We start from the raw sequence: 41,934 nt of genomic DNA, 5'->3' as shown, positions 1-41,934 counted from the left end.
GTGGGGTATGAGCGGCAGATGACCCTGATGCTTTGATCTGGCTGGCCTCATTACGGGTCAATCCCGCCCCCACAGATTCAGTGAGGTCCTTGTGGGAGCAAGCTTGACCCACGATTGGGTAAGCGCGGTCAGCCCTTTTTCTGGGTATGCATGTGATCGCGCCCCGCCAGCGTCGGGAACAGCTTGATCCACACGCCCGTCACCACCAGCGTGCCCACCCCGCCCAGCACCACCGCCGGCACGGTGCCGAACCAGTGCGCCGTGACCCCGGACTCGAACTCGCCCAGCTGGTTCGAGGCGCCGATGAACAACCCGTTCACCGCGCTTACCCGACCACGCATCTCGTCCGGCGTCTCCAGTTGCACGAACGCGCTGCGGATCACCATGCTGATCATGTCAGCCGCGCCCAGCACCGCCAGCACCGCCAGCGAGAACCAGAACGAGGTCGACAGGCCGAAGGCAATGGTCGCCACGCCAAAGACCCCCACCGCCGTGAACATCACCCGCCCGACCTTGCGCTCGATGGGGAAGCGCGCCAGCCACACCGACATCAGCAGCGCCCCCACCGCCGGCGCCGAGCGCAACAGGCCCAGGCCCCACGGGCCGGTCAGCAGGATGTCCTTGGCGAACACCGGCAGCAACGCCGTGGCGCCGCCCAGCAGCACGGCGAACAGGTCCAGCGACACCGCGCCGAGCACGTCCGGGCGGCTGCGAATGAAGCGAATGCCCGCCAGCAGCGATTCCAGGCTCGCCCGGCCCCGGTTGGCCGGCTGGCGGGCGGCGCTCAGGCGCAAGGTCAGGCCGCAGGCGATCACGTACAGCACCACGGTCGGGCCATACACCCACACGCTGCCAAACGCATACAGAAAGCCCCCCAGCGCCGGCGCGACGATGGTCGCCGACTGCATGGCCGAGGCCGACGCGGCCACTGCCCGCGGGAACAGCGCCGAGGGCACCACGTTGGGTAGCAACGCCTGGGTGGCCGGCATCTCGAAAGAGCGCGCACTGCCCAGCAGGAACGCCAGCACGAAGATCAGTTCGCGGGTCACGCTGTGGGTGCTGCTGCCCACCACCAGCGCCAGGGCGATCAGCGCCTGGGCGAACTGGCACAGCGCTGCCACCCGGCGCCGGTCATAGCGGTCGGCCACATGCCCGGTGTGCAGCATGAACAGCACCCGCGGGGCGAATTCCACCAGGCCCACCAGGCCCAGGTCGAGCACGTTGCCGGTCAGCTGATAGAGGTGCCAGCCGATGGCCACGGTGAGCATCTGGAAGCCGCTGGCAGTGAAAATTCGCGCGCACCAGAACGCCAGGAAGGGGCGGTGATGGCGCAGCAGGAGCGGGGCATGGTCTGACATGTGCGATACAGAGCCTTTGCGGGGGCGGCGGGGCAGATTATCACCAGTTTGTAACAGTAGGTTGCGAAAGCCGTCATCCCCGTGCGGTAGGCGCACCGATTCGTGTGTGCGTAAAGGGGGTGAGGCAACCGGTCACGCGGCAAACCACCACACAACCATGCGGCCCGTTCAGGACTATGCTTTCAGGCAATCGTTGACCTGGATCAATTGTTGTTTTTGCAACTGTTTCAAATGCAACGATGTGGCCGGAGGGCCGAATTCCCTGCGATTGCAAGTTTTCAGAACAATTCCAACTCGCCGCACTCAATGACGTAGGGGCAGTTGGCGCCAAGGCCGTGACCCTGACGCCGGATAACCTGACAGAGGAAGCACTATGTTCGGATTAGAGGCTCTAGATCTCGCCCGAATCCAGTTTGCGTTTACGATCTCTTTCCACATCCTGTTCCCGGCCATCACCATCGGCCTGGCGAGTTACCTGGCGGTGCTCGAAGGCCTGTGGCTCAAGACCCACAACAGCGTCTACCGCGACCTGTACCACTTCTGGTCGAAGATCTTTGCCGTCAACTTCGGCATGGGCGTGGTCTCCGGCCTGGTCATGGCGTACCAGTTCGGCACCAACTGGAGCCGCTTCTCGGACTTCGCCGGCTCGATCACCGGGCCGTTGCTGACCTATGAGGTGCTCACCGCGTTCTTCCTCGAAGCGGGCTTTCTGGGGGTCATGCTGTTCGGCTGGAACAAGGTCGGGCGCGGCCTGCACTTCTTCGCCACCATCATGGTCGCCGTCGGCACGCTGATCTCCACCTTCTGGATCCTGGCGTCCAACAGCTGGATGCAGACCCCGCAAGGTTATGAAATCGTCAACGGCGTGGTGATCCCGGTCGACTGGTTCGCGGTGATCTTCAACCCGTCCTTCCCCTACCGCCTGGCGCACATGGCCACGGCAGCATTCGTGGCCACGGCCTTCTTCGTCGGCGCCTCGGCCGCCTGGCACCTGCTGCGCGGCAAGGACAACCCGGCGATTCGCAAGATGCTCTCGATGGCCATGTGGATGGCGCTGATCGTGGCGCCGGTGCAGGCGGTGATCGGTGATTTCCACGGGCTCAACACCCTCAAGCACCAGCCGGTGAAGATCGCCGCCATCGAAGGCCACTGGGAAAACGTCGGCGACGAGCCGACCCCGCTGATCCTGTTCGGCATCCCCGACATGAAGAACGAGACCACCCACTTCAAGCTGGAGATCCCGGCGCTGGGCAGCCTGATCCTGACCCACAGCCTGGACAAGCAGGTGCCGGCGATGAAGGAGTTCCCGCCTGAAGACCGGCCCAACTCCACCGTGGTGTTCTGGTCGTTCCGCATCATGGTCGGGCTGGGCATGCTGATGATCGCCGTGGGCCTGTGGAGCCTGTGGCTGCGCAAGCGCGGCACCCTGTACAGCTCGCGCCCGTTCCTCTACCTGACCCTGTGGATGGGCCCGTCCGGGCTGATCGCGATCCTGGCCGGCTGGTTCACCACCGAGGTCGGTCGCCAGCCGTGGGTGGTGTACGGGCTGATGCGTACCGCCGATGGCGTGTCCAACCACAGCTATGCGCAACTGGGCATCACCCTGGTGATGTTCGTGGTGGTGTACTTCGCGCTGTTCGGCGCGGGGCTCGGCTACATGATGCGTCTGGTGCGCAAGGGGCCGGAAACCGGCGAGGGCGACGAGCCGACCCATGGCGGGCCTGGCCAGCAACGCACCCCGGCGCGGCCGTTGTCGGCTGCCGACGACGACCATGCCGACGACCACGCCAGCCTGAGCAAGGGGAACTGACTCATGGGTATTGATCTTCCGCTTATCTGGGCCGTGATCATCATCTTCGGCATCATGATGTACGTGGTGATGGACGGCTTCGACCTGGGCATTGGCATCCTGTTTCCCTTCGTCAAGGGCGAGCGCGACCGCGATGTGATGATGAACACCGTCGCCCCGGTCTGGGACGGCAACGAGACCTGGCTGGTGCTGGGCGGGGCGGCGCTGTTCGGCGCCTTCCCGCTGGCCTATGCGGTGGTGCTCTCGGCGCTGTACCTGCCGTTGATGCTGATGCTGATGGGGCTGATCTTCCGTGGCGTGGCCTTCGAGTTCCGCTTCAAGGCCAAGGCTGACAAGCGCCACCTGTGGGACAAGGCGTTCATCGGCGGCTCGCTGGCCGCAACCTTCTTCCAGGGCGTGGCACTGGGCGCATTCATCGAAGGCTTCAAGGTGGTCGAACGCAACTACGCAGGCGGCTCGCTGGACTGGCTGACGCCGTTCAGCCTGTTCTGCGGGGTGGGGCTGATCGTGGCCTATGCCTTGCTCGGCTGCACCTGGCTGATCATGAAGACCGAAGGCCCGTTGCAGAGCAAGATGCATGACCTGGCGCGCCCACTGGCCTTCGTGCTGCTGGCCGTGACCGGTGTGGTGAGTATCTGGACGCCGCTGGCGCATCCGGACATCGCCACGCGCTGGTTCAGCCTGCCCAACCTGTTCTGGTTCCTGCCGGTGCCGATCCTGGTGCTGGTCACCCTGTACGGGCTGGTGCGGGCGGTGGCACGCCATGCCCACTACACCCCGTTCCTGCTGACGTTGGTGCTGATTTTCCTGGGCTACAGTGGGCTGGGCATCAGCCTGTGGCCGAACATCATCCCGCCGTCGATCTCGATCTGGGACGCCGCAGCGCCGCCGCAGAGCCAGGGCTTCATGCTGGTGGGCACGCTGTTCATCATCCCGTTCATCCTGGGCTACACCTTCTGGAGCTACTACGTGTTCCGCGGCAAGGTGACCCACGACGACGGCTATCACTAGGAGGGCCTGGCAATGACTGGCAAAGACACCTTCGAACCGGAGAAAAAGCCGCTGATGCAGCGCCTGGGCTGGCTGCTGCTGATCTGGGCAGTGAGCGTGGCAAGCCTGGCCGTGGTGGCCTGGCTGATGCGGATGTTCATGGCGGCGGCGGGCTTGAGTACCCACTGAGCCAAGGTATTTCCCATCCCGCCCTGGGCGGGTTTACACCCTGCGCCGCGTGAGCTGCGCAGGGTTTTTTTTGCCTGTCTCGGCCGCCTGGCGCAGGAGCCGCTTGCCGGCGAAGGTGTCGGCTCCGTACCCGGCCTACTTGCGCGCCTTGAGCACCACGAACTTCGGCGTGGCTGCCACCTGTTCTACTCCCCGGAACAATCGCGCCAACTTGCTGTGATAGCCCAGGTGCCGATTGCCCACGATGTACAGCGCCCCGCCCACCACCAGTGCCTCGCGTGCCTGCTGGAACATGCGCCAGGCGAGAAAGTCCCCCACCACCTGCTGCTGGTGAAACGGCGGGTTGCACAGCACCACGTCCAGCGACTGCGGCGCCTGCCCGGCCAGCCCGTCGTCGGCGCGCACCGTCACGGCTCGCTCGCCCAGCGCCGCCTGCCAGTTCTGCTCGGCCGACTGCACCGCCATGTACGACTCGTCCACCAGGGTGTAGTGCGCCTGCGGGTTGGCCAGCGCGCTGACGATGCCCAGCACGCCGTTGCCGCAGCCAAGGTCGGCCACCCGCGCATCGCCCAGGTCGCGGGGCAGATGTGGCAGGAAGGCACGAGTACCGATATCCAGCCCTTCGCGGCAGAACACATTGGCGTGGTTCACCAGCTCCAGCGGTGGTTGCTCCAGGTGATAACGGGTGGGGTAGGGCGAGGCTGCCGCCGCCCTGGGCTCGGCCGTGGCGATCAGCAGGCGCGCCTTCTTGCGCGCCAGCGATGCCTGCACCGGGCCGATGTACTTCTCCAGCAGGTCGCCGGCTGCCCGTGGCAGGTGCTTGATCATCGCCCCGGCGATTACCTGCGCGCCGGGTGCCAACTGGCCCTGCAGCCGGATCAACTGCTCTTCGAGCAGCGCCAGGGTCTTGGGTACGCGCACCAGCACCCGGTCGAACGGCCCCTGCCAATGCTGGCTGGCGGCGATGAAGGGCACGCTGTCGAATGCCTGGCCATTGCGCACCAGGTTCTTCTCCAGTGCCAGCCGGGCCAGGTAGGAGTCGCCGCTGCCCAGCACCTGGGCATGGGCGCGCAGGCTGATGGCCAGCGCGCCGAAGCTGTCGTTGAGTACCAGTACCCGGCTCGTGGCAGGCAGCGCCTGCGCGGCCAGGTGTTCGAGCAGGTACTCGTCGGCCGCGTCGAAGGCCTGCAAGGGGTCGTTGGCGTATTCGGGCTGGCGAAGCAGCTCGAGCTCGGCGAAGGGGGTGATCAACAGGGGCATGGCGTAGGGCTCTGGGCTTTGGCGCGCGCGCTGGGGCTTGGCGCTGGACGGGCGCAGATTCTACAGCGTTTTTGCAGGTGGGGAGGGGGGGGTGGCGAGCAGAACCTCAGATCAACCCGTACTGGGTGGCGATGGCGACCGCGCTGGTCTTGTTGGTGGTGTTGAGTTTGCTGGTGATGCTGCGGATATGAAAATTGACCGTGCTTCTGGACAGCGTGAGGATGCAACTGATGTCTTCGGCGGTCTTGCCGGCAGCGGTCCACTGCAGCACCTCGCGTTCCCGGGGCGAGAGTGCCTGCACGCGGGCCTTGGGCGGATGCAACTTGGCAACCATCAGGGTGTGCAGCAGGTTGCACAGCCACAGGGTCTGGGCCGACTTTTCGTACAGTTCCGCCATGCTCACTTCGCCCTGCCGACGTGATACGCACAGTACGCTTTCGTTGCCGCGCAGGTCCTGGGTGCCCTGGCTCCAGCCATGGCACAGGCCATGTTCGCATGCCGTCTGTCGCAACTCGGGGGCTTGCTTGTACAACTGCGGGGACCACAGCACCGGCATGTTCGAATGATGGCAATGCACAAGCACCGGGTCGATGCGCTCGTACTCGTTCTTCTTGTAGAGCTCGTTCCATTCGGCCGGGTAGTTGTTGAACATCATGACCTGCGGGCCTTCGGCGACCGTCCTGCCGTTCAGGCGGTATGCCAGAAACTCCATGTCCAGTTGCTCGGCCAGTGACAGTGCAGTGGCAAACATCTGTTGCTGGTTTTCCTCCTGCGTCAGTTGTTGCAACTGCTCCTGCTTCCAATATGGCATTTGAGCCTCCGTGCACCTTTGCAATTTAGTCACCCTGGATCGAGTGTAGGAAAAGTCGCACGTTGTTCTAGGTTTTTTTTGCTATAGAAATGTTCCAGTGCTCTACATAAAAACAGGGTTGTACAACCCGCGTTACATGTTTTGTTACGTGGTTGAAACACATGAGCGTAATGCCATTACATCGCGGCGGTGTTTATCCCGTCAGCTTTGCGCGACACTGTGTTTACCTGAATTGTGGAGCACACCATGACTGCCAGTGCGGAGAAGTTCACCCGCCAGACCCTGCTCGATGTCCAGCCGCTGACCCCCAACCTGTTCAGCCTGCGCGTAACCCGTGATCCCGGTTTTCGGTTCCGGGCCGGCCAGTTTGCTCGCCTGGGCGTGACCCGTGCCGATGGCAGCGTGGTGTGGCGGGCGTACTCGATGGTCTCGTCGCCGTTCGACGAGTACCTGGACTTTTTCTCGATCGTCGTGCCCGGCGGCGAGTTCACCAGTGAGCTGAGCCGGCTGCGCGAGGGTGACCAACTGTTGATCGACCGCCAGGCGTTCGGTTTCCTGACCCTTGATCGCTTCGCCGACGGGCGGGACCTGTGGTTGCTGGCGACAGGTACCGGCATTGCACCCTTCATGTCGATACTGCAGGACTTCGAAGCCTGGGAGCGGTTCGACACCATCAAGCTGGTCTATTCGGTGCGCGAAGCCAGGGAGCTCGCCTATCAGCAGGAGATCGCCGGCCTGGAGCAGCGCGACTACCTGGCCGAACATGCGGGCAAGCTGCAGTTCATTCCGGTGGTCACCCGCGAGCAACACCCGGGTGCGCTGAACGGGCGTATCACCACCCTGATCGAGAACGGCGAACTGGAGCGTGCGGCCGGCCTGGCGCTGACCCCCGAACATTCGCGGGTGATGCTCTGCGGCAATCCGCAGATGATCGACGACACCCGCCAGGTGCTCAAGGCACGTGATCTTCAGCTGAGCCTCAGCCGCCGGCCGGGCCAGGTGGCGGTGGAAAACTACTGGTAGACAGCACAACGGCGCCCGAAGGCGCCGTTACGGTCAGGCAGGCCCGGTTCAGGGCTGCTGGTTCTGCGCCTTGAGCAGGTCGCGGATTTCGCCCAGCAGTTCTTCTTCCTTGGTGGGTACCGGCGGCAGGGTCGGGGCCACCGCTTCTTCGCGCTTGAGGCGGTTGATCACCTTCACGCCCATGAAGATCGCGAAGGCCACGATCAGAAAGTCGATCACCGTCTGGATGAACTTGCCATAGGCCAGCACCACCGCCGGCGCGTCGCCCTCGGCCGCCTTGAGCACCACCGCCAGATCACTGAAGTCCACTCCACCGATCAGCAGGCCCAGGGGTGGCATCACCACATCGCCAACAAACGATGAAACGATTTTGCCGAACGCGGCGCCGATGATGATACCGACGGCCATGTCGACCACGTTGCCCTTGACCGCGAAGGCCTTGAATTCACTGATCACGCCCATGGTTTATTCCCTGTAACAGATGAGATTGGTCATCGCAGTGTAAATCAGCTATGCGCTTCATGCTCCGCGTTGCAGTAAAAGACCCCGGCTATGCCGAATAGTTTTGTCGCCCAGGCGGCGCCCCGCAGCTGGGTCGGCTCGGCTATCATGGTCCCTTTTTCCAGGAGACTGCCCCATGGCCAAGGCCAAGCGCATGTACGGCTGCACCGAGTGCGGCGCGACCTTTCCCAAGTGGGCGGGCCAGTGCGGCGAATGCGGCGCGTGGAACACCCTGGTCGAGACCATGATCGAAAGTGGCGGCGCCGCGGCGCCTGCCGGGCGCACCGGCTGGGCCGGGCAACAGGCGCAGATCAAGACCCTGGCCGAGGTCAGTGTCGAGGAGATCCCGCGTTTCAGCACCGCCAGCGCCGAGCTGGACCGCGTGCTCGGTGGCGGCCTGGTCGATGGATCGGTGGTGCTGATTGGCGGTGACCCGGGCATCGGCAAGTCCACCATCCTGCTGCAGACCCTGTGCAACATTGCCACGCGCATGCCGGCGCTGTACGTCACCGGGGAAGAATCCCAGCAGCAGGTGGCCATGCGTGCCCGTCGCCTGGGCCTGCCGCAGGATCAGTTGCGGGTGATGACCGAGACCTGCATCGAAACCATCATTGCCACCGCGCGGGTCGAAAAGCCCAAGGTGATGGTGATCGACTCCATCCAGACCATCTTCACCGAACAGTTGCAGTCGGCGCCCGGTGGCGTGTCGCAGGTACGCGAGAGTGCCGCCTTGCTGGTGCGCTATGCCAAGCAGAGCGGCACGGCGATCTTCCTGGTCGGCCACGTGACCAAGGAGGGCGCGTTGGCCGGGCCGCGGGTACTGGAACACATGGTCGACACCGTGCTGTATTTCGAGGGCGAGTCCGACGGTCGCCTGCGCCTGCTGCGCGCGGTGAAGAACCGCTTTGGTGCGGTCAACGAGCTGGGCGTGTTCGGCATGACCGACCGCGGCCTCAAGGAAGTCTCCAACCCGTCGGCGATCTTCCTCACCCGTGCCCAGGAGGAAGTGCCGGGCAGCGTGGTGATGGCCACCTGGGAAGGTACCCGGCCGATGCTGGTGGAGGTGCAGGCGCTGGTGGATGAAAGCCACATGGCCAACCCGCGCCGTGTGACCCTGGGCCTGGACCAGAACCGCCTGGCCATGTTGCTGGCGGTGCTGCATCGCCATGGCGGCATCCCCACCCACGACCAGGACGTGTTTCTCAACGTGGTGGGCGGGGTCAAGGTACTGGAGACCGCGTCGGACCTGGCCTTGATGGCGGCGGTGATGTCGAGCCTGCGCAACCGCCCGCTGCCACACGACCTGCTGGTGTTCGGCGAGGTGGGCCTGTCTGGTGAAGTGCGCCCGGTGCCGAGCGGGCAGGAGCGCCTGAAGGAGGCCGCCAAACATGGCTTCAAGCGCGCCATCGTGCCCAAGGGCAACGCGCCCAAGGAAGCGCCGCCGGGGCTGCAGGTGATTGCGGTGACGCGCCTGGAGCAGGCGCTGGATGCGTTGTTCGAGTAACACAAAAAAGGCCGGTGAAGATCACCGGCCTTTTCTCGTCGTGCTGTCTAGTGCTCGGCGGCAGTCTCTCGCCTCACCACCTTGCTCCCATGCTCATCCTTCTCCAGCAACGGAATCTCCTTGCCCTCGGCATCGAACAGCTTGCCGTCTTCGAAGTAGTCGCCGTCACGCAGCCCCGAAATGTCCGAGTAGTTCAGCGTGCGCTCGGAGGCGGCCACGAACACCGACTGATGATCGGAGTTGCCGGTCTTGAAGTGGTTGAACACCAGGTTCAGCAGAATCGCCATGATCGCCGACGAGCTGATGCCGGAGTGGAAAATGGTCTCGAACCAGTTCGGGAACTGCGCGTAGAAGTTGGGCGCGGCAATCGGGATCATGCCGAAGCCCAGTGAGGCGGCCACGATGATCAGGTTCATGTTGTTGCGGTAGTCCACCTTGGACAGCGTGCGGATACCACTGGCCGCCACGGTGCCGAACAGCACGATCCCCGCGCCACCCAGTACCGAGGTCGGTACGGCGGCAATCACCCGGCCCATGATCGGCAGCAGGCCCAGCACCACCAGGATCACGCCACCGGTAGCCACCACGTAGCGGCTCTTCACCCCGGTCACGGCCACCAGGCCGACGTTCTGGGCGAATGCGCTCTGGGTGAACGAACCGAAGATCGGCGCCAGGATGCTCGAGGCCATGTCGGCACGCAGGCCATCGCCCAGGCGCTTGGAGTCGACCTTGGTGTCGATGATCTCACCTACCGCGAGGATGTCGGCCGAGGTTTCCACCAGGGTCACCATGATCACGATGCACATCGACAGGATGGCCGCGATATGGAAGGTCGGCATGCCGAAGTGGAACGGGGTAGGGAAGGCCACCAGTGGACCTTCGAGCACCTTGCTGAAATCAGCCATGCCCAGCGACCAGGCGATCAGGGTGCCGAACACCATCGCCAGCAGGATCGACAGCCGCGAGATCGCCGCGCTGCCCAGCTTGCTCAGTATCAGCACGATCAGGAAGGTCACCGCCGCCAGGCCGATGTTGGACATGCTGCCGAAGTCCGGTGCCTTGCTGTTGCCGCCCATGACCCAGCGCGCCGCGACCGGCATCAGGGTCAGGCCGATGGTGGTGATCACGATGCCGGTCACCAGTGGCGGGAAGAACTTGGTGATGCGCGAGAACACCGGGGTGATCAGAAACCCGATCAACGAGGCCGCCATCACCGCGCCCAGCACCCCCGGCAGGCCGCCGCCGCCCTCGCTGCTGAGAATCGCGCCCATGGTGGCCACGCCGGCAAACGAAACGCCCTGTACCAGCGGCAACTGGCAACCGAAGAACGGCAGGCCCAGGGTCTGCAGCAGGGTTGCCAGGCCACCGGCAAACAGCGATGCGGCAATCAGCAGGCCGATGTCGGCCGGGCCCAGGCCGGCCGCCTGGCCGAGAATCAGCGGTACCGCGACGATACCGCCGTACATGGTGAGTACGTGTTGCAGCCCGTACGCCAGGTTGGCGCCGAGCCCCAGGTTCTCGTCTTCAGGACGTGATGCCGTGGACGTGTCGGGGGAGGACGTAGTCATGGGAGCAGGTTCTCTGTTTTATTGTTGTGGCGCTACTGTAGACAACTCGTGCCATTCATTGCCAGAACAATTGTATACAATTTTTAGATTGGCACAGGAACAGTCAGGTCATTGGTTTGGGTGCAGGCGTGGATGCAGTTATCGTTCCAACACGCAGCACCAGGCCCGCCAGGGCTGGGTCCGGTGGCATGAACGGCTGTTTGAAAGCTGTCTGGGTGGACAGGAAGGCGGGGCGGGGTCAGGTCGGTAGCGGGCTAAAAGATTTCAAATGTCGATGAGTTGATGGAATTCGCGCTCCAGTTCGGTGCGATCGGCCAGGTTGAGCTCCACCAGGCGGCACAGGTGCTCCAGCGAATCGAGGTCGATGTGCTCGCAGATAAACCCCAGCTGGGTGTCGTCGACATGGCGCAGTTCCACCGTCATGGTGACAAACGCCTCTTCACCCAGGCGTATCTGCGCAGCGAACGGCCGCTCGAGGTCGGCGTCCCAGGCCTTGGGCGCCTCGATCAGCAGGCCCTTGAGCGACAGGTCGAGCAGGTTGACCGGCCAGCGTCGTTCGCCCTGGAGCAGTTCGGTCGGTGCATCGAAGGGTATGCGCTGGAAGCGCCGGCGTTCTGGGTGATCGCTCATGGTGAAGGCCCTTTGCAGTAGAACCTGGCTGGAACCTGACTGACTATAGCTCAGGGCTTGCCAGCATGATCGCGAACGCGCATAACGAGACTGTGGGCGGGGCTGCAGGCTCTAGACCAAAGCAAGTATGGCAATGCGCCAAGACTCGCCCTAGACTCGATGGGCGGTCTTTCATATCCACTAGCTGGAAGCAAACCATGAACAACAATAATAGCCTGCTACGCCATATACCATGGCTGCTGCTGGCAGTCCTGGGGGCCTGTGCGCTGGGTGTGGTTGCCCTGCGCCGTGGCGAAGCGATCAACGCCTTGTGGATTGTGGTTGCCTCGGTAGCCCTCTACCTGGTCGCCTACCGTTACTACAGTCTGTTCATCGCCACCAAGGTGATGCAGCTGGACCCGCGCCGGGCCACCCCGGCGGTGCTCAACAATGATGGTCTGGACTATGTGCCGACCAACAAGCACATCCTGTTCGGTCACCACTTCGCGGCCATCGCCGGCGCTGGCCCGCTGGTGGGCCCGGTACTGGCTGCGCAGATGGGCTATCTGCCCGGTACGCTCTGGCTGATCGCCGGCGTGGTACTAGCCGGTGCAGTGCAGGACTTCATGATCCTGTTCCTGTCCACCCGCCGCAACGGTCGCTCGCTGGGCGACATGGTGCGTGAGGAAATGGGCCGCATTCCCGGCACCATCGCCCTGTTCGGCTGCTTCCTGATCATGATCATCATCCTTGCGGTGCTGGCGCTGATCGTGGTCAAGGCCCTGGCCGAAAGCCCATGGGGCATGTTCACGGTGATGGCGACCATCCCCATCGCGATGTTCATGGGCGTGTACATGCGTTATATCCGCCCGGGCCGCATCGGCGAGATCTCGCTGATCGGTGTGGTGCTGCTGTTGCTGTCCATCTGGCTGGGGGGCCTGGTGGCCGCCGATCCGGTGTGGGGCCCGGCGTTCACCTTCACCGGCGTGCAGATCACCTGGATGCTGGTGGGCTATGGCTTCGTCGCCGCCGTGCTGCCGGTGTGGCTGGTGCTGGCGCCGCGTGACTACCTCTCTACCTTCCTCAAGATCGGTACCATCATTGCCCTGGCCATCGGCATCCTGGTGCTGGCGCCCGAGCTGAAGATGCCGGCGCTGACCCAGTTCACCGACGGCACCGGCCCGGTGTGGAAGGGCACCCTGTTCCCGTTCCTGTTCATTACCATCGCCTGTGGCGCGGTATCGGGCTTCCATGCGCTGATCTCCTCGGGCACCACGCCCAAGCTGCTGGACAACGAAGTCAACGCCCGCTACATCGGCTATGGCGGCATGCTGATGGAGTCGTTCGTCGCGATCATGGCCATGGTTGCCGCCTCGGTGATCGAGCCGGGCGTGTACTTCGCCATGAACAGCCCGGCCGCGGTGGTCGGTGCCGACGTGGTGTCGGTGGCGCAGACAGTCAGCAGTTGGGGCTTTGCCATCACCCCCGAGCAGCTCGAGGCGGTCGCCCGGGACATCGGCGAGCACACCGTGCTGGCCCGTGCCGGTGGTGCGCCGACCCTGGCGGTGGGTATCGCACAGATCCTGCACCAGGTACTACCGGGTGAAAACACCATGGCGTTCTGGTACCACTTCGCGATCCTGTTCGAAGCCCTGTTCATCCTCACTGCGGTAGACGCCGGTACGCGTGCCGGGCGCTTCATGCTGCAGGACCTGCTGGGCTCGTTCGTGCCAGCGCTCAAGCGCACCGAGTCGTGGGGCGCCAACCTGCTCGCTACCGCCGGCTGTGTGGCGTTGTGGGGCTACCTGCTGTACCAGGGCGTGATCGACCCGCTGGGTGGCATCAACACCTTGTGGCCGCTGTTCGGCATCTCCAACCAGATGCTGGCCGGTATCGCGCTGATGCTCGGCACCGTGGTGCTGATCAAGATGAAGCGCCAGCAGTACATGTGGGTCACCCTGGTGCCGGCGGTATGGCTGCTGATCTGCACCACCACCGCAGGCTTCATCAAGCTGTTCGACCCGAACCCGGCGGTGGGCTTCCTGGCCCTGGCCAACAAGTACAGCGCGGCGCTGGACGCCGGTCAGGTACTGGCCCCGGCCAAGGACATCGCGCAGATGCAGCACGTGATCTTCAACGCGTACACCAACGCGACGCTGACTGCGCTGTTCCTGTTCGTGGTGTTCAGCATCCTGTTCTTCGCGCTCAAGGTCGGTATCCGCGCCTTGAACAAGAAAGAACGTACCGACAAGGAATCGCCGTTCCAGGCCTTGCCGGACGCGTAAACCAAGAGGATTGCAGACATGTTCAACGATCTCGGTCGACTGGGTAAGTACCTGGGGCAGGCAGCCCGCCTGATGGTCGGCATGCCCGACTACGACAATTACGTCGAGCATATGCAAACCCGGCACCCCGACCTGCCGCCGATGACCTACGAGGAGTTCTTCCGGGAACGCCAGGAGGCGCGCTACGGCGGCAAGGGCGGGCCCAAGTGCTGTTGAAAGACGGCACCGCCCGCGAGTGACAAACCTGTGGGAGCCCGGGCAGCCGGGCTCCCACAGTCATTTCAGTGTTCAGGAGATTTTCCGTGCAACCCATTCCCGTCACCGTGCTCAGCGGTTTTCTGGGGGCCGGCAAGACCACCTTGCTGCGTCACCTGCTCAAGGCCGAGCACGGCCTGAAAATCGCCGTGATCGAAAACGAGTTCAGCGACGCCGGCATCGACACCCAACTGCTGGGCGACGAACCGGTGCAGGTCATGACCCTGGCCAACGGCTGCGTGTGCTGCACCATCCACACCGACCTGACCAAGGCGCTGTTCCTGCTGCTGGAGCGTCTGGACAGCGGCGAAATCGCCTTCGACCGGCTGGTGATCGAGTGCACCGGCCTGGCCGACCCGGCACCGGTGGCGCAGACCTTCTTCATCGACGAAGAGCTGCGCGAGCGCTACATCCTCGACGGCATCATCACCCTGGTGGATGCCGCGCATGCCGACCTGCACCTGACCCAGACCATCGCCCAGGCCCAGGTCGGGTTTGCCGATCGCCTGCTGGTGAGCAAGACCGACCTGGTCGATGCGGCCGCGTTCGAGGCTTTGAGCCAGCGCCTGGCGCGGATCAACCGACGTGCGCCGATCCGTGTGGTGGACAACGGCAGGATCGACCTGGCCGAGATGCTGGATGTGCGCGGGTTCAACCTCAACGCCAGCCTCAACCTGCGGCCTGTTGTGGCGGCGGGCAACAGCCTGGACCGGATCTCCAGCATGGTGCTGCGTACCGATGTGCCGCTGGATATCGACCGGCTGAGCGAGTTCATGAACCAATTGCTGGAGGCGCATGGCAAGCAGCTGTTGCGCTACAAGGGCGTGTTGAACATTGCTGGCGAGGATCGGCGGCTGGTGTTTCAGGGCGTGCTGAAGCTGTATGGCTTCGACTGGGATACCGAGTGGGCCGAAGGTGAACAGCGCGAGAGTGTGATGGTGTTCATTGCCGATGACCTGCCCGAGGCGAAGATTCGCGAGGGGTTCGAGGCCTTGGGTCGCCCCTGAGGGCCCATCGCGGGTCAAGCCCGCTCCCACAGGTTTACTACCCATCTGGAGGGCTATGAAATCCTGTGGGAGCGGGCTTGACCCGCGATGCCACAAAAAAGCCCGGCTGGGAGCCGGGCTTTTTCACATCAGGTACCTGCGATCAGTTGCCGTACACCGGCAGCTTGGCGCAGATGGCCTTGACCTTCTCGCGAACGGCGTCGATCACCGCTTCGTTGTTCAGGTCGTCCAGGATGTCGCAGATCCAGCCCGCCAGTTCCTTGCACTCTGCTTCCTTGAAGCCGCGAGTGGTCACGGCCGGGGTGCCGAAGCGCAGGCCGGAAGTGACGAACGGGGAGCGTGGGTCGTTTGGCACGGAGTTCTTGTTGACGGTGATGAAGGCTTTGCCCAGGGCAGCGTCTGCGTCCTTGCCGGAGATTTCCTGCTTGATCAGCGACAGCAGGAACAGGTGGTTTTCAGTACCGCCCGACACCACGTCGAAGCCGCGCTCGATGAACACGCCGGCCATGGCCTGGGCGTTCTTCACCACTTGCTGCTGGTAGGCCTTGAACTCAGGCTGCAGCGCTTCCTTGAAGCAGATCGCCTTGGCCGCGATCACGTGCTCCAGCGGGCCGCCCTGGGCACCCGGGAATACGGCGGAGTTCAGCTTCTTCTCGATGTCGGCGTTGGCACGGGCCAGGATCAGGCCGCCACGTGGACCGCGCAGGGTCTTGTGGGTGGTGGTGGTGACCACGTCGGCGAACGGCACCGGGTTCGGGTACACGCCAGCGGCGACCAGGCCAGCCACGTGGGCCATGTCGACGAACAGGTAGGCACCGACCTTGTCGGCGATTTCGCGGAAGCGCGGGAAGTCCAGCACCTGCGAGTAGGCCGAGAAACCGGCCACGATCATTTTCGGCTTGTGCTCGACCGCCAGGCGCTCGACTTCGTCGTAGTCGATCAGGCCGTTGGCGTCGATGCCGTACTGGATGGCGTTGTACAGCTTGCCCGAGGACGACACGGCCGCGCCGTGGGTCAGGTGGCCGCCGTGGGCCAGGCTCATGCCCAGGATGGTGTCACCGGCCGACAGCAGGGCCAGGTAGACGGCAGCGTTGGCCTGGGAACCGGCGTGCGGCTGCACGTTGGCGTAGTCGGCGCCGAACAGCTGCTTGGCGCGGTCGATGGCCAGTTGCTCGACCACGTCGACGTATTCGCAGCCACCGTAGTAGCGCTTGCCCGGGTAGCCTTCGGCGTACTTGTTGGTCAGTACCGAGCCTTGAGCTTCCATCACCGCAGGGCTGGTGTAGTTTTCCGAAGCGATCAGCTCAATGTGCTCTTCCTGGCGCTGAGCTTCTTGCTCCATGGCGGCAAAGAGATCGGCGTCGTACTTGGCAATGGTCAAATCACGGCTGAACATGGCGGTCCTCAAGGATCGTGCTGAAATAGGCGGGCATTCTACCTCATCGGCTTTTGTCTGGCATATGAAAGGGCATCATGTCGCAGACAAGCGGGGCTCATTCAGGCTCGGTGTGAACTTATCGCGGGTCAAGCCCGCTCCCACAGGTCTGGTATCCGCTCTCGGGGGCCGAGAACATCCTGTGGGAGCGGGCTTGACCCGCGATGCGTCATTCGAACATGAACAACGTTTCGTTGCTGAATTGCGCCTCGAACTGGTTGGCCGGCATCGGCCGCCCGAACAGGTAGCCCTGCACCTCGTCGCAGCCGTGCTCGCGCAGAAACTCCAGTTGCTCATGGGTCTCCACACCCTCGGCGATCACCGCCAGGTTCAGGCTGTGGGCCATGGCGATGATGGCGCGGGCGATCTGCGCATCCTGCTCGCCCTCGGGCAGACCGTCGACGAAGGTGCGGTCGATCTTGAGCACGTCGATGGGGAACTGCTTGAGGTAGTTGAGCGACGAGTAGCCGGTGCCGAAGTCGTCCACCGCAATGCTCAGCCCCAGATTCTTCAGGCTGTCGAGGATCACCATCGCCTCGTTGACCTCGCGCATCAGGATGCTTTCGGTCAGTTCCAGCTCCAGGCACGCCGGCGGCAGCCCGGTATCGGCCAGGATGGTGGCGATGCGCGTGCCCAGTTGGCCATCGGAGAACTGGCGCGCCGAAATGTTCACCGACACCTTGGGCACTCGCACCTTGGCCTGGTGCCAGGCCTTGAGCTGGCGGCAGGCTTCGCTGATGACCCAGTCGCCCACGTCCACCACCAGCCCCAGTTCCTCGATCACCGGGATGAAGTCGCCCGGCGGCACCAGCCCGCGGCGCGGGTGGCGCCAGCGCAGCAGGGCCTCGGCACCGGTCAGGCGCTTGCCGTCGCCGCTGAACTGCGGCTGATAGTAGAGGATGAACTCGTTCTGCTCCAGCGCATGACGCAGGTCGCTTTCCAGCTCCAGGCGCTCCAGCGCACTGGCGTTCATGTCGGCCTGGTAGAACTGGAAGTTGTTCTTGCCGCGCTCCTTGGCGTGGTACATCGCGGTGTCGGCGTTCTTCATCAGCTGGCTCAGCTCGCTGCCGTCCTGCGGGCTGAGGGCGATGCCGATGCTGGCAGTGACGAAGAACTCGCGGTTCTCCAGCACGAACGGTCGCACCAGGCTGCCCAGGATCTGCTCGGCCACGTGGATCGCGCGGTTGAGCGCGATTTCGCGGGTGGCCTTGGGTTGCAGCAGCAAGGTGAATTCGTCGCCGCCCATGCGTGCCACGGTGTCGTCGTCGTGTACGCAGTCGAGCAGGCGTTCGGCCATGTCCTTGAGCATGCGATCGCCTGCGGCATGCCCCAGGGAGTCGTTGATCGGCTTGAAACGGTCCAGGTCCAGGAACATCAGCACCACCCAGGCCTTCTGCCGCTCGGCCTGCTGCAGCGCGGTGTGCAGGCGGTCCTGGAACAGCGTGCGGTTGGGCAGGTGGGTCAGGGCGTCGTAGTAGGCCAGGCGGTGAATGCGCTGTTCGCTGGCCTTGCGCTCGCTGATGTCGGTGAAGAAGCACACGTAGCTGGCCAGGTCACCCTCGTCGTCGAGTACCGCGGTGATGCCGACCCACGCCGGGTAGTGCTCGCCGCTGCGGCGCTTGAGCCAGACCTCGCCTTCCCAGGTGCCGCGCTGGTGCAGTTGCTTGAGCACGTAGTTGAGGTGGGCTTCCTGCTGTTCGTCGACGGTGAGCAGGCTCGGCAACTGGTCGAGCACGTCGCTCACCGCGTAGCCGCTGACCCGGCTGAAGGCTTCGTTGGCCTGCACGATGTAGCCGGCCGGGTCGGTGATCAGGATCGCCGAGGTGGAATGCTCGAACACCGTGGCGGCCATGCGCAGGTCTTTCTCGGCGCGGCGTTGCTGGCTGATGTCGCGGCCGACGCCCAGGATGCCCTCGAAATGGTTGTGCTCGTCCCACACCAGTACCACGCGCAGCTCGATCGGGATCTTGCGGCCGTCGGCGCGCAGACAGTCGAACAGGAACAGCTGGGTGGTCACCTCGGTGCGCAGGCGCTCCAGCGCGGCGGGTTCCTCGAGGGCCCGCTTGACCCGTTCGAACAGGGTGAACACGCCGGTCAGCTGCGCCGGGTTGGCAATGGTCGACTGCCAGCCGTTGGCGAAGATCCACGGCACGTCGTAGCCCAGTACCGTCTGCACCGAAGGGCTGACGTAGTTGAGCTGCAACTGCGGGTCGGTGGAGAAGATCACGTCGCTGATGCTCTCGGCGAGCATGCGGTAGCGCTGCTCGCTGTCACGCAGCGACTCGCTCGCCTCGATCTGGTCGGTGACGTCCTTGCCCACCCCGATGATGCGCAGCACCGTGCCGTCAGGGTCGCGGGTCAGGGCCTGTTCGCGAATGTCGTAGCGCCGCCAGCTCTGGTCGTGGTGAAGAAAACGCAGTTGGCAATGCAACTGCTCCACATAGCCGCTCTGGCGCTGCTGCTGGCGCATCTGGCGAAACAGCTCGGCGTCCTGCGGGTGCAGCAGCACCTCCCAGAAGTACTCGCCCATCTGCGCCAGCTCGCTGCGCGAATAGCCCAGGGTCTGGCCCAGGTGGCGGTTGCTGAAGATCATGCGCAGGCTGTGCACATCCTGCACGTACAGCTGGTCGGGCACGGTGCGCACCACGTCCGACCAGAAGCTTTCGCGCTCCAGCAGCGACAGCTCCACGCGCTTGCGGCTGGTGATATCGCTGATGCTCAGGATCACGGCCTGGTAGTCACGCCGTGCCTGGGGGAAGCGCACCATCAGCCACAGGTGCTGGTCCTGGCCCTGGGGGTCGCTGAGCCGCACTTCCAGCTCCAGCAGGCGCAGGTCCTGCACCACTGCCTCGACCAACTGCATGCCCACCCCGTCGGCGCCCGGCGAGTGGCCTTCGATCAGGCGCTGCCAGGCGCTCTCGCAACAGCCGGCGCCCAGCAGTTGCAGGGCCACCTGATTGACTTCGGTAACCTTCAGCTCGCCCAGCAGGCTGTGGCGCAGCGATACATCCCGGGCCAGGCGCTGGGCCAGCTCGGCTGTGCTGCGCAGGCGCAGGCGTTCCAGCAGTTCGGTCAGCCCCGACAGGTCGAGTACGCACAAGGCCACGCCCGTGCCTTCGAAGATGTCCTGATAGCGTCGCCGACCTTCCTGCAGGGCGCGGTGGCGGCGGCGCATGCTGATCAGCGCCAGCAGCGGGATCAGCGCGCACACCAGGCCCAGCACGCACTTGCCGATCAAGGCCGGCAGCAGTTGCTGGCGGCTGTAGGCGGCATCGAACAGGCCGCGCAGTTGCCAGTCGCTGTTGTCCAGGTACGCCAGCAGCACGCTTTGCGGCGGCTCGATGCTGGCGTCGCGCGCATCGAGCGGCGGCGCGTGGCGATCGATGACCTGGGCCGTGCGGCTGTTTTCCAGCAGCCACAGCGGTGGCGCGGCGTGGTCCAGGGGTTGGCTCAGTTGCTGGTAGTACTCCGGGGCCAGGCGCAGCAGCCAATAGCCACGGGTGTCGCTGTCGGGGTGCTGCAGCAGCAGGTAGACCAGGCTGTTGTCGTCGCTGTTGCTGAAGTAGTACGGGCGCTCCTGGCCCAGGTGCAGCAGCTCCTGGAGCGCCTTGCGGTCGGCACTGATGCCCGCGCTGTCGCGCAGCAACGCGCCCTGGGCGTCCACCCACACCAGGCTGCGCAGGGCGGGCAGGCGTGCGTGCAGGTGTTCGAGCAGCTGCGGCAGGTCGGTGACGGCCGGTGCGGCAGGGTAGGGTTGCAGCAGGGTGAGGGCTTTTTGCGCGTTCAATGCCAGGCTCAGGTTGAGCTGGCTGGCCAGTTCGGCACTTGCATCCAGGCTCTGCTGGCGGCGATCGGCCTGGGTATGGCGGAACTGCTCGAACACTTGCCAGAACAGCAGCGCGAGCAACAGCAGCACCAGGATGGCCAACGCGCCTTTGAGCGAGCCACGCAAGGGCGAACCGGACGCACTCGTGGCTTTGCGCGGGGATGAAGGCTGAGTCAGATTGGTCAAACGCTGTTCCTGCGTGAGGCTGTGGCAGGTGATCGCTACGCAGCGACAAGCGGCGCAGTGTGCGGTAGTCCTGTCGCATCCCGGTTCCAGGCGCGCACTATAAGCTGCACGCCCGAAGGGCGGCTAGCATGCCTTGAAGTGTGGCAAAGTGCCAGTCCTGTTCGTCAGCGGAATGGTTTCCTGCTTTTTGATACAAATTGCACACGCTGTGTTGATTGCAATGTGCCATTTCCCTAACTAGGATGTGCCCCCTCACTTAAGGCAGCGAACCCACGGATGGGTGTTTGACGCTGTTTTGGTAGGCCCCGTGCCGCCTGGGCTTTTTCGGTCGGCGCGGGGCCTGCAGTCCAACTACAGGCCAAGGATGTCCTACTCAAGCAAGTTGCACGCTCGTTACCACGAGGTTGCCCGGCAGGCTGTATCACCAGACTGTTTTGCGGGCGAGGACGTGCGTTTTTCCAGTGAGTACGAAGCACTGGAAGGCGAGTTGAACAAGGCTCAGTCCGTTCACGAGAGCGGCCAGATCGACTGGCTTCGCGTGCTCGAGAACAGCGAGACGCTGCTGCGCACACAGTCCAAGGACCTGCGGGTTGCCGCCTGGTTGACGTGGGCGTTGTATCAACGCGAATCCTTCCCGGGCCTGCTGGCCGGCGTGGGGCTGTTGCAGCACCTGTGCGAGCAGCACTGGGCGCAGGTGCACCCGGCCAAGCCACGCACGCGGGCCGCGGCCATCGGCTGGCTGGTGCCGCGCCTGGAGCAGGTACTGGGTGAAAATGTCGCGATCAAGGAGCAACTGGCGCTGTTCCGCCGCCTGGTCGACAGCCTGCAGGCGCTCGATGCAGCCCTGACCACGCACCTGGGCGATGAGGCGCCGCTGTTGCTGCCGTTGTGCCGACGCCTGTCGAGCATGGTGCAACGTGCTGCCGACAATCAGCCCGAACCCGGTGCCGTGGGCGCGGTCGTGGCCCAGGTCAAGCAGGCCGCCACCCAGTTGCTCACCCCCGGCGCCCCCGTCGACAGCGAAAAAGACGCGCACAAGGTGTTACGCACCCTGCAGGATGGCGCTCGACCGTTATCGAACTGGTGGCTCAAGCAGAAGGCCACCGACGTGCGCGCCTTGCGCCTCAACCGCACGCTGCTGTGGTTGCAGATCGACGCGGTGCCCGAGCGCAATGCCGAACAGGTGACCGTGCTGCGCGGGTTGCCGGTCGACCGCCTGAAGATCTACCAGGAACGCTTTGCCAACGGCCAGTACGCCGACCTGCTGATGGAGCTCGAGGCCAGCCTGGCCAAGTCGCCGTTCTGGTTCGACGGCCAGCGCATGGTCTGGGAGTGCCTGCTGGAGCTCAACGCCGAGCAGGGCATGCGCGAGGTGGAGTTCCACTTCGCGCAACTGCTGCAGCGCCTGCCCGGGGTGGTGGAGCTGCGCTTTCATGACGGCACGCCGTTTGCCGACCCGGCGACGCGGGGCTGGATCAACGCCAGCGTCATGCCGCACCTGCAGAGCACCAGCGCACCGCGCAAGGTCGAGACCGACCTCGCGGCCAGCCTGCCACCCTGGGAGCTGGCCCTGGAGGCGGTGCTGCCCGTGCTGCGCAAGGACGGCCTCAAGCCTGCCGTGCAGATACTCAAGCAGGGCATGCAGGCGGCTCAAGGCGGGCGTGTGCGCTTTTTCTGGCAGCTCAGCCAGGCGCGGCTGTGCTTTCTGGCCAAGAAGTACGAACTGGCCAAGACCCAGCTCGAAGCCCTAGATCACGAACTGCAACAGGCCGGCCTGCATCAGTGGGAGCCGGACCTGGCACTGGAAGTACTGCGTCTGCTGCACAGCTGTTGTGAGCTGCTGCCGCAGAACCACGCCGTGCGCGAACGCAAGGATGAGGTTTATCGCAGGCTGTGCCACCTCGACCTCGAAGTGGTACTCGACTAGGCCCCCGGGCCGCAAACGCAAGGAGAAAAGCCATGGCCAAAGAAGGCTCGGTAGCCCCCAAGGAACGCATCAACGTCACGTTCAAACCTGCCACGGGCGGCGCCCAGGAAGAAATCGAACTGCCCTTGAAGCTGCTCGCGATCGGTGACTACACCCAGCGTCCGGACGAACGCAAGGTAGAGGACCGCAAGCCCATCAGCATCGACAAGATGACGTTTGACGAAGTGCTCGCCAAGCAGGAGTTGAGCCTGACCCTCAGCGTGCCCAACCGCCTGCAGGACGACGAAAGCGCCAGCGATGAGCTGGGCATCAGCCTGCGGGTCAACTCCATGAAGGACTTCAACCCGGCCAGCCTGGTCGAGCAGGTGCCAGAGCTCAAGAAGCTGATGGAACTGCGCGATGCGCTGGTGGCACTCAAGGGCCCACTGGGCAACGCACCGGCTTTTCGCAAGGCCATCGAAGGCGTGCTCGCCGACGATGAGTCGCGCACCCGCGTACTCGGCGAACTGGGCCTGAGCGCCACGCCGACCACCGACGCTTGAGCCTCCCCCGTCAAGGAAGAACACCATGAGCACCAGCGCAGCACAGCAAACCAGCAGCACCGATGGCGAGTACAGCATTCTCGACAACATCATCGCGCAAACCCGCCTGACGCCCGACGATGAAGCCTATGACATTGCCAAGCGCGGCGTGTCGGCCTTCATCGAAGAGCTGCTCAAGCCGCACAACGACGGCGAACCGGTCAAGAAGGCCATGGTCGACCGCATGATCGCCGAGATCGATGCCAAGCTCAGCCGCCAGATGGACGCGATTCTCCACCACCCCGACTTCCAGTCGCTGGAGTCGGCCTGGCGTGGCCTGCAGTTGTTGGTCGACCGCACCAACTTTCGCGAAAACATCAAGATCGAAATTCTCAACGTCTCCAAGCAGGACCTGCTGGACGACTTCGAGGACTCGCCCGAAGTCATGCAGGCCGGTCTCTACAAGCACATCTATACCGCAGAGTACGGCCAGTTCGGTGGCCAGCCGGTGGGCGCGATCATCGCCAACTACTTCATGTCGCCCAGCTCCCCCGACGTCAAGCTGATGCAGTACGTCTCCAGCGTTGCGTGCATGTCCCATGCGCCGTTCATCGCCGCTGCCGGTCCGAAGTTCTTCGGCCTCGAAAGCTTCACCGGCCTGCCGGACCTCAAGGATCTCAAGGACCACTTCGAAGGCCCGCAGTTTGCCAAGTGGCAGAGCTTTCGCCAGTCCGAGGACGCGCGCTACATCGGCCTCACCGTGCCGCGCTTCCTGCTGCGCAACCCTTATGACCCGGAGGAAAACCCGGTCAAGTCGTTCGTCTACAAGGAAACCGTGGCCAACAGCCACGAGCACTACCTGTGGGGCAACACCGCCTATGCGTTCGGCACCAAGCTGACCGACAGCTTCGCCAAGTTCCGCTGGTGCCCGAACATCATCGGCCCGCAGAGCGGTGGCGCGGTGGAAGACCTGCCGCTGCACCACTTCGAAAGCATGGGCGAGATCGAGACCAAGATCCCCACCGAAGTGCTGGTGTCGGACCGTCGCGAGTACGAGCTGGCCGAGGAAGGCTTCATCTCCCTGACCATGCGCAAGGGCAGTGACAACGCCGCGTTCTTTTCCGCCAGTTCGGTGCAGAAACCCAAGTTCTTCGGCATCAGCGCCGAGGGCAAGGCCGCCGAGCTGAACTACAAGCTCGGTACCCAGCTGCCGTACATGATGATCGTCAACCGCCTGGCCCACTACCTCAAGGTACTGCAGCGCGAGCAGCTGGGCTCGTGGAAGGAGCGCACCGACCTGGAGCTGGAACTCAACAAGTGGATCCGCCAGTACGTGGCCGACCAGGAGAACCCGAGCGCCGAGGTGCGTGGGCGTCGTCCGCTGCGCGCGGCCCAGATCATCGTCAGCGATGTGGAAGGGGAGCCGGGCTGGTACCGGGTCAGCCTCAACGTGCGCCCGCACTTCAAGTACATGGGCGCCGACTTCACCCTGTCGCTGGTCGGCAAGCTGGATAAAGAGTAAGCGGGGGCGCGTACATGAGCGGATATGGCAGCCTTTTCGAGCGTCTGGGCGGCGAAGCCGACAAGCGTCGCGGCTGGAGCCGCGAGAGGGCTGCCATGGCCTCGGTGGCGGTGCACCTGGGCAAGATGCTCAGTACCCGTGCGGGCAGCGTGCAGACGCTGCCCGATTACGGGCTGGCAGACCTCAATGACATGCGCCTGAGCCTGCATGACGCGCTGAGCCAGGCGCGTCAGGCCATCGAGCAGTTCATCGAAGCCTACGAACCGCGCCTGACCAATGTGCGCGTGGTGTCGCTGCCGCGTGATCACGATCAGCTCAAGCTGGCTTTCAGCATCGAAGGCCTGCTTGAGCTGGACGGGATCAAGCGTCAGGTCAGTTTTTCCGCGCGCCTGGAGGGCGGCGGGCAGGTGCAGGTCAACTGAGACGCGCACCGCGCTGTCGTCTCGCGAACAGGACGTTCCTGAGCATGCAAAACAGGTAACCGAGCATGTCCTTCAATCATTACTACCAGAGCGAGCTCACCGCGTTGCGCCAGCTGGGGCGACGCTTTGCCGAGCGCAGCCCGGCCCTGGCGCCGTTTCTGGGGCAGGCCGGGCGCGACCCGGACGTGGAGCGGCTGCTCGAGGGCTTTGCCTTCCTCACCGGGCGCCTGCGCCAGAAGCTCGATGACGAACTGCCCGAGCTGAGCCATTCGCTGATGCAGCTGCTGTGGCCCAACTACATGCGCCCGCTGCCGGCGTTCAGCATCCTGCAGTTCGACCCGCTGGGCCAGTCCGGCCCGCCCTTGCGGGTGGCGCGCGATACACCGGTCGAGAGCCAGCCGATCGATGAGGTGCGCTGCCGTTTTCGCACCTGCTACCCCACCGATGTCATGGCCCTGGACCTCACCGCGCTCAATTACTCGGTAAAGGGTGATGGGGCGCTGCTCAGCCTGAGCCTGGAGATGAGCTGCGACGGGCATGTCGGCGAGCTGGAACTGAGCCGCCTGCGCCTGCACCTGGCAGGCGAGCGCTACATCAGCCAGATGCTCTACCTGTGCCTGCTGCGCAACGTGGAAGGCATCGAGCTGGTGCCGCTGGGGGGCGATGGCAAGCCGCTGGTGCGCGCCAGTGGCGAGAACGTGACAGTGCGCCTGGCTGGCACCCGTATCAAGCCGGTCGGCTTCGCCGAGGAAGAGGCGCTGATTCCCTACCCGCTGAACACCTTTCGCGGTTACCGCTACCTGCAGGAGTACTTCGCCTTCCAGGACAAGTTCCTGTTCGTCGACCTCGACGGCCTGGAGGCACTCAAGTCCCTGGGCACGGAAACCCTCAAGCAGATGCGTGGGCTGGAGATACGTTTCGACATCCGCAGGGGCGGTATCCAGCGCATGCGCCCCACGCTGGACAACGTCAAGCTGTACTGCACCCCTATCGCCAACCTGTTCCAGCACGATGCCCTGCCGATTCGCCTGGATGGCAAGCAGGACGAATACCTGCTGCTGCCCGCCGAGTACGACCTGGAGAACTGCGGGGTGTTCTCGGTGCACAGCGTGACCGGCTGGAAGCCCGGCGGCGTGGGCTACCAGGCCTATGTGCCGTTCGAGTCGTTCGAGCACGACCCCAGTTTCGACGTGCCGCAGACCAGCCCGCACTACAGCATTCGCCAGCGCTCCTCGCTGTTGCATGACGGCCTGGACACCTACCTGAGCTTCGGAATACGCGATACCCGCACCCACGAGACGCTGTCCATCGAGCTCACCTGCACCAACCAGAACCTGCCGCGCCGGCTCAAGCTGGGTGATATCGACCAGCCGTCCGAGCAGACCCCGGAGTTCCTCACCTTCCGCAACATCACCCCGGTCACGGCCAGCTACGCACCGCCCCTGAACCGGGACTTCCTGTGGAAGCTGATCAGCAACATGTCGCTCAACTACCTGTCGCTGGCCAACGTCGATGCGCTCAAGGTGATCCTGGAAACCTACGACTTGCCGCGCTACTACGACCAACATGCCGAGAAGGTCAGCAAGCGCCTGCTCGGCGGGCTCAAGTCGATCCGTCACGAGCATGTCGACCGACTGCACCGCGGCCTGCCCCTGCGTGGGCTGCGCACCGAACTGACCATCGACCCGCAAGGCTACATCGGCGAAGGCGACCTGTTCATGTTCGCCTCGGTGCTCAACGAGTTCTTTGCCCTTTATGCCAGCCTCAACTCGTACCACGAGTTGCGGGTCAGAAGTACCCAGGGAGAGGTGTACCAATGGACACCACGTATGGGCCTGCAGCCCCTGCTTTGAGCGGGCTGAGCCACGCAATACGCGAGTACTCGCTGTTTCAGGCCGTGCTGCTGGTCATCGACCGGCTGCGCGAGTTCCATCCGCACCTGAGCGAAGAGGAGCTGTACGACCAGCTGGAGTTCCAGGCCAATCCGAGCCTGGGCTTTCCGGGCAGCGACGTCGATCGCGTCGAGTTCTTCGACGACCGCGGGCAGATGCGTGCACGCCTGCGTTTCAACCTGATCGGCCTGTGCGGCGCCAGCTCGCCGCTGCCGGCGTTCTACGTGGAGCAGGCGCTGGGCGATGGCGAGGACGGCAACACGACCCGGCAGTTTCTCGACGTGTTCCACCATCGGCTACAGCGCCTGATGCTGCCCATCTGGCGCAAGTACCGTTATCGCGCACGCTTCCAGAGCGGGGCGATGGACCCATTCTCGGCGCAGCTGTTCGCCCTGATCGGGCTGGGTGGCGAGCACATTCGCGAGGCCCGCGAACTGAACTGGAAGCGCCTGTTGCCCTACCTGGGCCTGCTGAGCCTGCGTGCCCACTCGGCGGCATTGATCGAGGCGGTGCTGCGCTACTACTTCAAGCATGCGCAGCTGGTCATCGAGCAGTGCATCGAACGTCGCGTGGTCATCCTGCAGGAGCAGTGCAATCGCCTGGGGCGCGCCAACAGCCTGCTGGGCGAGGACGTGGTGCTGGGCGAGCGGGTGCGTGATCGCAACGGCAAGTTCCGCATCCACATCACCCAGCTCGACTGGCAGCGCTTTCACGAGTTCCTGCCGATCGGCTTCGGCTATCAGCCGCTGTGTGCCCTGGTGCGTTTCACCCTGCGCGACCCGCTGGACTACGACATCCGCCTGGTGCTGCGCCAGGAAGAGATTCGCGAGCTGCGTATCGGCCAGGACAACGCCTGCCGTCTGGGATGGACGAGTTGGCTCGGTCACGAACGCGCCGATGGCGTGGTGACCCTGGGAAGCAAAATTCATTAAGGACCGATGAACATGATCACCGTAGACCTGCAACAACTCATCCAGGCGCTGGACGCCGACACCCGTCGTGACCTGGAGCGCTGCGCCGAACGTTGCGTGGCACGTGGCGGCAGCAGGATCCTGGTCGAGGACCTGCTGCTGGAATTGCTCGATCGCCCCGAAGGGCTACTTGAACGGGCCTTGCACGACGCCGACGTGGCGCCGGGCGAACTGCGCGCCACCCTGCAGGTGCAGCTTGAACACAGCGCTTCGCGCAACCCGGTGTTCGCCCCCGAACTGGTGCAGTGGCTGCAGGATGCGCTGCTGGTGGCCAACCTCGAACTGGGCAGCAGCCAGGTCGAACAGGCTGCGCTGATCCTGGCGCTGCTGCGCAACCCCGTGCGCTATGCCGGCAGCCATTACCAGCCGCTGCTGGCCCGCCTGAACATCGAGCGCCTCAAGGGCTTCGCCCTGGCGTCCCGGCCGGTTGCAGCGCAGGGTGCCGCGGGCGGCCAGGGCGAGTCGATGCTGCAGCGCTTTACCCACAACCTCACCCAGCAGGCCCGCGACGGCCGACTCGACCCGGTACTGTGCCGCGATGAAGCGCTGCGCCAGATGATCGACATCCTTGCCCGGCGGCGCAAGAACAACCCCATCGTGGTGGGCGAGGCCGGTGTGGGCAAGACCGCCATCGTCGAGGGCCTGGCGCTGCGCATTGCCGCCGCCGAAGTGCCGCCGGCACTGCGCGGGGTAGAGCTGCTGGCGCTGGACATGGGCCTGCTGCAGGCCGGCGCCAGCGTCAAGGGCGAGTTCGAGCGACGCCTCAAGGGCGTGATCGACGAGGTCAAGGCCGCGCCCCGACCGGTCATCCTGTTTATCGATGAAGCCCACACCCTGATCGGTGCGGGCGGCAACGCCGGCGGTTCGGATGCGGCCAACCTGCTCAAGCCTGCACTGGCGCGGGGCGAGCTGCGCACCATCGCCGCCACCACCTGGAGCGAGTACAAGAAGTACTTCGAGAAGGCCCCGGCCCTGGCCCGGCGCTTTCAGCCGGTACAACTGCACGAGCCGACAGCGGACGAGGCGGTGACCATCCTGCGCGGCCTGGCCCAGGTGTATGAGAAGAGTCACGGTATCTACCTGCGCGATGATGCGGTGGTGGCGGCGGCGCACATGTCGGCGCGCTACCTGGCCGGGCGACAGTTGCCGGACAAGGCGGTCGATGTGCTCGACACCGCCTGTGCCCGGGTGCGCATCAGCCTGGCCGCCGCGCCGCAACGCCTGGAACGCCTGCGTGCCTCGCTGGCCGAGGGCGAGCGGCAGGTGCAGGCGCAGCAGCGCGACGCCGAAGCCGGCGTGGGCATCGACCAAGAGGCGCTGCACCTGTTGCAGGCGCAACTGCGCAGCGACCAGGCCGACCAGCAGGCCGTGCAGGCGCGCTGGGAACAGCAGCGCGCGCTGGCCGAGCAGGTGCTGGACCTGCGCCGGCAGTTGGCCGAAGCCCGCGAGCAGGGCAATGCACGGGATGACGTGGCCGTACTGCAGGCCAGCCTGGAGACCACCCGCAGCCTGCTGGAAGCGGCGCAGGCCGAAGAGCGCCTGGTCAGCTTCGAAGTGTGCCCGCGCCTGGTGGCCGAAGTGATCAGTGCCTGGACCGGCGTGCCGCTGGAGCAACTGGCCCGCGAGCACAACGCCAGGATCATGCGCTTTGCCGAAGACCTGCGTGCGCGCATCCGTGGTCAGGAGCAGGCCGTGCAGGCACTGGACCGCTCGATGCGGGCCAACGCAGCCGGCCTGGCAAAGCCCGATGCGCCGGTCGGGGTGTTCCTGCTGGTGGGGCCCAGTGGCGTGGGCAAGACCGAAACGGCCCTGGCCCTGGCCGACCTGCTGTATGGCGGCGAGCGCTTCATCACCACCATCAACATGTCCGAGTTCCAGGAGAAGCACACCGTGTCGCGGCTGATCGGCGCGCCGCCCGGTTACGTCGGCTATGGCGAGGGCGGCATGCTCACCGAGGCGGTGCGCCAGAAGCCCTATTCCGTGGTGCTGCTGGATGAGGTCGAGAAGGCCGACCCGGACGTGCTGAACCTGTTCTACCAGATCTTCGACAAGGGCGTGGCCAACGACGGCGAGGGGCGCGAAATCGACTTTCGCAACACCCTGATCCTGATGACCTCCAACCTGGCCAGCGAGCAGATCGCGAGCCTTTGCCAAGGCGCCGAACGGCCCTCTGCCGAGCAGCTGGAACAGGCCATACGCCCCGCCTTGAGCAGGCATTTCAAACCGGCCTTGCTGGCGCGCATGCGTGTGGTGCCCTACTACCCGGTGAGCGGCCCGGTTCTGCGCGAGCTGGTCGAGATCAAGCTGCAGCGCTTTGGCCAGCGGCTGCTGCGCCGGCAACTGGGTTTCACCTATGCCCCGGCGCTGGTCGAGCACCTGGCCGAGCGTTGCACCCAGGGCGACAGCGGCGCGCGGCTGATCGACCACCTGCTCGACCTGCACCTGATGCCGCAGGTGGCTGACCGGCTGCTGGCAGCGATGGCGGCCGGGGAGTCGTTGCAGCAGGTGCATGCCACGCTCGATGGCGATACGGGCGTGAGGTGCGAGTTTGCCTGAGGTGGGGGTGATGTTCACCCACGTGCCGCAGCCCTTGCGCTATGCCGAAGCCCTGTTGACGCACTTCGCCAGCCTGTCGCGTACGGGCCGGGAACCCGCGCTGCAGGAGCGCTTCGTGCAGGCGGTGGCCGAGCTCAGCGGTTGCGAGCTCAGTCAGCTGTACCTGCTCGATGCCACCCACACTTCGCTGAGCCTTGCCGCCGAATGGCTGGGCGGGGCCTTGCAGCCGCGTGCTGCCGCCAGCGTGCCGGTGGATTACAACGGCGAGCAACTGCTGCAGTTCGCGCTGTGTCAGAACCGTTCGGTAAGCCTTGCCGACCTGCCCGCCAGCCTGCTCGACACCAGTTTCCTGCCGGTGCTGCACAGCCCCTGGCAGTCGCTGCTGTGCGTACCGCTGCTCAACCCGCAGCAGGCCATCGCCGGCCTGCTGCTGTGTGCCAGCCGTACCAGCGTCGACCTGGGCGGCTTTGCCCAGTCGCTGGGACAGCTGGGGGCGTTCGTGCTGGTGCAAATGGAGTTGCTGCAACGCCTGCACCAGCCCGAGGCGGCGCTGGCGCCGCTGCCCGCCACGCGCGCAGGCGCCACCGACTACGGGCTGATCGGCAACAGCGCCGCGATCCGCCAGGCCTACCAGCTGATCAGCAAGGTGCTGCACAGCCCCTACACCGTCCTGCTGCTGGGCGAGACCGGCACCGGCAAGGAGGTCGTGGCCCGGGCGATTCACGACTACGGCCCGCGCGGTACCCGGCCGTTCGTGGTGCAGAACTGTGCGGCCCTGCCGGAAAACCTGCTGGAGAGCGAACTGTTCGGGTATCGCCGGGGCGCCTTCACTGGCGCACTGCGCGACCGCCCTGGCCTGTTCGATGCCGCCCACGGCGGCACCCTGCTGCTCGACGAGATCGGCGACATGCCGCTGTCGCTGCAGGCCAAGCTGCTGCGCGTGCTGCAGGAGGGCGAGATCCGCCCGCTGGGTTCCAACGACACCCACACCATCGATGTGCGCATCATCGCCGCCACCCACCGCGACCTGGCGGTGCTGGTCAGCGAAGGGCGCTTTCGCGAAGACCTGTACTACCGCCTGGCGCAGTTCCCCATCGAGTTGCCGGCCCTGCGTCAGCGCAGCGGCGATGTGCCAGTGCTGGCCCGGCATTTCTCTGCCAAGGCCTGCGAGTTTCTTGGGCGCAAGCCCCTGCAGTGGTCGCCGGCGGCACTGGCCTACCTCGACGGGCTCGCCTGGCCGGGCAACGTGCGTGAACTCAAGGGCCTGGTGGAGCGCGCGGTGTTGCTGTGCGACGGCGAGTGCCTGCTGCCTGAGCATGTTGCCCCGGCCAGCGAAGTACCGTCGGGGGACAGCGGGCTGAACCTGCGTGATCGCCTTGAAAACGTGGAGCGCCACTGGCTGCTCGACTGCCTGCGCAAGAACGCCGGCAACCAGACCCTGGCCGCACGCGAGCTGGGCCTGCCGCGGCGCACCCTGCTGTACCGCCTGGGGCGGCTGAACATCAACCTTGGCGAGTTCGAAGGTTGAGCGGCCATGGCGAGCAATGCTGCATTTTCCCTTACAACCGTGCGCTGCCCCCGGCGGGCGGCGCCCCGTGCAATGCCCACCAATGGAGATCTGCAAATGTCTGTTCGTCACTGGCCCGCCTTGCTGCTGGCGCTGATCGTGCTCAGCGGCCTGGGCGGCTGTAGCGGCAATTACAAATTCAACGACGACACCTATCGCCCGCTGGGCGATCCGCAGGCAGCCAACCGCGGCAAGTGAGTGCAAGGAGCATCAACATGGAACTGGTTCTTGAAACGCAGGGACGCAGCAAGACCTTCACCCGTGCAGGCGGCGTGATCGGGCGCGACGAGGCGTGCGACTGGATCATCAGCGACCCGCAGCGGCATGTCTCCAAGCGACATGCGCTGGTCACCTGTCAGGAGGGCGTGTTCTTCCTCACCGACATCAGCAGCAACGGCACCCGCGACGGACGCAGCGGTGCGCAGCTGCGCAAGGGGCAGGCGCAGCGAATCGAGCAGGACAGCGTGTACCTGCTGGGCGGCTTCGAGGTGCGCGCGCGCCTGGTCACCCGCACCGCAGCCGATGTCGAGGTCGGCCTGCCCAGCGCCGCGGGCAGCATCATCCCTGACGACGCCTTTCTTGAGCTGGACCCGTTCCATGCCCTCGACCAGCAGGACGTCGAGCCTTCGCCCCTCGACGCACTGAGTGCACTCGACACGGTTGCACCGGTGGCCCGCCAGCGCCCCGACTACGCGCGCATAGACATGGAAAGCCTGCTGGTACCCAACCTGGTGGCGCAGCCCGAACCCGACGATGAACCACAGGCGCCGCCGGCACCTGCATGTAACGAACGGTTCTGGGCAGCCTTTGGTACCGCCCTCGGGGTCGATCTGGGCGGGCTCGACCCTGGCGCCCGTGAAGCCCTGGCGATCAAGGCGGCCGGCCTGCTCAAGCAGAGCATCGGCGGCGTGCAGCAAAGCCTGCGCACCCGCAGCGAACTGAAGAACGAGTTGCGCCTGGCCCTGACCACCTCCCACCGCGCCAGCCACAACCCGTTGAAGTCGAGCGCCGATGCCGGCCAGGCGCTGGGCCTGTTGCTGCACCCGGCCGCGCCCGGCCAGCTCCCTGCGAGCCAGGCACTGACCCAGGCCTACCGCGACCTGCAGGCGCATCAGGTGGCGATGCTGACGGCCTGTCGCGCTGCGCTGCAGGGTGTGCTTGAGCACTTTTCGCCACGCCAGCTGGGCCTGCAGTTCGAGCGCGGCCGGGCACCGCTGCTGCGGACTGCCGGCAGCCAGTGGCGCGCCTACGTGCGCTACCACCAGGCCCTTGGCCAGGACGATGAATGGAGCGAGCGCCTGCTGGCGCGCGACTTCGCCCAGGCCTACGCCGAACAGGTTCGCCTGATCGGTACCCTTCACACCGACGCTCAAGGATGATCCCCATGCTGCGCTGCAAGACCTTTCTCTCCACCGGCCTGATGGCGCTGGCGCTGTTGCTGGCCGGTTGCTCCGCGCTGTCGCCGTACTCGGAACTGACCAAGCTGCAACTGACCCTCGACGCCGGTGACCAGCTCAACCCGGACCTCAATGGCCGGCCCTCGCCGATCGTGGTGCGCCTGTTCGAACTCAAGCACCCGGTGGCCTTCGAGCATGCCGACTTCTTCAGCCTGTACGAGCGGGCCAAGGAATCCCTGGCGCCAGACCTGGTGGTCAGCGAAGAGCTGGAGCTGCGCCCCGGTGAGCACGTGACGCTGCGCCTGAGCGTGGAACCTGGCAGCCGCTACGTCGGCGTGCTGGCGGCCTACCGCGACCTGGAGCAGACCCAGTGGCGCTACGTGGTCCAGATCACCCCGCAGGCACTCAACAGCGCCAGCCTGACGCTGGACCAGGCCGGCATTCGCAACAGCAACGCCACACTGGCCCGGACGGAAAACTGATCATGCATGTGCACAAAGTCATTTGGCAGGAAGGCATGCTGCTGCGTCCGCAGCACTTCCAGCACAACGATCGCTACTACGACTACCAGATGAAAACCCGCACCCAGCTGCTGGGCAGCTACAACTGGGGTTTTCTCAGCCTGGAGATCGACCAGCAGTTCCTGAGCATGGGCAAGCTGGTGGTCAGCCAGGCCAGCGGCGTGCTGCCCGACGGCAGCCTGTTCGAGCTCAGCAGCAACATCGAGCCGCTGGCCCTGGACATACCGCCCAACACCGGCAACACGCCGGTGTACCTGGCACTGCCGCTGGTGACCGGCAACCACATCGAGACCCGGCGACTGGAGCAGTCCGATGTGCTGGCGCGCTACATCGCCTACGAGACCCCGGTCAGCGATTCCAACGCCGGTGACGACATCAACAGCGACATCAGCTGTGCACGGCCGGACTTTCGCCTGCTGCTGGGCGAGCAGCAGGGCGATCAGGCCTACGTCAAGCTCAAGCTGTGCGCCGTGCTCGACACCACCCCGGACGGCGTGATCAGCCTGGACCCCGAGTTCGTGCCGACCTTCATTCACACCCACGCTTCAAGCTACCTGCTGTCGTGCCTCAAGGAGGTGATCAGCATGCTCGGCCACCGTGGCGACACCATTGCCGAGCGCATCCGTTCCAACGGCAAGGTCGGCGGCGCGGAGGTGGGCGACTTCATGATGCTGCAACTGATCAATCGTACCGAACTGCTGCTGCGTCACTACCTGGGCCTGGACCAGCTGCACCCCGAGGAGCTGTACCGCACCCTGCTGACCATGCTGGGGGACCTGGCGACCTTTGCCAGCGACACCAAGCGCCCGCGTACCGACAGCCGTTATCAGCACAGCGACCAGGGCGCGAGCTTTCGCCGGCTGATGGACGGCATACGCGAGGTGCTGTCGATGGTGCTGGAACAGCACGCCATCGAACTGGACCTGCAAACCCGCCAGTACGGCATCCTGGTGGCCGCCGTGCACGATCAGACGCTGCTCGCCTCGGCCTCGTTCGTACTGGCCGCCAGCGCCAACTGCGACAGCGAGACCCTGCGCACGCGCCTGCCCTCGCACCTCAAGGTCGGCCCGGTGGAACGTATCCGGCAACTGGTCAACCTGCACCTGCCTGGCATCAAGGTGGTGCCGTTGCCGGTGGCGCCGCGGCAGATCCCGTTCCATTCCAACAAGACCTACTTCCTGCTCGAATTCAACGCCGAAGACCAGGCCCTGCTGGAGCGCTCCGGTGGTTTTGCCTTCCACGTCTCGGGCGAGTTCGCCGAGCTCGAACTGAAATTCTGGGCCATCAGGAACTGACCGCATGCACAAGGACATCGAACACCGTCAGGACGACAAGACCGTGCTGGTGGACCGCCAGGGCCAGGCGCCCAGGCAGGTTCCGCTGACCGATGGGTTGGCCACGCCGCGCCTGGAGCAACTGGAAGACCGGATGATCTACTCGGCTCGCCTGGGCCCGGCCGAGGCCATCAACATCAGCCTCAACACCCTGGTGGCAGCCGCCTCGGACCTGCTCTCGCACGTGGTGCGGCTCAAGCACAGCGACAGCCGCGAAGACCTCGACGCCCTCAACCAGACACTCACCCATGGCATCAAGCTGTTCGAGGCCCATGCGCTGCACAACGGCGCCGAGCCCAGCCAGGTGATGACCGCGCGCTACGTGCTGTGCTCGGTGCTCGACGAGGCCGTGGTCACCACCTCCTGGGGCAACGAGAGCGAGTGGGCACAGATGAGCCTGCTCAGCACCTTTCACAACGAGACCTTCGGTGGCGAGAAGTTCTTCCAGCTGCTCGATCGTCTGTCGAAGAACCCGGTCAAGCACCTGCCGATGCTGGAGCTCATGTACCTGTGCCTGTCGCTGGGGTTCGAGGGCAAGTACCGCGTGATGGTACGCGGCATGCTCGAACTCGAAGGGATTCGCGACGCCTTGTTCCGCCAGGTGCGGCAACTGCGCGGGGATGCCCCGCGCGAACTTTCGCCGCAGTGGGAAGGGCTCAACGACCAGCGTCGCAGCCTGGTGCGGGTGGTGCCGTGGTGGATGGTCACGCTGTTCGCGCTGATCTGCCTGGTGGTGATGTATTCGGGGTTCGCCTGGGTGTTGGGCGAGCAGCGCGAGGCCGTGCTGCAACCTTTTCAGCAGCTTGACCCGGAAACGGTCCAGGCGCAGCAGTAGAACAGGGACGTGTGATGAAAAACTTCTTCAAGAAAGTCGGCGATTTCCTGCGCAAGACGTGGGTATGGACGCTGTTGCTGGTGCTGTCGCTGGTACTGCTGGTGTGGTTCGTGGGGCCGCTGCTGGCAGTCGACGACCACCGCTTCTGGGCCTCGGCCACCTCGCGCCTGCTGACCATCAGTGCGCTGTTCCTGTGCTGGGGGTTGGGCATGGTGTTCGCCAGCTGGCGCGCCGGGGTGCAGAAAAAGGCTGTCGAAGAGAGCGAGGACGGCCAGGAACGCCTGCGCCGTGAAGCGCGCATCGACGAGGACCACAAGGAACTGCGCAGCCGCTTCAGCGAGGCGTTGCGTACGCTCAAGGGCTCGAGCCTGTATGGCGGGCGCAGCGAGCGCTGGCGCAACGACCTGCCCTGGTACTTGCTGATCGGCCCCCAGGGCAGTGGCAAGACCAGCCTGCTGGACTTTTCCGGCCTGGAGTTTCCGCTCAACAAACTGGACCGCCAACTCACCCGCGACACCCGCGGTACGCGTCATTGCGACTGGTATTTCGCCGACCACGCGGTGTTGATCGACACCGCCGGACGCTACCTGACCCAGGAAACCGCCGAGGTCGACGCCAGTGCCTGGCGTACCCTGCTCAACCTGCTGCGTCGACGCAGCCGCAGCCGGCCGCTCAACGGCGTGCTGGTCAGCGTGCCGGTCGAGCTGCTGCGCAGTGGCGACGAGAAGGGCCTGGAAAACCTGGCGCGCCAGGTCCATGCGCGACTGCAGGAAATCCAGCAGACCCTGCATGTCCAGGTGCCGGTGTACCTGGTGCTGAGCAAGGCCGACCAGTTGCAGGGGTTCGACGATTTCTTCGACCAGCTCAGCCGTGAAGAAAGCGACCAGGTACTGGGCAGCACCTTCACCAAGGCGCAGAACGGCACCGATGTGGTTGTGCTGCGCCAGGCCTTCGAGGCGCTGCTGCGGCGCCTCAACAGCCAGGTGATCATGCGCATGCACCACGAGCGCGATACACAGCGGCGCGCGCGCATCCTTGACTTCCCGCACCAGCTGGCGCAGATCGGCGAGCAGCTGTGCCTGTTCGTCGACATCGCCTTCACCGGCAATCGCTACCAGCGCGCCAGCCAGCTTCGCGGGTTCTACCTCACCAGTGCGCCGCACCTTGTCCAGCAGCTGGACCCTGACACCGCCAGCATCGGGGCCAGCCTGGGCCTGCCCAGCACGGTGCTACCCACCTTGCGCAGCGGGCGTTCGCGGTTCATCCATCACCTGCTCAGCCGGGTCATCTTCCCCGAGGCCGACCTGGCCGGCCTCGACCAGCGCGAGCGGCGACGCATCGACTGGGGGCAGCGCGCACTGTATGTCGGCGCGCTGGGCGTACTGGTGTGCTGCGGGTTGCTGTGGGCGGGCGGTTTCAGTGCCAACCACGACCGCCTCGAGCAACTGCGCGGGCTCGGTCAGGTGTGGGCCGGGCAGCGTGCAGCGCTGACCCCGCAAAACGATGCCATGGCCGCGCTAAAGCCGCTGGACACCAGCTATGCCGCGACCCAGGTATTCCCGCCTTCGGGTGATGCGTCACTGCATGAACGCCTGGGCCTGTACCAGGGCGAGCAGAGCAATCCGTTGCTTCGCAGTGCCTACGAACAGGACCTGCACACCCAACTGCTGCCACGGGTGGCCAAACAGCTCGAAGGGCAGATTCGTGGCAACCTGCGCGACCGTGAGCGCCTGCTCAACAGCCTGCGTGCCTACCTGATGCTGAGCATGCCCGACCGCCGCGAAGCCGCCTGGCTGCAGGAGTGGGTAGCCGCTGACTGGTCGCGCCGCTACGCGGGCAACACGGCGGTGCAAAACGGGCTCAACGGGCATTTCGAACGCCTGCTGCAACTGCCATTCAGCTACCCGCTGGACCCGCAGCTGGTGGCCCAGGCACGCAAGGTGCTGCGCAGCGAATCGCTGGTCAACGTGGTGTACCGGGTACTGCGCGAGCAGGCCAGCAGCCTGCCCGACTACCGTCTCAGCCAGCACCTGGGCCCCCAGGGCGGGCTGTTTTTCGGCACCGACTACGTGATTCCGGGGTTTTACACCCAGCAGGGCTACGAGCAGTATTTCTCGGTACAGGGCTCGACCCTGGTCAGCGAGCTGCTGCGTGACAACTGGGTCCTGGGTGAGGGCAGCGGCATCAGCGACATGGACATGCGCCGCCTGCTGGTAGGATTGGAACAGCTGTACTTTCGCGACTACGCCAACCACTGGAGCGAGGCTGTCGGCCAGGTCGGCCTGCAACCGTTCGGCGATGCCGGCGAGGGCGCCGATCAGCTCGCCGGGCTCACCTCGGCCAACTCGCCGGTACTTCAACTGCTGGTGCAGGTGCGCGACAACACCCGTTTCGAGCCCGTGCCGGGCAGCACCGATGAGCCCGCCGAGGCACCGGCCAGCGACCCGGCCAAGGGGGTCAAGCTGGGCAAGAAGGCCAACACGGCGGTCGCCGTGGCCGGCAAGGTCCAGGGCGCCCTGGCGAGCAAGCCCGCCGTGGCGGCCAAGCCGCTGCCCGACACCGCGAAGAAGTCCCTGCAGCGGCGTTTCGAATCCCTGCATCGGCTGCTGGACGAAAACAATGGCCCCTCCGCCGACCTCACCCCGGCGCTGCAGGCGCTCAACGACCTGCAACTGCAGATGGCCGGCCTCGCGCGCGCCAGCCAGCCGGAGCAGATGGCCTTCGAGCTTGCCAAGACCCGCATGGGGGGCCAGCGCGATGCGCTCAGCGCCCTGCGCAACGCCTCCGGGCGTCTGCCGCGACCGCTCAATGGCTGGTTCAACCTGCTGGCCGAAGACAGCTGGCGGCTGGTACTCAACGATGCCTACCAGTACGTCAACGAGCGCTACCAGAGCGAGCTGTACGGCTTCTACGGTGAGTCGATCCAGCAGCGCTACCCGTTCGATGCCCACAGCACCAGTGACGTGGCGATCAACGACTTTCGCGAGTTCTTCAAGGCCCAGGGCATCGCCGAGCGCTTCTTCGACACCTACCTGCGCCCGTTCATCAGCGGCGACCCGGGCAGTTACCGCCTGCGCAGCATCGACGGCCAGAGCCTGCCGATCTCGCGGGTCTACCTGGACCAGATGGCCAGGACCCAGACGATTCGCCAGAGCTTCTTCGCCGAGAACCCGGCGCAGCCGCAGGTGCAGTTCAGGCTCGAGCCCTACACCCTGGACTCGGCGGTGAGCCGCGCCGAGTTCCGCTTTGGCGATCGGCAGCTGGACTATCGCCACGGCCCGGTGGTGCCCATGACCTTCAACTGGCCGACCGATGCCCAGGACGGTCGCGCAAGCCTGGTGCTCGAACGCATGGTCGAGCGCCCGATCGGCATCGAGAAGAACACCGGGCCGTGGTCGCTGTTCCGCCTGTTCGACCTGATGCAGACCGAGTACCTCAAGGGCCGCGACGTGCTGGTGCTCAAGGCCGAAGTGGGCGGGCTGCGGGCCAACTACCTGCTCAGCAGCCAGCGTGCGCCCAACCCTTTCGACGTTGGCGTGTTACGCGGCTTTCGTCTACCGGGGTCGCTCTAGATGCAGGTTGGAGCACGCTGGCGCAGCGCGGCGCGCACGGATGCTGGCAAGGTGCGCATGCGCAACGAGGACGCCTTTCTGGAGTGCCCGGCGCAGGGCCTGTGGGTGGTGGCCGATGGCATGGGCGGCTACCGCGGTGGCGACCTGGCCAGCCAGCTGATCGTCGCCAGCCTGGCCGAGTTGCCGGCCCATGGCAGTTTTGACGAGCGCCTGGAAGGGGTGCGCGGGTGCCTGCATTGGATCAACCGGCGCCTTGGCCAGGAACTGACCGTCACGGATGCACATCACGACAGCATCATGGGCAGCACGGTGGTGGCGCTGCTGCTCGAGGGCGAGCGTGCCGCGTGCATCTGGGCCGGTGACAGCCGCTGCTACCTGTGGCGCCAGCAGCGTCTTTATCAGCTGTCACGAGACCATTCGTTGCAGCAGCAGTTGATCGACCAGCGCCAGATGAGCGCGGAGCAGGCGCGGGCGCAACCGGGCGCTCGCGCCCTGACCCGCGCCCTTGGCGCCAGCGAGCAGCTGACCCTGGAGGTGCTGGAGCTGCAGGTATACCCGGGCGATGCGTTCCTGCTGTGCAGCGACGGCCTGTATCAGGAACTGAGCAGCGATGCACTGGGCAAGGCGTTGAGCCTGGCGTCGGCGCAGGTCGCGCTGGAGCGTCTGTTCGAAGGGGCATTGCGCGGCGCGGCGGGGGACAACCTGACCGCAGTGGTGATTCGCCAATGAGCAGACACCAGCCCGACCTCGGTGCCTTGCTGGCCACCGAATCCCGCGACGCCAACCTCACCTATTTCGCCTTCGTCAACGGCCAGTTGGCCGCCCCGGCGCCCGCTGCGGCCAAGCGCAAGGGGCGCCGCACAGGCAAGAAAAAGCCGGCGCCGACACCGCCGCTGGTGCCGCTGCCGCAGGTGCTGGCCGGGCGCTATAGGCTCGAACGCCTGCTCGGTGCCGGCGGCATGGGCATGGTCTATCGCGCCCGCGATCTGCTGCGCGAGCAGTTCGGTGACCCGCAGCCCTGCGTGGCGATCAAGCTCATGAGCGAGGCGCTGGCCGCCTCGCCGGATGCCAACGCGCTGCTGTTCAGCGAGTTTGCCCTGACCCGGCACGTGGCGCACCCGCAGGTGGTCAACCTGTACAGCTTCGAGATCGACCCGCCGAGCCAGCGCGCCTTCATCACCCTGGAGCTGCTGCGCGGGCCTGCACTGGACAAACTGCTGTGCGAGCAACCGCTGGGCCTGCACGGGCAGGCGTTGAACGCGATCGTGTTGCCTCTGCTGGAAGCCCTGGCCTGCTGCCATGCCCGGGGCGTGTTTCACGGTGACCTCAAGCCGAGCAACGTGATGCTCGGCGAAGACGGCGTGCGCCTGTTCGATTTTGGTCTTGGCCAGGCCGACGCCGGTGTGCTTTCGGGGCTGGCCCACCTCAGCCGCGAGCGCTTCAACGCCTGGACGCCCGGCTACGCTGCACCGGAACTACTTGAACACGGCACGCTGGGTGCGGCGGCGGATATGTATGCGGTGGCCTGCCTGATCTACGAGCTGGCCAGCGGCAAGCATCCCTATCGGCGCCTGCCTTCAACTCAGGCCCGCGCCGAGCAGCTCGATCGCACGCTGACGCGCCCGTCGAACCTGCCCGCGCACTGCTGGCCTGCGCTGAAAATTGCGCTGGCATTCGACCCTGCCCAGCGCACGATCAGTGCGCGGCAACTGCAGGAGGCGCTGGCGTCGAAAGGGGGCTGTTGGGGGCGTGTTTTTTCGCTTTTCAAGCGGTGAAAACCTACCCTGCCGTTTTTACCAACTGCGCAACTTCTTGCGCACTCCAATGTGGATAACCCTGTGCATACATTTCCCTAGGCCTTTGGGATAAAGGCCTACAGACGAGTGCGCAACTTCTTGCACAGTACTGCGCAAGAAGTTGCGCACTTTTTCGGGTTTTCTCGCGTAAAAGTGCTCAAAAAACGTACAGTAAAAACACAAGCTACTGATTAACAACAACTAAATTTCAGTTGGCACGCGTCTTGAACTGTCTCCTTGCAGTCGCACGGCATTTTTCGCCTGTTCGGCTTCATTTTTTGCAAGGAGCAAACCCCCATGGCAACACCTGCCTACATGTCCGTCACCGGCACCAAACAAGGCCTGATCACCGCCGGAGCCTTCACCGCCGATTCGGTCGGCAACACCTACCAGGAAGGCCACGAAGACCAGGTCATGGTCCAGGGCTTCAACCACGAAGTGATCATCCCGCGCGACCCGCAGTCCGGTCAGCCGACCGGCCAGC

The 41,934-nt window shown here is 64.9% G+C and carries 33 protein-coding genes; 25 read left to right on the top strand and 8 right to left on the bottom strand.

Annotated elements, in window-relative coordinates; translation table 11 throughout:
• Positions 1-128 precede the first annotated feature (128 nt).
• Positions 129-1,358 carry an MFS transporter gene (locus JZZ72_RS22180; protein ID WP_043860579.1) on the bottom strand — a complete coding sequence of 410 codons (1,230 nt, stop codon included), beginning with the start codon at positions 1,356-1,358 and terminating at the stop codon, positions 129-131.
• Between the two features lie 373 nt (positions 1,359-1,731).
• On the opposite strand from JZZ72_RS22180, the gene JZZ72_RS22175 reads away from it, so the two are divergent.
• From JZZ72_RS22175 to JZZ72_RS22165, 3 genes are read left to right on the top strand one after another with little or no spacing between them, the layout of a single operon-like run.
• A complete protein-coding gene (locus JZZ72_RS22175) occupies positions 1,732-3,168 on the top strand; it encodes a cytochrome ubiquinol oxidase subunit I (RefSeq protein ID WP_043860578.1) in 1,437 nt (478 codons plus the stop codon).
• 3 nt (positions 3,169-3,171) lie between these two features.
• Positions 3,172-4,179 (top strand): cytochrome d ubiquinol oxidase subunit II, encoded by a 1,008-nt coding sequence (gene cydB, locus JZZ72_RS22170; protein WP_043860577.1) that lies wholly within the window; start codon positions 3,172-3,174, stop codon positions 4,177-4,179.
• 12 nt (positions 4,180-4,191) lie between these two features.
• Positions 4,192-4,347, top strand: coding sequence for a DUF2474 domain-containing protein (locus tag JZZ72_RS22165; protein WP_043860576.1), 156 nt, complete (start codon positions 4,192-4,194; stop codon positions 4,345-4,347).
• A gap of 135 nt (positions 4,348-4,482) precedes the next feature.
• Here JZZ72_RS22165 and JZZ72_RS22160 read toward each other — a convergent pair whose 3' ends face one another.
• Entirely contained in the window at positions 4,483-5,607 is a 1,125-nt protein-coding gene (locus JZZ72_RS22160; protein ID WP_210015158.1) for a methyltransferase, read from the bottom strand.
• 106 nt (positions 5,608-5,713) lie between these two features.
• Positions 5,714-6,418 (bottom strand): autoinducer binding domain-containing protein, encoded by a 705-nt coding sequence (locus JZZ72_RS22155; protein WP_078481820.1) that lies wholly within the window; start codon positions 6,416-6,418, stop codon positions 5,714-5,716.
• A gap of 246 nt (positions 6,419-6,664) precedes the next feature.
• Here JZZ72_RS22155 and JZZ72_RS22150 point away from each other — a divergent pair, with 246 nt between their 5' ends.
• Entirely contained in the window at positions 6,665-7,441 is a 777-nt protein-coding gene (locus tag JZZ72_RS22150; RefSeq protein WP_043860573.1) for a ferredoxin--NADP reductase, read from the top strand.
• A 48-nt stretch (positions 7,442-7,489) separates the two neighbouring features.
• On the opposite strand, the gene mscL is transcribed toward JZZ72_RS22150, so the two are convergent.
• A complete protein-coding gene (gene mscL, locus JZZ72_RS22145; RefSeq protein WP_054916565.1) occupies positions 7,490-7,903 on the bottom strand; it encodes a large-conductance mechanosensitive channel protein MscL in 414 nt (137 codons plus the stop codon).
• Positions 7,904-8,078: 175 nt separating this feature from the next.
• Between mscL and radA the strand changes: the two genes are divergently transcribed.
• Entirely contained in the window at positions 8,079-9,446 is a 1,368-nt protein-coding gene (gene radA / locus JZZ72_RS22140; protein ID WP_054916566.1) for a DNA repair protein RadA, read from the top strand.
• Between the two features lie 47 nt (positions 9,447-9,493).
• On the opposite strand, the gene JZZ72_RS22135 is transcribed toward radA, so the two are convergent.
• Together JZZ72_RS22135 and JZZ72_RS22130 are read right to left on the bottom strand one after the other, a co-directional pair.
• Positions 9,494-11,014 (bottom strand): nucleobase:cation symporter-2 family protein, encoded by a 1,521-nt coding sequence (locus JZZ72_RS22135; protein WP_210015157.1) that lies wholly within the window; start codon positions 11,012-11,014, stop codon positions 9,494-9,496.
• Between the two features lie 264 nt (positions 11,015-11,278).
• Positions 11,279-11,644, bottom strand: coding sequence for a PilZ domain-containing protein (locus JZZ72_RS22130; RefSeq protein ID WP_058540734.1), 366 nt, complete (start codon positions 11,642-11,644; stop codon positions 11,279-11,281).
• Between the two features lie 197 nt (positions 11,645-11,841).
• Here JZZ72_RS22130 and JZZ72_RS22125 point away from each other — a divergent pair, with 197 nt between their 5' ends.
• The 3 genes from JZZ72_RS22125 (at position 11,842) to yjiA (ending at position 15,170) form a co-directional block, all read left to right on the top strand.
• Entirely contained in the window at positions 11,842-13,908 is a 2,067-nt protein-coding gene (locus JZZ72_RS22125; RefSeq protein ID WP_043860566.1) for a carbon starvation CstA family protein, read from the top strand.
• A gap of 18 nt (positions 13,909-13,926) precedes the next feature.
• Positions 13,927-14,124 (top strand): YbdD/YjiX family protein, encoded by a 198-nt coding sequence (locus JZZ72_RS22120; protein ID WP_043860565.1) that lies wholly within the window; start codon positions 13,927-13,929, stop codon positions 14,122-14,124.
• A 62-nt stretch (positions 14,125-14,186) separates the two neighbouring features.
• Positions 14,187-15,170 (top strand): GTPase, encoded by a 984-nt coding sequence (yjiA, locus tag JZZ72_RS22115; RefSeq protein ID WP_162484866.1) that lies wholly within the window; start codon positions 14,187-14,189, stop codon positions 15,168-15,170.
• A 142-nt stretch (positions 15,171-15,312) separates the two neighbouring features.
• Here yjiA and glyA read toward each other — a convergent pair whose 3' ends face one another.
• Both glyA and JZZ72_RS22105 read right to left on the bottom strand, forming a co-directional pair.
• On the bottom strand, positions 15,313-16,566 hold the full coding sequence (gene glyA / locus JZZ72_RS22110) for a serine hydroxymethyltransferase (protein WP_043860563.1): 1,254 nt from the start codon (positions 16,564-16,566) through the stop codon (positions 15,313-15,315).
• Between the two features lie 208 nt (positions 16,567-16,774).
• Complete coding sequence (locus JZZ72_RS22105) at positions 16,775-20,617, bottom strand: sensor domain-containing protein (protein WP_196933172.1); 3,843 nt, start codon at positions 20,615-20,617, stop codon at positions 16,775-16,777.
• A gap of 364 nt (positions 20,618-20,981) precedes the next feature.
• Here JZZ72_RS22105 and tssA point away from each other — a divergent pair, with 364 nt between their 5' ends.
• The 17 genes from tssA to tssD all read left to right on the top strand — a co-directional run.
• On the top strand, positions 20,982-22,544 hold the full coding sequence (gene tssA / locus JZZ72_RS22100) for a type VI secretion system protein TssA (RefSeq protein ID WP_078481824.1): 1,563 nt from the start codon (positions 20,982-20,984) through the stop codon (positions 22,542-22,544).
• 32 nt (positions 22,545-22,576) lie between these two features.
• Positions 22,577-23,086: a type VI secretion system contractile sheath small subunit gene (gene tssB, locus JZZ72_RS22095; protein WP_043860560.1), complete on the top strand. Its 510-nt coding sequence runs from the start codon at positions 22,577-22,579 to the stop codon at positions 23,084-23,086.
• Between the two features lie 25 nt (positions 23,087-23,111).
• A complete protein-coding gene (tssC, locus tag JZZ72_RS22090) occupies positions 23,112-24,587 on the top strand; it encodes a type VI secretion system contractile sheath large subunit (protein WP_043860559.1) in 1,476 nt (491 codons plus the stop codon).
• Between the two features lie 14 nt (positions 24,588-24,601).
• Entirely contained in the window at positions 24,602-25,009 is a 408-nt protein-coding gene (gene tssE / locus JZZ72_RS22085; RefSeq protein ID WP_043860558.1) for a type VI secretion system baseplate subunit TssE, read from the top strand.
• Between the two features lie 65 nt (positions 25,010-25,074).
• Complete coding sequence (gene tssF / locus JZZ72_RS22080) at positions 25,075-26,862, top strand: type VI secretion system baseplate subunit TssF (RefSeq protein ID WP_210015156.1); 1,788 nt, start codon at positions 25,075-25,077, stop codon at positions 26,860-26,862.
• Positions 26,826-27,833, top strand: a complete 1,008-nt coding sequence (tssG, locus tag JZZ72_RS22075; protein ID WP_043860556.1) for a type VI secretion system baseplate subunit TssG — start codon at positions 26,826-26,828, stop codon at positions 27,831-27,833. The genes tssF and tssG overlap by 37 nt, the downstream gene beginning before the upstream one ends.
• Before the next feature lie 6 nt (positions 27,834-27,839).
• Positions 27,840-30,428 carry a type VI secretion system ATPase TssH gene (gene tssH / locus JZZ72_RS22070; RefSeq protein WP_210015155.1) on the top strand — a complete coding sequence of 863 codons (2,589 nt, stop codon included), beginning with the start codon at positions 27,840-27,842 and terminating at the stop codon, positions 30,426-30,428.
• Between the two features lie 10 nt (positions 30,429-30,438).
• Positions 30,439-31,956: a sigma 54-interacting transcriptional regulator gene (locus tag JZZ72_RS22065; protein ID WP_116052742.1), complete on the top strand. Its 1,518-nt coding sequence runs from the start codon at positions 30,439-30,441 to the stop codon at positions 31,954-31,956.
• 96 nt (positions 31,957-32,052) lie between these two features.
• Positions 32,053-32,193 (top strand): hypothetical protein, encoded by a 141-nt coding sequence (locus JZZ72_RS22060; RefSeq protein WP_058540727.1) that lies wholly within the window; start codon positions 32,053-32,055, stop codon positions 32,191-32,193.
• Positions 32,194-32,210: 17 nt separating this feature from the next.
• Entirely contained in the window at positions 32,211-33,374 is a 1,164-nt protein-coding gene (tagH, locus tag JZZ72_RS22055) for a type VI secretion system-associated FHA domain protein TagH (protein WP_116052745.1), read from the top strand.
• 5 nt (positions 33,375-33,379) lie between these two features.
• Positions 33,380-33,874 (top strand): type VI secretion system lipoprotein TssJ, encoded by a 495-nt coding sequence (tssJ, locus tag JZZ72_RS22050; RefSeq protein WP_043860551.1) that lies wholly within the window; start codon positions 33,380-33,382, stop codon positions 33,872-33,874.
• Positions 33,875-33,876: 2 nt separating this feature from the next.
• A complete protein-coding gene (tssK, locus tag JZZ72_RS22045; protein WP_054916577.1) occupies positions 33,877-35,208 on the top strand; it encodes a type VI secretion system baseplate subunit TssK in 1,332 nt (443 codons plus the stop codon).
• 4 nt (positions 35,209-35,212) lie between these two features.
• Entirely contained in the window at positions 35,213-36,082 is an 870-nt protein-coding gene (icmH, locus tag JZZ72_RS22040) for a type IVB secretion system protein IcmH/DotU (RefSeq protein WP_058540725.1), read from the top strand.
• A 14-nt stretch (positions 36,083-36,096) separates the two neighbouring features.
• Positions 36,097-39,654: a type VI secretion system membrane subunit TssM gene (tssM, locus tag JZZ72_RS22035; protein WP_210015154.1), complete on the top strand. Its 3,558-nt coding sequence runs from the start codon at positions 36,097-36,099 to the stop codon at positions 39,652-39,654.
• Positions 39,655-40,383, top strand: coding sequence for a PP2C family protein-serine/threonine phosphatase (locus JZZ72_RS22030; RefSeq protein ID WP_054916580.1), 729 nt, complete (start codon positions 39,655-39,657; stop codon positions 40,381-40,383). It begins immediately after the preceding gene.
• Positions 40,380-41,429, top strand: a complete 1,050-nt coding sequence (locus tag JZZ72_RS22025; protein WP_043860548.1) for a serine/threonine-protein kinase — start codon at positions 40,380-40,382, stop codon at positions 41,427-41,429. The genes JZZ72_RS22030 and JZZ72_RS22025 overlap by 4 nt, the downstream gene beginning before the upstream one ends.
• A 318-nt stretch (positions 41,430-41,747) precedes the next feature.
• Positions 41,748-41,934: type VI secretion system tube protein TssD (tssD, locus tag JZZ72_RS22020; RefSeq protein ID WP_210014507.1), on the top strand; the 187-nt coding region annotated here is incomplete at its 3' end.

This window comes from Pseudomonas palmensis, from assembly GCF_017848315.1.
GTDB lineage: Bacteria > Pseudomonadota > Gammaproteobacteria > Pseudomonadales > Pseudomonadaceae > Aquipseudomonas > Aquipseudomonas palmensis.
The sequence above is the reverse complement of the archived record's forward strand: the minus strand, read 5'-3'. Positions and strand labels throughout refer to the sequence as shown.

Bases quoted from the DNA above. Each gene is read 5' to 3' on its own strand.
- tssH (WP_210015155.1), top strand. From the start codon at position 27,840: ATGAACATGATCACCGTAGACCTGCAACAACTCATCCAGGCGCTGGAC.
- mscL (WP_054916565.1), bottom strand. From the start codon at position 7,903: ATGGGCGTGATCAGTGAATTCAAGGCCTTCGCGGTCAAGGGCAACGTG.
- icmH (WP_058540725.1), top strand. From the start codon at position 35,213: ATGCACAAGGACATCGAACACCGTCAGGACGACAAGACCGTGCTGGTG.
- tssJ (WP_043860551.1), top strand. From the start codon at position 33,380: ATGCTGCGCTGCAAGACCTTTCTCTCCACCGGCCTGATGGCGCTGGCG.
- JZZ72_RS22065 (WP_116052742.1), top strand. From the start codon at position 30,439: ATGTTCACCCACGTGCCGCAGCCCTTGCGCTATGCCGAAGCCCTGTTG.
- JZZ72_RS22130 (WP_058540734.1), bottom strand. From the start codon at position 11,644: ATGAGCGATCACCCAGAACGCCGGCGCTTCCAGCGCATACCCTTCGAT.
- JZZ72_RS22160 (WP_210015158.1), bottom strand. From the start codon at position 5,607: ATGCCCCTGTTGATCACCCCCTTCGCCGAGCTCGAGCTGCTTCGCCAG.
- tssG (WP_043860556.1), top strand. From the start codon at position 26,826: ATGGACACCACGTATGGGCCTGCAGCCCCTGCTTTGAGCGGGCTGAGC.
- JZZ72_RS22125 (WP_043860566.1), top strand. From the start codon at position 11,842: ATGAACAACAATAATAGCCTGCTACGCCATATACCATGGCTGCTGCTG.
- tssK (WP_054916577.1), top strand. From the start codon at position 33,877: ATGCATGTGCACAAAGTCATTTGGCAGGAAGGCATGCTGCTGCGTCCG.
- JZZ72_RS22150 (WP_043860573.1), top strand. From the start codon at position 6,665: ATGACTGCCAGTGCGGAGAAGTTCACCCGCCAGACCCTGCTCGATGTC.
- JZZ72_RS22135 (WP_210015157.1), bottom strand. From the start codon at position 11,014: ATGACTACGTCCTCCCCCGACACGTCCACGGCATCACGTCCTGAAGAC.
- JZZ72_RS22060 (WP_058540727.1), top strand. From the start codon at position 32,053: ATGTCTGTTCGTCACTGGCCCGCCTTGCTGCTGGCGCTGATCGTGCTC.
- JZZ72_RS22155 (WP_078481820.1), bottom strand. From the start codon at position 6,418: ATGCCATATTGGAAGCAGGAGCAGTTGCAACAACTGACGCAGGAGGAA.
- JZZ72_RS22165 (WP_043860576.1), top strand. From the start codon at position 4,192: ATGACTGGCAAAGACACCTTCGAACCGGAGAAAAAGCCGCTGATGCAG.
- cydB (WP_043860577.1), top strand. From the start codon at position 3,172: ATGGGTATTGATCTTCCGCTTATCTGGGCCGTGATCATCATCTTCGGC.
- tssC (WP_043860559.1), top strand. From the start codon at position 23,112: ATGAGCACCAGCGCAGCACAGCAAACCAGCAGCACCGATGGCGAGTAC.
- tssA (WP_078481824.1), top strand. From the start codon at position 20,982: ATGTCCTACTCAAGCAAGTTGCACGCTCGTTACCACGAGGTTGCCCGG.
- JZZ72_RS22175 (WP_043860578.1), top strand. From the start codon at position 1,732: ATGTTCGGATTAGAGGCTCTAGATCTCGCCCGAATCCAGTTTGCGTTT.
- JZZ72_RS22030 (WP_054916580.1), top strand. From the start codon at position 39,655: ATGCAGGTTGGAGCACGCTGGCGCAGCGCGGCGCGCACGGATGCTGGC.
- glyA (WP_043860563.1), bottom strand. From the start codon at position 16,566: ATGTTCAGCCGTGATTTGACCATTGCCAAGTACGACGCCGATCTCTTT.
- JZZ72_RS22180 (WP_043860579.1), bottom strand. From the start codon at position 1,358: ATGTCAGACCATGCCCCGCTCCTGCTGCGCCATCACCGCCCCTTCCTG.
- radA (WP_054916566.1), top strand. From the start codon at position 8,079: ATGGCCAAGGCCAAGCGCATGTACGGCTGCACCGAGTGCGGCGCGACC.
- tssE (WP_043860558.1), top strand. From the start codon at position 24,602: ATGAGCGGATATGGCAGCCTTTTCGAGCGTCTGGGCGGCGAAGCCGAC.
- tssM (WP_210015154.1), top strand. From the start codon at position 36,097: ATGAAAAACTTCTTCAAGAAAGTCGGCGATTTCCTGCGCAAGACGTGG.
- tagH (WP_116052745.1), top strand. From the start codon at position 32,211: ATGGAACTGGTTCTTGAAACGCAGGGACGCAGCAAGACCTTCACCCGT.
- JZZ72_RS22120 (WP_043860565.1), top strand. From the start codon at position 13,927: ATGTTCAACGATCTCGGTCGACTGGGTAAGTACCTGGGGCAGGCAGCC.
- tssB (WP_043860560.1), top strand. From the start codon at position 22,577: ATGGCCAAAGAAGGCTCGGTAGCCCCCAAGGAACGCATCAACGTCACG.
- JZZ72_RS22025 (WP_043860548.1), top strand. From the start codon at position 40,380: ATGAGCAGACACCAGCCCGACCTCGGTGCCTTGCTGGCCACCGAATCC.
- tssF (WP_210015156.1), top strand. From the start codon at position 25,075: ATGTCCTTCAATCATTACTACCAGAGCGAGCTCACCGCGTTGCGCCAG.